Here is a 57,671-nt window from a genome sequence, read left to right on the forward strand (position 1 = left end):
AGCGTTCAATCTGAGCCATGATCAAACTCTTCAGTTTAAAATCAGTAGTAGCTTAAAGGCTACCAATCTTGGCTCATCAATTTTCTGACAAATATTTCTCAAATAAACTTCGAGTAATTTCTACCATCAATCAATGAAAATAATTTCGATCGATCAACCAGTAAAAATCCACACAAGTTGTTCTTCATAATCTCTTAATGATCTTCTTGCTGGTTCGTCACCAGCAAGTAACGTTCAACACTTAACGTTTCGTTTCGTGTATCTCGTCGGGATGCAGCGTATTCTATAGAGTTTTCAAACCAACACAACCCCTATTATAGAATTTTCTATAATTTTGCATTCGAGTGTTTGTTTTTTAACCCAGAAAGGTATTTTTAGCATATTTAAAGGTTATTTTGAGTGTTTTTTACACATTGCAACATTCATTTTTTAGATCATCTCGACCATTTTAATTTTTAATCTTCCCTATCAAAATAATAAAACCAGCTTTATGCTGGTTTTATTTAAATTTATTAATTGGAATGCTCTGCTAACCATGACATAAACTTCTGACGTTCTGCCTTATTTGCTTTTTGCCATAATTGAATCAGTTGCTGATCGCCAGTGACAGCTAAAGCTCCTGACTCACTAGAGGCAACTGCCGCTTGTATATATACAGGTGCAGGCTGATTCTGCAAAGCTGTTTTCTTTTGCGTTAAATCTGTAGTTTTTGAAAATATACCCTGTCCCAGCCAAGGTTTTTGCTCTGTGTTTGCACCCGCTTGTTGAACCAGTATCTGATTATTTTTATCAAATAGTGCAACAATGGGTTGTTCAGCATATTTTTTGGCAGCTTCAAAATTTGCTGGTGCATTGACCAAGTTTAGTCGATATTCTGCACCATCTTTTAAATCTGGTGTTTTAATAGTCACAACACCAGATTTCACAATATCGTGTTCACCATTCAAATGTTCAAAATACTGGGTGTAACGCACACTGATACTGCTAGTCCCTGCATCGACTTTATATTGATTGTTCTTGGCACGAAATAATCCGGAATTAACTTCCTGATCATTTACCGCTAGAATTTTAATTTCTTCTGGTGCTGAAATAGTGACTGCTGAAAATGCAGTACCACTTAGCATCAATGCAGCTGCAGCAACAGTTAATTTTAGGCTCATCCCACTATCTCTTCTTTGAATGTTAAAAATATATTGCACTATGCAATTAACAAATGACAATTTTATGACAAAGCTATTTTTAATACAGCTGTATTTTCAAGACTTTATTGAGATAAGCTTTGCAACTTAACTGATTTATCTGCAATTCGCTTTATCAATAAAAAGAGTGCTGTTTTAGCACTCTCTTAACTTCACTTAAATGAAACATTCATCAGTCAAATCTTTTGAAACGAATACTATCGTCAAGAAATGTTTTTTCTCCCGCTGGTGCCTCAATTGAGCCAAATACCAGTTCAGCACGTAGCTTCCAGTGTTTAGGAATACCGAAGGTTACTGCCACTTCATCATCAATCACAGGATTGTAATGCTGTAAAGAAGCACCAATATGCTGTTCTGCCAATGATGACCATACTGCAAATTGTGCAATTCCGGTGGAATGCTCTGACCATGCCGGAAAATGTTCAGCATATAAGGGAAATTGTTCTTGAAGCGACTTTACCGCGTCTTGATCTTCAAAAAACAATACCGTGCCATATCCTGCCGCAAAACTGTTAATTTTTGCATTGGTATTTTCAAATGCACCTTCTGGTACGAGTTTACGCAATGTTTCGCGTACAATATTCCAGAATTTTGCATGTGAGGCACCATATAGAGTCACCACACGCGAAGTTTGTGAATTAAAAGCCGAAGGACTATGGCGCACAGCATTTTTAATGACATCTTCTATTTGATCTGCTGTGATCGAAACGTTTTGACCAATTGCATAAATAGTACGGCGTTGTTTCATATGGGCTAAAAATGACATGGATTCACCTTCTTTGAATTTTAATAAGCGGATTAGAATGGATTGATCTTATGTTAATTTTAGAAGCACTACATCATTAAAAAAGTGACATTGTGTTTTATTTATAGAACAATTTCACAGCTGATATTCATCTGATATCAAAATAAAAAAGCACCCTCACGGGTGCTTGATTCATATAGCGATGAGATTAACTCAAAATTCTAAATCGCTCAGCGTTCTGAGGTTCCTGTTTGATCTCTGCTTGTTGCTCTATAGAACCAAATACCAGTTGTGCCCGTAACAACCAGGATTCCTCAATATGAAAATGTTCCGAAACTGCCGTATCAATACTCGGATTATAATGTTGCAAACAAGCACCGATACCTGAATCAGCCAAGGCTGTCCATACTGCATATTGCGCCATACCCGACGTCTGTTCTGACCAGATTGGAAAATCATCAGCATTAAAAGGCATTTTCTTTTGCAATTTTTGTATGGTGTTCTGATCTTCATAGAACAGTACGGTTCCATATCCTGCCATACATTGCTCTATTTTCATTTCCGTACCGGCAAATACATGTACAGCAACTAATTTGCGTTGTACTTCTTTAACAATTTGCCAAAATTGCTGATGGGAATCGCCAAATAAAACTACAATTCTTGAACTTTGAGAATTTAATGCAGACGGACAACTTTTTACTGCTTCCTGAATAAGCTGGGTCAAGTAAGTCTGGCTAAGATGAACCTTTTTTCCCAACACATAAATACTGCGACGCTTTTTCAAATGATCAACAAAAGTTAATTCATGAAACTCATCTGTGGTTCTTTTTTTCAATTTCAATTCTTTGGTGATATCTGCCGTTAGAACCTGACCAATTTTCTCTAATAACGCCACAGCAGTACTCCCCAATACGAATGCTAAAGCTTGCAATATTTTAATATTCTAGCGGTTTTATGAGAGGGTTCTTGGATCAGAGATTTTTGAATGTTGCTTTTTAAAGCAAACAATTATTATAAAAACAACAAACTCCGCATTTAGCGGAGTTTGTGTGAAATATCACGCATTTTACTTTTCAGTTTCAAATAACGCAGCAACAAACGATTTTGCCGAAAACGGGCGTAAATCATCAATTTTCTCGCCTACACCAATAAAGCGAATAGGCACATGGGTACGGCTTGCAATGTTAAATAACACCCCACCTTTAGCGGTACCATCCAACTTGGTAATGGTCAGTCCTGTCAGACCTACAGCTTCATCAAACATTTCAACTTGATTAATTGCATTTTGACCTGTGCCGGCATCGACCACCAACATAATTTCATGCGGTGCGGTCGCATCAATTTTTTGCATCACTCGTTTTACTTTGGTGAGTTCCTGCATCAAATTGCTCTTGTTATGCAAACGTCCTGCTGTATCAGCTATTAGCACATCCACACCTTTAGCACGTGCACTTTCAAAAGCATCAAAGATGACTGACGCACTGTCTGCACCATGGCCCTGTGCGACCACTGAAATATTATTGCGCTCGCCCCAAATCTGGAGCTGTTCAGTCGCTGCTGCACGGAAAGTATCCCCCGCGGCCAACATGACTTTTTTACCTTCACCCTGTAAACGTTTTGCCAGTTTACCAATGGTTGTGGTTTTACCCACGCCATTCACACCTACCACCAAAATCACAAATGGATTTTTGTTCGGATCAATATGTAAAGGTTTAACACGCGGTGCCAACAAAGCCACCAATTCTTCTTGCAGTGCTTTGTAGAGCGAGTGCGAATAGATCAAATAGCCACGTTCAGTACGCTCAGTCAAGTTAGCAATAATGGTTTTAGTTGCCTCTACACCAATATCTGCAACCAGTAATTGCTCTTCAACTTCTTCCAGCAATTCATCATCGATTTCTTTCCCACCAATGAGAATGTTGACCATACCATCGGCAAGGTTTTTACGGGTTTTAGTCAACCCTACTTTCATACGGCCGAAAAAGCCGCCTTTAGATGTATCATCTTGCGCTGTTTCCGTGGCTACAGGCGCAGAAACAGCTATTTGTTCATTTTGAGTTTCAACAATAGGGATATTTACCGCAGGTAAATTCGGTAAAGTGACATCGTCATCCCCGATATCAGCATCAATCAAAAATTTATTTTGCCCATTAGATTGCTGTTGCATGCCGAATCCTTGAAAAGCATTGCGTTAAAAAACAAGAATTCTAGCATAGTTTTGTCGCGCATTTCCCAGTAGACATTGAACACACCAAAAACCAACAACTTAAGCTTGCTTTCAAATTGGAGTTTCTGAAAAGATATTTATAAATTTAATTCATCACTTTGGTAAGTCTTGTGCTCAAAAGTTACCTCTCACTTTTTCCAAAGCTGACTTTTTTTAAAAAGTATATTTTAGCCATGAGCCTTACTTTAGTCGCCATGCAAAGTGGCTTGCTGCATGCTGAAACGCATAGTGCATTAGCACGCACTAGCTTCGAAACCACACTCAAGAATGGCTTAAAAGTGATTATCCGCGAAGACCATCGTTCTCCCATGGTGATGACGCAAATTTGGTATCGCGTGGGCAGTAGTGATGAATCTGGGAATTTACTAGGAATCTCGCATGTACTGGAACATATGATGTTTAAAGGTACGCAAAAAGTTCCCAATGACGAGTTTACCCGATTAAGTCGTATGTATGGTGGACGCACCAATGCTTCAACTTTTACCAATTACACCAATTATTATCAGCTTTATCCCAAAACCTATTTACCGATGGCTTTGGAACTTGAAGCAGACCGCATGAGCAACTTGTTGTTACGCCAACAAGATTTTGACCCGGAAATTAAAGTGGTCATGGAAGAACGGCGCTTGCGTACCGACGACAACCCCACAGCACTGGCTTTTGAACGTTTTAAATGGATTACTTATCCAACCAGCCATTATCGCCAGCCGGTGATTGGGCACATGAAAAACCTGCAAAACATTCGGCTGGAAGATGTCAAAAAATGGTATCGCGACTGGTATAGCCCGAATAATGCCATCTTGATTATTGTCGGCGATGTAAACGCTGAAAATGCTTTACTGCAAGTGCAAAAGTATTTTGCCGATATTCCTGCCCGAAAAACCCCGCCACGTAATGACGTATTAGAATTTGATCATATCGGTTATCGGCATATGGAACTGAATCTGCCGGTTAAAGTGCCGAACCTTTTTATGGCCTGGAACGTGCGTTCACTACCTACAGCAAAAAATCCGCAAGATGCGTATGCCTTAACCATTATTAAAAACATTTTGGACAGTGGAATTTCTTCACGACTGCAAGATCGGCTGGTGCGCGATAAAAAAATATTGACTGCAGTCAGTGTGTCCTATGACCCCTATAGTCGCGGAGACAGCTTGGTGAGTATTTCGGCCTTGCCCGCTGAAGGCGTGAGTTTGCAAGAGGCTGAAAAAGCTATTCAGGCTGAAATTGAGCTGTTAAAAACAGAGTTGATTAAACCCGAAGAAGTCAACCGCGTGACAGCGAAATATGTCTCCAATTTAGTCTATAGCCAAGATGACATTGCCGGGCAAACCCGAATGATGGGTAATCTGGAAATCAATGGCTTAAGCTTTCGCTTGATGGATGAATTACCAAAACATTTTGAAACCGTTAGCCCACAGGATATTCAGCGCGTGGCGAATGTTTATTTTAGCCGGGACAATCTGAGCACATTATATCTTTCGCCTGAAAATAAAGCCCAATAATGGAATTTACCATGATCAAGCTGCATCCTTTTCTTATTTTCAGTTGCATGATCTGGGCTCAAGCCCTAATGGCGGATGTGGATTTAGATAGCATTCCAGATGACAACCCGACTCAGCTCTCATCTATTCCCCTGTTACAAAGCTTAAAAATTAACCATCAACAAAGTCAATTTTATGCGCCCTATGTACATGAGCTGAAAAACAAATATAAAGTTCGCACGCTATTTGTAGAATCAGCAGAATTGCCCATAGTTGATATTCAGCTGACATTTAATGCTGGCTCGGCCCGAGATGAAGAAATCGCACCCGGCTTATATGGCCTTGCCAATATGGCGGCAAAACTGATTGATGAAGGCACAGAAAACTATACAGCCTATGAAATTGCCAGTGCATTTGAAAACGTGGGAGCGCGATTTAGTGCGCAAGCCTATAGGGATATGTTCATTGTAAAATTACGGGTATTGTCTGATCCTCAAAAACTTGAACCCGCCTTAGCCATGATGATGGAGCTTTTAAACCATGCCCGCTTTGAAAAATCCAGTATCAGTCTGGTCTTAAGCAACACCCAAGTCGGACAAAAGCAAATTCAGGAAAACCCAAGCCGAATGATGAATATTCTGTTTTATCGGGCTTTATATGGAAAACATGCCTATGCCGAACCCATTACCGGAACTCAGCGCAGCATCAGCAAAATCACACCAGCCCAATTAAAACAATTTAGTGATCAATTTTTGGTGGCACAAAACCTGAACATTGCCATTACAGGTCAACTCAGTCCCAAACTGGCACAGCAACTTTCTGAACGTATTGCCGGCAACCTGAAACAAGGTGAAAAAGCCAAATCCCTGGCTCAACCCGTCGATAAATCAAGTTTTGATATCCGCCACATTAAATTCAATTCCACTCAGGCACATGTAATGATGGGTCAATTAGGCCCTTCACGTTTTGATCCAGATCGGCTAGCCCTGGAAGTTGCCAATCAGATGTTTGGTGGAAGTGGCTTCAACTCTATCTTGATGAAAGAACTGCGGATTAAGCGCGGTTTGAGTTATGGGGCTTATAGTTCATTTTCATTTAGCCAGGCTCCAGGAAGCTTTAGCTTCAGCTATTCTACCCGTCAAGATCAACTGCTCGATAGCCTGCAAGTCGCTCATCAGGCATTGGTCAATTTTGTCAAACAACCCATTGACCAGAAACAGCTGGAAGAAACCAAGGCAGGCATGTTACGCGCCTTTCCAAATAATTATAGTAGCAATGCCAATATTAATGCCCAGTTAGGTTCTATAGGATTTTACAACCAGCCAGCGGACTACTTGAGTAACTATCCAAAATTATTAGAAAAAATTACCGCACAAGATGTGCAAAACGCCATTCAAAAACATCTGCATCCTGAACGTCTCACCATCATCGTAGTGAATGAGAAATTAGATAAAGACGCATTGGAAGCTTTACTAAAACAAGATCTAGATCCACAAATTCCAAAAAACACACCAGCAATTAAGCAGATCCCGGAAACTATTATTGCTCCAGTTGCAGAGGCGGTAACTGATGCGCCTGTGTCATCTCCAACTGATACGCCTGCATCAATTTAAAATATTGAGCATAAGGAATCTGAGGTTGCTGCATCAGCAGCAAAGCCATTTCTTGTGTATCTGGATAATTGGCTTGAGCTGAAAGTTTCACGACATTTTCAAATTGTTGAACCGAAATGGGGCGATGCAGAGCAATGAAAGCAAGACTCAGGATAATGACGATGATTGTAGCGATAAATCCGTTATAAATATCTTCCAGCTTTATTTGAGATTTTAATTGAACAATTTTTTGTAAAGCAATATGCATAAACTACCTCGAACTCAAGGTAGTGTAGGATGCGGCATGCAGAAGTACAAGCAGATTTGCTCAATTTCGCCGCATTCGTAACAGAAATTGAGCAAATCAAAATGATCTAGTAACCGACTACATTCCTGATGAACGCATAATAAAGCACCAGAGCAATAATCCCCATGACCAGGGCAATTGCAAATACACCTACCCCTCTTTCTGCATGTACAGGATGCAGTTCATCATCATCCGCTATGCGCAGCAACTCACCATTATAGAGGCTATAAAAATCCTCACGTTGTTGCACATCAAGCTGGCGAGTAAAATCGTAAACCCTTTTACGCTGTGCCAGGCAAAAATTTCCTAGATGAATTTCCTGATGGAAAATGGCTTCATCCAGATTTCTACGGTGCTGATGCGCAAGTTCAATGACTTGTTCTGGAGTGGGAGGCAAATCAAAGGTGAAACCGTCTAATGTTTTTGTCATGTTATTCTCCTTATGTTTTCAAATTCCTCTATTAACATACTAAGCAAAACTTATTTTGTATATTGTTTAATCATGTAACCTTGATTTTAATGCTATAGCCCACATATATTGTTTGACAATCCGAGTTCAATGTAATATTACTTTAACAATACTTAGTTAAATTAGTATCAAGACAAATTTAATAGTCTTACTAGCAATCATAATTACAATAAGGAGTTTAATATGATTCAACAACTCTCTCATCAAGACCTAGAACATGCATATGCAGATGCAGTGAATACCATTCAATCTCAAATGATTTTTGCAGATGCAGTTCAAAAATTGGAAGAAGTCGCTCGTGCTGGGCATGGTAAAGCAGCCTTATTTTTAGCAGAACTTTACTATCAAGGCTTCCGAGTAGAACGTGACTCACTCAAAGCACAATATTGGCAGAATCTGGCCACGATGCAAGCCTAATCAAACGTCACCAAGGTGGCGTTTTTTAATCCCTTTTATTTTTAAATACATATTTATTTACATTGTTTCTCAAAGCTTACACAGAACTTTCATCTAAATTTCTTACAATAACTGCTGAATTCACTACATGTCTCTGGTATGAATCGAATTAACTCATTACAACTGGTTCCTAAAGACTTATTTTTTAAAATTACGATTTTAAAATCAATGATGTATTGCGGTGTTCTTTGGGGACTCTATCATCAGCAAGGCTGGGCCATGATGGCCGACCATGAAGATTACATTTTTCCATTTTGGCTGAACGGCATTCAGGCACAAAAATATGCACAGTTGCACTGGCCAAATTATACACCGCGTAAAATTACGCCAAAGGATTTTCAGGAATCCTTGCTGCCGACCTTAACCCGCTTAAATGTAACACCTGCACTCTGTCATTCGTCGAGTCGGAAATTTAAATTGACCACTCAACAAATGCGGCATTTCTTTTTTTCTGATTCGCTGCAACCGGCTTAATGTTTTCTGCCAACAGTCGTAATGAAAGATAGGTAAATGTAAATTTTTATTTATGACCCGAAAAGTATTTGCATTTTTCTTATTTCGCGCTAAGTTTAATGTCAAATGAATAACAAAAAGGATGATAATAAATGACCAATGTAGCACAAGTTATTCAGGACAAAATTGAGAAAACGATTTTTACTATTAGTCCTGAATCGACGGTACTTGAAGCAATTTCACTTATGGCAGCTAAAGGCATTGGTGCACTGGTCGTGACTGACCAAGAAAAAGTGGTTGGTATTCTATCTGAACGCGATTACACCCGCAAAGTCATGCTGATGGAACGTACTTCTAAAGAAACTACAGTTAACGAAATTATGACTGCAAAAGTACTGACTGTGACCAAATCCACCAGTGTGGAAGATTGCTTAGGCTTAATGACCGATCGCCATTTACGCCACCTGCCGGTGGTTGAAAATGAAAAACTTGTGGGCTTGATTTCTATTGGTGATTTGGTAAAAGCTGTAATGGATGATCAGCGTAAACTTATTGATCAGTTACAACAATATATTGCGAGTTAAGATTCAATGCCTAAGAAAAAACCTCTCATATCGAGAGGTTTTTTTATCCTTCTAAATCCCCCTTTAATAAAGGGAGACTTTTAACCATGCTCTTTTAAAAGATGAGCCATATATGGCACTAAAGAGATTTTTATAATTAATTCAAACCTAACTTTGCAGCTACATAATCAGAGTCTTTATCACCACGACCCGATAGATTCACTACAATTTTCACATCTTTAGCCATTTTCGGTGCTTCACGCAAAGCCCATGCCACGGCATGTGAACTCTCTAATGCGGGTACAATTCCTTCTACCCGTGACAATGTCATAAAGGCATCTAAACATTCCTGGTCTGTCGCTGTGGTATATTCCACCCGCCCTAAGTCCTTCAACAAACTATGCTGCGGACCCACACCCGGATAATCCAGACCTGAAGCAATTGAGTGTACCGGTAAAGGCTCACCTTGCTCATCTTCAAGTACATAACACGCCATACCATGCAGTTGACTCGGTTTACCCAAAGTTAAAGTCGCCGAATGCATATTGGTATCTAAACCATGGCCGGCAGGTTCTACACCTACCAGTTTCACATCAGCATCATTTAAAAATGCGGTAAAGGCACCCATCGCATTGGAACCACCGCCTACACAAGCCACAATATAATCAGGATTTGATCCGAAACGGTCATTGGTCTGAACCTTGATTTCATCACCGATAATGGCTTGAAAGTCACGAACCATTTTCGGGAATGGATGTGGACCGACCACTGAACCAATCGCATAGATGAAGTTTTTCGGGTCTTTTAAGTATTCTTCAAAGGCACTATCTACCGCATCTTTTAGGGTAGCGGTACCACGTGTAACTGAAATCAGGGTCGCACCCAAAATCTTCATCTTCACGACATTTGGATGTTCTTTTTCAATATCTACCTGCCCCATATGGATTTCACATGGAATGCCCACCAAAGCACATGCTGTTGCCAATGCAACACCATGCTGACCTGCACCTGTTTCAGCAATTACTTTCTTCTTGCCCATGTATTTGGCAAGCAAAGCCTCACCTAAACAGTGGTTGATTTTGTGCGCGCCAGTGTGGTTCAAATCTTCACGTTTCAGATAAATTTGAGCACCGCCCAATTGATCTGATAGGCGTTTAGCATGAAACAGTGGACTTGGACGGCCTACATAATTAGCAAATAAATCTGCCAGTTCATTTTGGAATTCAGCAGTATGGCGAATTTGCTCATAGGCTACGTTAATTTCATCCATGGCTTCTTTTAAATGAGGTGGAATAAACTGACCACCATAAGCGCCAAAGAAACCTTCTTCATTGGGTAATGGGATACCATTAATTTGATGAGTCATATTTCATTCCTTCATTTAAAATGAACGCATTTCGTCCAATACGCTTAACGAGCTAAATATTTTGTCATATCTTCCACGCCTTTTAAGGTCATGGGATACATATGATCTTCAAAAATTTGCTTAATTTGACCGATAGTATGGGTGTAATGCCAATAACTGTCTTCTTCAGGATTCAGCCAGGCGGTTTTTTCAAAATGTTGACGTAAACGCTGCAACCAGACATTGCCCGCTTCATCATTCATATATTCAACAGAACCACCCACCGAGTTGAGCTCATAAGGTGCCATGCTGGCATCACCTACCACAATTACCCGATAGTCTCGACCATAGGTATTGAATAGATCCCAAGTGTTCATACGGGTATTGGAACGACGGATATTGTCCTTCCAGACATAGTCATACAAACAGTTATGGAAATAAAAATACTCTAAAGTTTTAAATTCGGTTTTGGCCGCGCTGAACAGTTTTTCACATTGCGCGATGTGCGAATCCATCGATCCGCCCACATCAAATAACATCAGCACTTTAATACGGTTACGGCGTTCCGGCACCAGTTGCACATCCAGAATGCCCTGCTTGGCCGTTTCCCGAATCGTCCCGTTAATATCCAGTTCTTCAGCAGCGCCTTGACGGGCGAATTTACGCAGACGGCGTAATGCCATTTGCATTTGCCGTGTACCGAGTATTTGCTCATCATCCAGGTTTTGGTATTTACGCTGCTCCCAGACCTTAACGGCAGAGCGTTTACGTCCAGGCCCACCAATACGTACACCTTCAGGATGATCACCATAGGCACCAAATGGCGATGTGCCACCCGTACCGATCATCTTGTTGCCGCCCTGATGCTTCTTGTGCTGCTCACGAAGACGCTCTTCCAGCATCTTCATCAGTTCTTCCAGCGAACCGGCTTTTTTGAGTTCTTCACGCTGTTCTGGGGTGAGATGCTTTTCTAAAAGCTCAAGATCAAACCAGTCTTTCGGCAGTTTATGCACCTGATTGAGCAAATCATCCAGATCGAAAGTAGAGATGCCATCAAAGTAATCTTTCATGGCACGGTCAAACTTGTCAAAGAAACGCTCATCTTTGACCATGACCGTTTTAGCCAGTTGATAAAACTCATCCTGATTGGCAAAAACCAGACCAGAAGCAACAGCTTCATTCAGATCAATCAGTTCACGCGTTGAAACCGGTACGCCGTATTTTCTTAAGGTATAAAACAATCGCACAAACATGGCGATGTCTCCTTAACGACGCGACATAAAGGCTAAACGTTCAAGCAACTGCACATCTTGCTCGTTTTTGATCAGGGCACCATACAATGGTGGAATGGCTTTGGATTTGTCATGATTACGCAAAACATCTTCAGGCATATCATCGGCCATCAACAAGCTTAACCAGTCAATCAGTTCTGAAGTAGATGGTGGTTTCTTCAAACCTGGAATCTGGCGCAGTTTAAAGAAAACCTGTAAGGCTTCATTCACTAAAGTTGCAGAAACTTGCGGAAAATGCACGTCGATAATTTCGCGCATGGTCGCTTCATCAGGGAATTCAATATAATGGAAGAAACAGCGGCGCAAGAATGCATCCGGCAATTCCTTTTCATTATTTGAAGTAATAATCACGATAGGACGTTGTGTCGCGGTGATGGTTTCCCCGGTTTCATAGACAAAAAACGACATTTTGTCCAGTTCGTGCAACAAGTCGTTTGGAAATTCGATGTCTGCTTTGTCAATTTCATCAATTAACAGTACACAGCGTTGTTCGCGCGTGAACGCTTCCCACAATTTTCCAGGTTTAATGTAGTTTTTAATATCATAAACACGATCATCGCCCAGCTGGCTATCACGCAAACGTGATACTGCATCGTATTCATATAAACCTTGCTGTGCCTTGGTGGTTGACTTGATGTGCCAGGTAATCAGTTCAAGCCCCAGGCTTTCAGCCACTTGTTCAGCAAGTAACGTTTTACCTGTTCCCGGCTCACCTTTAACCAAAAGCGGTTTTTGTAAACGACGTGCAGCCTTTACAGCAAGTTTTAAACTATCAGTCGCAATGTACTGATCTGTACCGGAAAATTGTTGAGTATCCACAGACATGATGTAACCTTATTGTTTTACTTAAAGCGGTGAACTATTTTTGTTTGCGACAAATTTTGCCTTGTTGGCCATGTATTTTGACCATAAAGCTCCGACGACCAAGCCCAGCCCGATCACAAAAAGAATGAGCGAGGAGTTGGACCAAATCAGCGTCTTTTCTTTGGTTAATATGCCAAATATCAAGCCAAAAATTGCTGGAGCGATAGAAGCATTATTTCCTTCCGAAACTGTAGGCGTCAGTAAAATGGCAAAGCCGATGAGCCAGGTCATCCCACCTAAAGGTTTAGGCAAATGTTTTGCAATGGCATACCATGCCCACAGAATAATCAGACTGCCTACAAGATAAACCGTGACAGCAATACTGTCTTCAGGAATTGAATCTAGTAGTGAAAGAAAACCATTCATCTTACAACTCCTGATTAACCATTAAGCGCCACGCAGCCCTTCAGGTGCAACGGCATTTGGATTGATTAACCCTTCTGGAGGTACTTGAATAAAGAAGCCTTTAGTTTCAATAGAGTCGATCACATGCAACACATTTACACGTGCCAATTTACGACCTTCAGATAACTCTAAATCCATAACAAAAGTTGCACGACCAAATGCAACGCGCATCGCTTCCGGTAAAACTTCTAGCGGATTAACTGCCTCAGCTTCATTTTCAGTGGCTTCTGGACGGGCGATGTAAAGATACATTTCATCTTTTTTGCTAGATTTAAAAATTGAACATTGCATAGTTGGAACAGTACTCATAAAACTCAGGACAAAGCATACAGCAAAAAAAAGACCGATACATTAGTGATTATTAACGCATCAGTCGTGATTTTGTATAAATGTTAATTCTTTAAACAGAATGGATAAAAATTAATCAAGTACTTTCATTTGGATAGACAGATAGTTTTCATCTGCATGCAGAACTTCAATCAAGGGCTTGGTCAGTACATCATAACGCCAGCCCAGCAGATAAGCTGGTAAATCCTCTTCGTCATTATGAAATACCACATGCTGGTACAGTGCATTGAGCCATTTTTTACGCATTAATACTTCTTTAGGGACTTGGGTTTCCTGCACCACAGCCTGAATGACATTATCGACTTTTTCACCAATTTCTTTAGAAGAATGACGAATTGGACGCGCCATACGCAGTGGCCATTCTGCCTGCTCAGGTAGGAATTTCAGTAAATCCAGAATGGTTTTACCATACTCACGCACAATATTCTGTCGAATATCTTTTATGCTCGACAGCTGAAAAGGATTGCGTGGATTTTTTTCTACCAGATCAATCAGGGTAGAATTTTTCAGGATAAAGCTACGCGGATAATTCAGGGCCTTGACCATCTGCTCACGCCACACAGCCAGCTGCTGTAACTGCATCAATTGACGGCGTGAATGACGATAATTGCCAATATCGTGATAAAGCAACTCTACAGGCGTTTCCTGACCAATTTCATGGGTCAGATGCTGACAATCTTCCAGTGCAAAATCCAGTAAATATTTATCGCTTAATTGCTGCTGAATTTTATTCGACAGGCTCATCAGATACAGTACGTCATTGGCAGCATAATTCAGTTGCTCGGTACTGAGCGGACGCGCCAACCAGTCAGATCGGGTCTGGTCTTTATCAATTTCAACATCCAGCATGTGCTTTAATGCATTTTGATAGCTCATCTGTAGCCCATGCCCTAAAAAAGACATACCAACCTGAGTATCAAAAACATTGCTTAGGCTTTTTTGCTGTGAATAATGATAGATTAAATCGATATCTTCACTGCAGGCATGGAAGATATTCTGCTGAGCAGCAAACAGTTTTGTCCAGAATCCCGACAAATCCAGACTTGTACCATCGAGTAAAAACACCTGATCGGCAACATTGATTTGAAATACACCCAATTTTGGCCACAGGGTATCGACCTTGATGAATTCGGTATCCAATCCATAAACGGATGTCTGCTCCATCAAGTGCAAAATATTGTCTAAATCTTTTTGTTGCTGAATAAACTGAAACATATTACCGAGTCTAAAAACCAGATTCTCTTAAATGCATTTTAACCTATATATAAAATTTAGATATAACTAAATTTACATTTGGCCCATACATTCTCTATTTATAAGCATTTTTTTGAAAAGGCAACCATTTTTTATATATTTTTTGTATAAGTTTAAATTAAACTCAAATAAATGTTACTTAAGTCTTGTTTAATATCTTAAATGATAAAATAAGCACCTAAGTACTTATTTCATACGCATACGATTATGCACCGCCTGACTTAAGGTATGACTATCGACATATTCAAGCTCTCCTCCTTGAGGAACACCTTGAGCAATCCGGGTCATCTGAACAGGCAAATGCTTGGTTGCTTCAACCAGGTAATGTGCTGTCGCCTGTCCTTCTACAGTCGCATTGGTTGCCAGAATGACTTCAGAAACACCACCTTGACTGAGACGCTGAATCAAATACGGAATACCAATTTCTTCAGGGCCAATACCATCCAGCGGCGATAAATGCCCACCCAATACATGGTATTTACCACGAAAACTGCCACTTTGCTCAATCGCCATCACATCTGCAGGTGATTCCACCACACAAAGTAACTGATCATCACGTTCATGCGAAAGACAGATATCACACACTTCGTTTTCTGTCAGTGAATGACAAACACTGCATTCATGAATATAGGTAGTGGCTTCATTCAGAGCATGTGCCAAGCCTACTGCACCTTCACGGTTTTTCATGATCAGGTGCAATGCCATGCGCTGAGCCGATTTCGGCCCAACACTTGGCAAAATACGTAAAGCTTGAACCAGTTGATCAAATCGATCACTAAACACTGGGCGTATTCCTTAGAATAAACCAGCAAGGCCTGGTGGCAAGCCCATACCAGAGTTAGCCGCTTTCATTTTTTCTTCAGAAATGGCTTCAGCCTGACGCGCTGCATCATTCATTGCAGCCGCGATTAAATCTTCAATCATGTCGGCATCATCTTGAAGCAATTCAGGGCTGATCTCGATACGTTTCACCACATTGCGACAAGTCATGGTTACTTTAACCAAGCCACCGCCTGCTTCAGCCTGAACTTCAGTTTGTGCAAGCTGTTCTTTGGCTTTTTTCATGTTGTTTTCAACATCTTTCTGCATGCGCTGTGCTTGCTGCATCAACATATTAATGTTCATAAAATTCTCCGAACAATCAATTTCTAAATCAATATCTAAAATTAGATTAAATCTAAACCACGACGAATGTCGCGAATAATATCATCAATATCTTCTAGACCAACAGATACACGAATTAAACCTTCACGAATACCGGCAGCTTCTTTCGCTTCTGCTGAGAGTTTACCGTGAGTTGTTGTCGCTGGGTGAGTAATTGTCGATTTCGCATCACCTAAATTACCGGTAATAGAAATAAATTGGGTGTTGTCGATAACTTTCCAAGCCCCTTCACGACCACCTTTTACTTCAAACGAAACAATACCGCCAAAACCAGTTTGCTGTTTCGCTGCAAGTTCATGACCGACATGTGAAGGCAAACCAGCGTAATAGACTTTTTCAACGTTTGGATGAGCATTCAGGAATTCAGCCAGTTTCTGTGCACTTGCTGAATGTTCACGCATACGTAAACGTAAAGTTTCCAGGCCTTTCAAGAATACCCACGCATTAAACGGGCTCATTGACGGACCTGTGGTACGCACATAACCAAAGACTTCTTCAAGCAATTTGTGGTTACCGACCACGGCGCCGCCTAAAGCACGACCTTGACCGTCGAGATATTTAGTCGCCGAATAAATCACCAAGTCAGCACCAAATTGAATTGGTCGCTGTAAAACCGGAGTACAGAAGCTGTTGTCAATTGCCAGCAATGCGCCATTGGCGTGGGCAATATCGGCCAAGGCCTGAATATCAGCAACTTCAGCTAATGGATTGGATGGAGATTCAACAAACAGTAATTTGGTTTCAGCTTTGATGGCATTTTTCCATGCTTGTACATCTGTCAAATCAACAAAATCAACGCTTACACCAAATTTAGCCACATATTTTTCAAACAGGGAAACCGTAGAACCAAACACAGCACGGGAACAGATCACATGATCGCCCAATTTCAAGTATGACATTGCCACAGCCATGATTGCTGCCATACCCGAACTGGTTGCTACAGCACGCTCAGCACCTTCCAAGGCAGCTAAACGCTTTTCGAACATCGCTACAGTCGGATTGGTAAAACGCGAATAAATATTTCCCGGCTCTTGACCCGAAAATTTAGCGGCTGCTTCTGCTGCATTTTCATAGACAAATGATGAAGTCAGGAAGATCGGCTCGCCGTGTTCACCTTCAAAACTGCGTGTATGACCTGTACGAATGGCTAAAGTGTCTAATTGGTATTCAATGTCGTCTTGTTGGCTCATCTTCTCTACCTAGTCCTGGACTGCCGTTGCTAATAATTGCCAACATTTTGAGCGCCTATGGCATTTAAGGTCAAGGTATAATGCATAAATATCGCCTACACTTCGATCAATCCACTCAGATGTCAGTATGCCCAGCAATGATTCAAGTTAAAAATAAAATTGCGCAACATAAAAGCAAACTCAAAAACTTATCTACCCGCTTGTTTGATTCAGGCTCACTGGTTTTGTCACAAACCACCGCATATGAAGTGATTGGCGAATACAAGAAAACCCGGGTGCGTTATTACGCCTCTCCGGACAAGCAATACCAGGAACCTTTAGTCTTTGTTGCCCCGCTGGCCATTAACATGGCTATTTATGACCTTTATCCTTACCGCTCATTGGTGAAACACTTTCAACATAGTGGCTTTGATGTCTATTTAATCGAATGGGGTCGATATAACTATAAAGATCGCTTTCTCAATTTCATGTCATTTATTGACGATGCGATTCCGCATTGCATTGACCAGATACGTACACATTCCAATAGCGATCAAATTTCACTGCATGGCTGGAGTATGTCCGGTGTATTTGTCATGCTCTATTGTGCCCTGCATCATCCAAACCATGTTAAAAACCTAATTGTATTGGGTAGTCCGGTTGACAGTTATGCCTCGGGTCGTACAGGCAAACTGTTCCAGAAGGTCAACCAGCTGATTGCCAAAAATAAAGTCCTGCAAAACAAAATTTACTCAGGAACCGTACCCAAGCATCTGATTCATAGCCCTGGCATACTCAATTCACTGGGCTTTAAAATGATTGACCCTATAGGATGGATTCAGAGCCAAAAGCAGCTTTTGGCAAACCTGGATAATCCGCAGGCCTTGTATGAACATGCCACCATGGGCAATTTTCTGAACCGGATGATTGACTACCCAGGTGGCATCAATCAGGACATGATTTTTAATGTCTGGCTACAAAACCCGCTAAAAAACGGCGTTATTACCTTACAAGATAAGAATATCGAATTAAAAAATATAGAGTGCTCTTTATTGATAGGCGCGGGTCGTAGCGACCAGATCGTATCTAAAGAGGCAGTTAAGCCCTTAATTGAATTGACAAATAGCCAGGATGTCACGTTTACTCTTATCCCGGGTGGTCATTTGGGCTTAATGTCCAGCCAGTCCAGTGCCAACGAGTTCTGGCCATTTATGACTACCTGGCTAAAACAGAGATCGAGCAAAATATAAAGGATACATCATGATTCAGTCAGTTGCATTTATCGGCTTAGGCGCAATGGGTTACCGTATGGCAGCACATTTACCTCAACATTTCGATACGGTATATGTATGGAACCGCAATTTCGAAAAAGCCAAGCAACATGCAACTGAATATGGCACCCAAGCTGTAGAACTTGAGCAGGCTGTACAGGCAGAGGTGATTTTTTCATGTTTACCAACCAGCAACGAAGTCGAAAACCTGATTGCAAATATCAACATCAAACCTGGTGCTATATGGGTCGATTGCACCAGTGGTGTACCCGCATCAGCAAAAAAATTGAGCCAGCATTTAAAAGCACTTAATGTAGACTTTCTGGATGCGCCGGTGAGCGGCCAAACCATTGGTGCGGAAAAAGGCACGTTAACGGTAATGATTGGCGGTGAAGCCCGTGCTTTTGAAAAAGCCCTACCTGCAATTCAAGCCTTTGGCCAATTGATTAAACATGTCGGTGAATCAGGTGCAGGTTTCGCGGTTAAAGCAGTAAATAATATGTTATTGGCGGTAAATCTTTGTTCTGTTGCGGAAGGCTTTACCACCTTAAAAGCGCATGGCGTCAACCTGAATGAAGCTTTAGACTGCATTAATGCATCGAGTGGTAAAAGTGGCGTGACTGAAACTGTGTTGCCACAACGCGTTTTAAACCGCGAATTTCCACTGACCTTTGCCCTGCCGTTATTGGCTAAAGATACAGGGATTGCCCTGGATCTGGTTCGTGAGGCTAAACTGTCAGCTCCAGTAATTGCCTTAACCCAAAGTCTGATTCAGGCAGCCAGCAATTTAGCAGAAAAAGACAGTGACTTTTCTAGCGCTGTGAAAATGTATGAATCTTGGAGTAAAATTACACTTGAGTAATAACTCGCCATTGAATAATAATAAAGAAACCTAATATTGTGTAGAAGTGTTCTACACAATATTCCATTAGAGGAAACCCTCATGACTAAGTTTACTGTTGCAATGTTTGCTAGTTTTGCAACTTTTTTTGGGGCAACGGCATTTGCCGCGACGGCCGAGCAAGAATGTCAAAAATTGAAAAATGACCATGATGTCATTTATGCATCTAAAGGTTTTTGCTTTAAAGACCCTGAAGCCAAGGCAAAGTTTGGCAATGACAATTGCTATACAACTAAACCAAAATTTTCAGATAAAGAGCAACAACGACTTGACGCCATCAAAGATCGTCAGAAAGAATTGAACTGTAAATAATTACAGCACTCAATCACTTTCAAGGATTAAATATGCTTTACGATGATCAAAATATTTTTGCACGAATTATCCGCAATGAAATTCCTGCAATTAAAGTGTATGAAGACGATCAAGTTCTCGCTTTTATGGACATCATGCCACAAGCGGAAGGTCACACGCTGGTCATCCCTAAAACACCTGCGATAACGTTGCTGGATCTACCACCTGATGCTGCTGCTTACACAATTCAAATTGTGCAAAAAGTTGCTCAAGCGATGAAAATAGCACTTGATGTTCAAGGCATTGTACTGATGCAACTATCAGGTGCATCTGCGGGTCAAACGGTTCCGCATGTACATTTTCACCTCATTCCAAGTTCAGTGCATGAACTTGGAAGACATGCCTTGCATATGGGGGATCAAGAAAAAATTAAAGCGCTGGCTGAAAAAATTAAAGCTGAACTTTAAAATTCACTAGAATTTTAACTTGTCAAAAATGGAGCTTATGCTCCATTTTTTTTATATCTGGGATTGTCTCACTTTATCTCATGGATTTTAAAAAAAATAAGTAACTGAAAAATAATAAAAAATATTAATTCAAGCACTTTTCCTCGTCATAAAACTGTCATATAGCTTTCACTTCCCTGTCATAAAGTTTGCAGATACTGCTTAGCAAGTTGGTGAGCTTCTGTAACTTTTTGTACTTAGGCAAACTAAAAAGAAGTGTTAATTAAGGCGAATGCCATTTAGAACCGTGTTTTGGAGAAATCTCAATGAAAAAACTGCTTCTCGCTGCTGTTGTAGCGGCTATGGGGACGAGTGCAGCACAAGCGGCACCAACATTGTACGGCAAGCTCAATGTAACTTTAGATCAAATTGATAAGAATGGCTTCAAAGATGAAAGCGTCACTAAATTAAACTCTAACTCTTCACGTTTCGGTATTAAGGGTGAAGAAAAACTAACTGATAAATTATCTGCCGTTTATTTAGCAGAATGGGCAATTGCAACGGATGGTTCAGGTTCAGATGTAGACCTGAATGCACGTAACCGTTATATCGGGATCAAATCAGATGGTATCGCTACTTTAAAAGTAGGTAAATTCGATTCTTACTTTAAAACTGCTGCGGGCAATAACCAGGATATTTTTAACGACCACACTGAACTGGACATGACTTCAGTTTTAGCAGGTGAAGATCGTTTAAATAACGTGATTGGTTTTGAAATCGACAAAAAATTATTAGGTGGTTTAGGTTTCAACATCATGTTCCAGCAAGGTGAAGAATCTTCTACTGCAGACAGTGCGACAACAGGTTATCAAGGCAGCCGTGATGGTTTTGGTGATGGTGTTTCAACATCGCTGACTTATGACAACAAAAATCTAGGCTTAGCTGCCGCTGTAGCAGGTAACTTTGGGGTTGCTTCTAAATATAGCGCTTATAGCTTATCTAACATTTATACAGATGCCATCCGTGTGACTGGCTCGGTAGATTTAACTAAAGCCGGTGTTGATGGTCTGGTTTTTGGTGCGCTTTGGCAGACAGCTCAACCTACTGACGATTCGGTAACAACAACGACTGGCACACCTGCTGTGGTAACGTCGTATAAAGGCCTTCAAGAAGATGCTTATGGCCTCACCGCTGCTTATGTCATTCCATCTACACCGATTAAGTTAAAAGCCGAATATATTTCTGCGACCACTCAATCTGATGGTCGTAATGACCGTAAACAAGACCTTTATGGCTTAGGAGCTGATTATCAAATTAATAAACAAGCCCGTGTCTATGGTGTTGTGGGTCAACAGAAGCGTGACTGGTTAGCCCAAGATGATAAGAAAACTGTGATTGGCCTAGGTATGGAATATAACTTCTAATTTAGGCATCCATAAAAAAAGACCGCTCTAAATGCGGTCTTTTTTCTTTTCTAACTGAAAAATATATTGTCGACTTTGGCTGTCATCATTATTTTAAAATAGTTTATTCAGGATATTTAATTTGTAGCCACGAAATAAGAATGAACCTTATTTACCTTAATAAAAAAGACCATATAAAATAAATACAACTGTTTTAGTTGGTTTAAAAAATAAATACCAGCATTTTAGTCAGATTTAATAATTTAAATATAAGTATTTTAGTCAGGATTTAAATTTATTAATACAAAGCATTTTAGTCAACTTTAAAATGACTAAATTTTAGCTTATTTTTTAACACAACACCAAATTAAATTATTGTTTTAATTAACATAAATAATATATTTTTATTTTAACTGTTCAATCTATTTATTTTTAGTAATTTTTTGTTTAATAATATACATTATGTTTTAAAAATAGGCTTATTTGCATGAGCTTAATACCCAAAGATTTCAATCAAAGATTAGTTCGTGAGATCGCAATCATTTTAATAATTAAGGTTGCTCTCTTGCTGACGATTAAACACATCTGGTTCGACGCCCCTACCATTCCTCAAAATTTTGACAATCAAGTTGCCGAGCATATTGCTGGCAATCCTTCCCCAATCAAGGAGACACGTTGATGATTTCTGAAAGCGTGGTCGATCTCTCGCGGTTCCAATTTGCAATGACCGCGTTGTATCACTTTATATTTGTACCTCTTACTCTTGGTCTGGCTTTTATTCTTGCCATTATGGAAACCACTTATGTGATTTCCGGTAAAGAAATTTATAAAGACATGACCAAATTCTGGGGAAAACTTTTTGGTATTAACTTTGCCTTGGGTGTAACTACAGGCTTAACCATGGAGTTCCAGTTTGGTACAAACTGGGCGTATTACTCACACTACGTGGGTGATATTTTCGGTGCACCACTGGCTATTGAAGGATTAATGGCGTTTTTCTTGGAATCGACTTTTATTGGTCTATTCTTCTTCGGCTGGGATCGACTTTCCAAAGTTCAGCATTTAGGCGTGACCTGGCTGGTTGCACTCGGTTCCAACATGTCGGCACTCTGGATTTTAGTTGCCAATGGCTGGATGCAAAACCCCGTCGGTGCAGAGTTCAACTTTGAAACCATGCGTATGGAATTGGTTGACTTCGGTGCACTAATTTTTAACCCGGTAGCTCAGGTTAAATTTGTCCACACTGTATCTTCAGGTTATGTGACTGGTGCAGTTTTCGTTTTAGCCATTTCCAGCTACTACTTGCTCAAAAAACGTGATCTTCCTTTCGCACGCCGTTCTTTCGCGATCGCTGCAATTTTTGGCCTAGCTTCTACACTTTCAGTGATTCTGCTTGGCGATGAGTCAGGTTATGAACTGGGTGATGTACAAAAAACCAAATTAGCTGCAATTGAAGCGGAATGGGAAACTCACCCGGCACCTGCGCCATTTACATTGTTTGGTATTCCAAATCAACAGGAACAGCGTACTGACTATGCCATCAAAATTCCATATGTGATGGGTATTATTGCAACACGTTCTCTTGATAAAGAAGTAACTGGTCTGAAAGACCTGATGATTCAACATGAGCTTCGTATCCGTAATGGTATGACTGCATATGGCGAACTTGAAAAACTTCGTGCAGGTGACCGTTCTCCAGCGCTTATGGCTTCTTTCAAAGAAAACCAAAAAGACTTGGGTTATGGCTTACTTCTTAAAAAATACACACCAAATGTCGTGGATGCTTCTGAAGCGCACATCAAAGCTGCAACTAAAGATACTATTCCTAACGTAACCGCATTGTTCTTCTCGTTCCGTGCCATGGTCGCTTCCGGTTTCTTGATGCTGCTTCTGTTTATCCTTGCAACTTATGCAGTGGCTAAACGCAATGCAGAAAACAAACCTTGGTTGCTTAAATTTGCACTTTACGGCCTGCCATTACCGTGGATTGCTACACAAACTGGCTGGTATGTGGCTGAAGGTGGTCGTCAGCCTTGGACAATTGGTGAAGTTTTACCAACACATCTCTCTGCTTCAAGCTTAAGCACTGGTGATATTTGGGGTTCAATCCTAGCACTTGCAGCGTTCTATACAGTACTTCTGATTATCGAAATGTACTTGATGATCAAATTTGCTCGCTTAGGTCCAAGTTCTTTACATACTGGCAAATACCATTTTGAAAAAGCTGATGATCAAAACCACGCTGCTGCGGAGGCTCAATCATGATCGAATATGAATTACTCAAAATCATTTGGTGGGTTCTGGTTGGTGTATTACTGATTGGCTTTGCCCTCACCGATGGCTTCGATATGGGCTCTATGGCAATCATGCCATTCGTGGGCAAAAACGATGAAGAACGTCGTGCCGCAATCAATACCATTGCCCCACATTGGGACGGTAACCAGGTCTGGTTCATTACCGCAGGTGGTGCACTGTTTGCAGCATGGCCAATGGTCTATGCAACTGCATTCTCTGGCATGTACTGGGCACTGCTCTTAGTTCTCTTTGCATTATTCTTGCGTCCAGTTGGTTTTGACTACCGCTCTAAACTTGAAAACAAAAAATGGCGTACATCCTGGGACTGGGGTTTAGCTGTGGGTGGTGCAGTTCCTGCTTTAGTGTTCGGTGTTGCCTTCGGTAATATGTTCTTGGGCGTACCCTTCACTTTAGATGAAACCGTACGTTCAACTTATACTGGCAGCTTCTTTGCACTACTTAATCCGTTCGCCATTGTTTGTGGTTTGGTCAGCTTATCTATGCTGTGCGCGCATGGTGGTGCCTGGTTGATGCTTCGTACAGATGGTGACTTACGTGCACGTTCTGCTAAAGCAACTCAATTGATGGGTGTTGTGTTCCTAGTTTGCTTCCTGGGTGCTGGCGCATGGTTATACTTCGGTGGAATTGAAGGTTATAGCCTAGCTCAACCATTTAATACCAATGGTGTTGCTAACCCGCTTGCCAAAGAAGTCATTACCAATGCCAACCACGGCTGGATGAATAACTATTCAACTTATCCAATCACTAAAATTGCACCTATCGCTGGTATTTTAGGTGGATTGATTGTGGTGCTTGCTGCCGGTAAAGCTAAAGCAGGTTTAAGCTTCCTTGGTTCATCACTTGCTGTAATTGGTACTATTTTGACTGCCGGTTTTGCACTGTTCCCATTCCTTATGCCTTCAAGCATCAACCCTGTTGCAAGCTTGACCATGTGGGATGCAGTATCAAGTAAAAATACACTGACTGTAATGACTGTTGCAGCCTGTATTTTCGTGCCAATCATTCTGTGCTACACCACTTGGTGTTACTACAAAATGTGGGGCGTTATTACCAACAAACACGTTCAGGAAAATTCACACAGCCTCTACTAAGGCTGTGTTAGAAAAACTAGGAGTTATTCAATATGTGGTATTTTGCTTGGATTCTCGGGATTTTAATGGCGTGCTTTGCAGGCGTATTAAGTGCCCTTTATATCGAACATCATCAAGATTTAGATGAGGAATAAACCATGACAGAAATCGCAATGACAGCAGAAGAAAGCAAGCCAAATAAGTTTGTAATGGCCATTTCATTTTTGATGGCATTGCCACTTGCTACCGTGCTATTAATTCACCCTGCACTCATGCTGGATGCCAATGGTCACTATAACCATAGTGCCTTGATGATGATCATGATCGGCATTTCGGGTGGATTTATTTACGGCGTAGGATTTCTGCCCAAGTTTTGGCTGTGGAAATGGCTGTTTAGCCCATTTATCGCATGGCCATTGATGATCTGGGGTTATTACACCTGGTTCCTCACCTAATATAATCTAAAAGTGAAAAGCCCGCATTTGTGGGCTTTTTTATGTCTATTTATAACGCGCTAAAATCTTTTGTCGTTCTTCTTCTGATATATCTTCAGGTAACATAAAACATTCACGATACTTTTGAATAAAAACCTGAATAAGCTTTTGACGATCAGGCAAAGTATGCTTTAAATAAATTTGTGCAACCATCATCGTTAAATTATTAGATTGCTTAATGACCATTTTTTTGTGTTCATTACTCAAGCCAAATGTATGACGCAAAAATGTTTGCTTCCCGCTATGTACAATTGAATTGAGATAATCTAAAGAGAACAACTTGAACTCTTCGAGTTGCGCAACAATATGCTTTATTTCCTGAATCTCCTTCAAAGCTTCAATCATTGGTGTTGCAGTAAAACGGCTAATACTTTTATGTTCTTTTAAAGTGAACTGCTCTATTGAATTCATCATATCCAACTCATTCACTTGCTCATCCGTTGCTGCAAATAATATCCAATAAGCACGTACCAAAGATTCAAATTGTGTACGAAACAATGCAAGAGCTGATGTAAAAAGTTCAGCTTCTAACAATGTTTTAACTGCTAATCCATGTTCAATCGATATATCGCAACATTGATATACCAAATCTAAACGCATCCCGCCATCTACAAATTCAGACTGGGATAACTCTTGATTTAATTCATTAACCATTCTCAGAGATTGTTCAAATAAATCCATTTATTTTCCCCAAAAAATAAAAAAGCCAGATCAAATCTAGCTTTTTAATATCATCCTTAACGATGGGTATGAATCGACATCACAATGCCCATACTCGCCAGCATAGAAATAACTGCCGAACCGCCATAACTCATCAATGGCAATGGATCTCCAGTCACAGGTAAAATTCCGCTGGCCATGCCTGAATTTAAAAAGACAAAGAAAAAGAAAGTCAGACCAATCGAACCTGCAAACAAACGGCCAAAGTTATGAAAACTGTTCAGCCCGATCATAAGACAACGAATAATAATGGCTGCAAAAAGGCTGAACAATAAGAACACGCCCACAAAGCCATATTCTTCAGCATAGGTCGACATAATAAAGTCGGTATGATGTTCAGGTAAATAACCCAAATGCGACTGTGTTCCAGTTAAATACCCTTTGCCGGTTAAGCCGCCAGAACCAATGGCAATTTTAGACTGAATGATATTCCAGCCTGCCCCCAGTGCATCGGACTCCGGATCAAACAAAGTCAATACACGTTTCTTTTGATAGGTTTGTAATACAAACATCCACAGCACCGGTGCAGCAACTGCCAAAGCGGTAAGTGCAGCTAAAATCAAACGCCATGACATACCACACAAGAATAAAGCAAAAACACCAGGAATAATCAGACCAATATTCAAGTCAGGCTGTAGTGCCACCAATACAAAAGGAATCATCATCAAGATGAGTCCGGTCACAATCTGCAGAAATGTAGGTGGAAATGCACGACGCGAGAAAAACCAGGCCATCATCAGTGGCATGGCAAATTTCATGATTTCACTTGGCTGCATACTTCCGATACCCGGAATGGTCAACCACCGCTTTGCCCCTAAACGCGTATCACCAATCACCAACACCAGCAGCAAAAGAACAATACCCAGTAAATAAAAATATGGACTGACAGCCTGATAAACTTTGGGCGGAACTTGTGCGCAAAGAAACATAATGACAAAACCTACACCAAAGCTGGTGGCTTGGCGAATCACCATACTATTATCTTGCATGGTGGCACTATAAACCACCATCAGCCCCAAAGCTGCATTCAATATTAAAAAAGAAAGCAACCATGGATCTAAATGCAATCTAGCCCATCGGGATGAGTCATGTTTGATGCTTCTACCATCACGTAATGAGTGACGTAAAAAACGATACTGAGGTGATGGTATCATTTGAAATATTTGAACGTGTGGATGAGGTAAGAAATTATAAAATTAAAGTTATTCAGATAATACATCTGTAGCCATTTTATTTTACTTTTGCGCCATTAAAATCAGTTTTGCCAGTTCCAGATCATCGGCATAAGTAATTTTAATATTATCTGATCGGCCCTGTACCACTTTTACCTGCTGACCCACATATTCCAAAGCACTCGCTTCATCAGTAATGGGTATGCCATCCTGCAATGCTTTTTCAATTGCATGCTTCAACATGCCTAATCGGGAGATTTGAGGAGTTTGAGCTTGCCATAAATGATCGCGATTAACCGTCTTATGAATCGCATTTTCATGTGCAACATATTTTAAAGTATCACGCACAGGAATCGCCAAAATTGCACTGCAATTTTCCTGAATAGCGGTATTCACCAAACGGTTCAGACAATCTTGAGTCACACAGGGACGTGCGGCATCATGTACAAATACCCAATCCTCTTCTGCTGCAAATGCGTCAAGATAGCTTAAGGCATTGAGAACCGAATTGACCCGCTCTGCACCGCCCGAACAAAAATGAGCCTTTTCAGGATTTGAAAATGTTAAGGTTTTAGCAACATCATCCTGTGCCCCAATAGCAAGAACATAACCTGCCAAAGGCAACTGATTCAGACGCGCAACGGTATGTTCAAGTACGGTTCGATCTTGAATGACTTGGTATTGTTTAAGTTCTGTTTTAGAAAAACGACTTCCGGAACCAGCAGCAGGAATGACTGCCCATATTTTATGGTGCATCTTCGACTGGTGCTCCAGTGTCATTTTCATTGGTTCTTAAATCAACTTTGGCATTTGGATCAATATAAATCGGTTTATAGTGAGTACCAATGGTGCTCATTTGCACAAAAGTTTCATGTGGCTTGATCAAGCCCAAATCTAAACGTGCATGCTCTTCAATGGCTTCAATACCATTTTTCAAGTCATAGACTTCTGCAGCCAGAACTCGATTACGTTCTTTGAGTTCGGTATTTAATTCTGTTTGTTGTTGAATTTTTTGTGCCAGCTTCTGATGGTCATGGTAACCACCTTCACCAAACCAAAACAAGTACTGAAACCCTGCGATCAAAATGATCGCAAGGCCCAATAATACTTTACTCATTAAAGAGTCGAATACATTTAACATAAATGGCATTCAGTCGCTTAGTTCAAACCTTTGAACTCAGCTTTACCGCGATAAGCAGCATTAGTCAATTCTTCAATACGAAGTAATTGGTTATATTTCGCTACACGGTCAGAACGGCAAAGTGAACCAGTCTTGATTTGACCAGCGCCTGTACCTACTGCAAGATCCGCAATAGTTGAATCTTCAGTTTCACCAGAACGGTGTGAAATCACTGTAGAGTAACCATTTGCTTTAGCAAGGTAGATTGCATCTAAAGTTTCAGTCAAAGTACCGATTTGGTTGTATTTAATAAGAATAGAGTTAGCCACTTTCTCATTAATACCGCGTTGTAAAATCTTAGGATTTGTAACGAACAAGTCATCACCAACCAACTGGATTTTGTCGCCAAGGATTGAAGTCAGGTAAGACCAACCTTCCCAATCCGACTCATCCAAACCATCTTCAATTGAGATAATTGGGTATTGTTTTACTAAACCAGCTAAATAGTCAGAGAATTCGTTGCTTGTGAAAGCCTTGTTGCCTTCGCCTGCAAGAATGTATTGACCATTTTTGTAGAATTCTGAAGATGCACAGTCAAGCGCAAGCATGATGTCAGAACCTGCTTTGTAGCCAGTTTGACCAATTGCTTCAAGAATTACAGTGATCGCTTCTTCGTTAGAACGAAGGTTTGGCGCGAAACCACCTTCATCACCCACAGCAGTGTTTAAACCTTTTTTGTTTAATACTGACTTCAAAGAATGGAAGATTTCAGCACCGGCACGTAACGCTTCAGCAAATGAAGTGAAACCTACAGGCTCAATCATAAACTCTTGAATATCAACGTTGTTGTCTGCATGTGAACCACCATTGATGATGTTCATCATTGGGACAGGCATAGTCAAAATTGAGTTGTTGCGAAGGTCTGCGATGTATTGGAAAAGAGGAATTTTCTTTTCATCAGCAGCAGCGCGTGCAGCAGCCAAAGACACCGCTAAAGTTGCGTTTGCACCTAGTTTTTCTTTGTTTTCAGTACCGTCTAAAGCAATCATCGTGTTATCGATGTCTTTTTGTTCGAATACAGATTTACCAAGCAAAGCATCACGGATTACAGTGTTTACGTTGTTAACCGCAGTTTTAACACCTTTACCTAAATAACGTGCTTTATCGCCATCACGAAGTTCTAAAGCTTCACGAGAACCAGTTGAAGCACCAGATGGTGCACATGCACGGCCTACTACGCCAGAGGCTAAGATTACGTCAGCTTCGATGGTAGGGTTACCACGAGAGTCCAAAATTTCACGTGCACGAATGTCAACGATTTGGCTCATGAACAATTCCTCAGTTGATTAATAAAGATGATGCGTCAAAAAGACGCATCAATGTAAATTGGGTTTAGTGTGTGTCGAGCTTTTGAAAGCCTTTCACCAAAGTATCTAATTCTTTCAATTGCGCCAAGAATGGCTCAAGTTGTGACATACGTAATGCACATGGACCATCACATTTGGCTTTGTCCGGATCTGGATGTCCTTCTAAGAACAAACCAGCCAAACCAGTTGCCATACCTGCACGCGCCAATGTGGTAATCTGCGCACGACGACCGCCAGCAGAGTCTTCACGCCCACCTGGGGTTTGTAGCGCATGGGTGACATCAAAGAACACTGGGACATTCATTTGTTTCATGGTGTCAAAACCAAGCATATCGACAACAAGATTGTTGTAACCAAATGCTGAGCCGCGCTCACATAAAATCAATTTATCATTACCCGCTTCCAAGCACTTGTTCATAATATGACGCATTTCATGCGGTGCAAGGAATTGTGCTTTTTTGATGTTGATAATGGCATCTGTTTTTGCCATTGCTTCAACCAGGTCAGTCTGTCGACTTAAAAATGCAGGCAACTGAATAATGTCAGCAACTTCTGCCACAGGAGCAGCCTGATATGGCTCATGCACATCGGTAATGATGGGTACATTAAAATGCTTTTTAATGTCCGCTAACCACTCAATCCCTTTTTCCAGGCCTGGGCCACGGAAAGAGTTCAAGCTTGAACGGTTGGCCTTATCAAAACTTGCTTTAAACACGTAAGGAATGTCCAAACGTTTGCAGATATCTACATAAGTTTCTGCAATTTCAAAAGCGAGGTCTTTTGACTCAAGTACATTCATTCCGCCGAATAATACAAATGGCAAGTGATTTGCCATTTGTATATCGCCTAAACGTACAATTTCTTGTGGTTTTAATTGCGACATTTAAACTTTCCTAGTTTAGTCCTACCCAGCCATTATTTGGTTTTTTGGTACTGTTTTTTCGCAGCATCAATAAAGCTAGCAAACAATGGATGACCATCTCGTGGTGAACTTGTAAATTCCGGATGGAATTGTACAGCAATAAACCAAGGATGTTGAGGAATTTCAACTGTTTCTACCAAATGTTGTACTGGTGAATAACCTGAAATCTTCATGCCTTTTTCTTCAAGCACTGGAATATAGCGGTTGTTCATTTCGTAACGGTGACGGTGACGTTCAATGATGTCTGCATTACCATATACTTCACGAGTTTTAGTGCCTTCAACCAGCTCAGATTTTTGAGCACCCAAACGCATGGTTCCACCAAGATCAGACTCAACACTACGTTGTTGAACTTCACCACGTTCATCTAGCCATTCAGTAATCAAACCAATTAAAGGTGATTTAGTAGAACGGTTAAATTCAGTCGAAGTCGCATCAGGAATACCTGCAACATTACGTGCGTATTCGATTACAGCCAACTGCATACCTAAACAGATACCCAGGAATGGCACACCGTTTTCACGTGCGAATTTAATCGCTTGCATTTTGCCTTCAGTACCACGTTCACCAAAACCACCTGGAACCAGAATTGCGTCAGCATCTTTCAATACTTCGCTTACATCTTGGCTTTCAAGTTCTTCAGCATTGACATAGTCGATTTGAACTTTCACACGGTTTTTAATACCAGCGTGTAAAAGTGCTTCGTTTACAGATTTATATGCATCTGGAAGCTCAACATATTTACCGACCATTGCAACACGCACGGTGTATTCAGGGTTCAATAATGCGTCTACAACATGATCCCAATCAGAAAGGTCTGCTTCTGGAAGGTCGTTATAACCGAAACGTTCACAGATTAAATCATCAACGTTTTGTTCATAGAAGGTACGCGGGATTTGATAAATAGAACGCGCATCTTTACATACCACAACTGCACGCGCTTCAACGTTGGTAAATAACGCGATTTTGCGAGTGGTATCGGCATCAACATCATGTTCGGTACGGCAGATCAGGATGTCTGGTTGAATACCAATAGACAACAGCTCTTTTACGGAGTGTTGGGTAGGTTTGGTTTTGAGTTCTGCTGCTGACTTGATGTATGGAAGTAAGGTCAAATGCATAAGCATCGTGCGTTTATGACCAAGTTCTACCATTAACTGACGTACAGATTCCATGAATGGGAGAGATTCAATGTCACCTACTGTGCCGCCAATTTCAACAATTGCAACGTCATAACCTTCGCCAGCGCGAAGCACACGTTCTTTAATATTATCGGTAATATGTGGAATAACCTGAACAGTACCACCCAGATAGTCACCACGGCGTTCTTTATTTAAAACGTCTTGATAGACACGACCTGAGGTGAAGTTATTCAATTTGGTCATTTTCGCACGACGTAAGAAACGTTCGTAATAACCCAAGTCCAAGTCAGTTTCAGCACCATCCTCTGTGACAAAAACTTCACCGTGTTGGAACGGACTCATCGTCCCTGGATCGACATTAATGTATGGATCCATTTTGACCATGGTCACTTTTAAACCACGGGCTTCTAAAAGCGCAGCCACAGATGCAGCTGAAATACCTTTACCTAGTGATGATACAACACCACCAGTAACGAAAATAAAATGGGTCATTAAGTTTCTCGTACAATGGAGCCTAAATTGGCCTACAATGTTGTGCGATTTTACTTTACTCTGTACCAATAAAGCAAAGTCATTCCGCATCAATTCATAGAACAATAAACAATTGGTTATTCTATCAGCATTTCCGATAAAAAATTAGAGTAACTTCATAGGATTTTCATATTCGTAATTGCTGTTATAATGGCAACATCCAATTAATGCTTTATTTTGTGCGATTATGAATAACAAACTTTTACTTTGTGGTGCTATTGCAGCAGGTTTACTTTTAACAGCATGTGTAAAAAAAGAAACACCTAAGGAAGATGAGCAAGAACAGGTTGAAACAACCCAACAAACTGAACAAGTGAATCAACCTGCTCAAGCAGAACCTTTAGAAGCTGTTGAAAATAACGAAACCCAAGTTCCAACACATGTAGAAGTTGAACGTCAGGAAACAGCAAATACCACGACTGAAATTCGTCGTGAAGTACGTGATGCACCACAACAAAAGCCGGCTACTGAAGCAGCCCCTAAAGCTGAAACTGCAAAGGTTGAAGAAAAGCCAACCCAAGCAGCGGTTCCAAGCAAACCAACTTCAGCAGCACAGACTGAAGATGATGCTGTTGCTGCTGCCATTGCGGCTGCAACTCCTGCACTGGATAAATAAATTTTATTTCCATATATGCAAAAACCCAGTGAAAGCACTGGGTTTTTTATTCGCTAATCGAGATATACCACAATGACTTGCCATCTATAAAACCAAGCTTCAATTTTTCAGCAAGCTTGTCATTTATCCGTACAATCCACAAATCCGATTACAATAACTTCTATTCATTAAACAGGCTTAATATAATAAAAATATACGACCAAAAAGACTAAAACCAGGGTCGATATAAATAAATAAGTATTCACTGTATTAAAACTTTTAATGAATTTAAAAATTTCCACCACATCAATTCCATCAAAATCACATCATATAAATTATAACATTTAGTAAAATATATTTACATATAGACTGGCTTATACCACAGCAGATTCATTATTCGCCTTATAACTCAAAGTAAATAGCAATCATTCAAAATAAAGAAAATCAACCATATAACTATAAATATCAAACTCTAATTTTAGATCATTTAACAAGGCTATTTTTAAGCTAAACTATTCGGAATTTATAAAGAAATTGACCTATGGTAAAAAAATGTTGTGATCTACTCGAAATCCATCATTTAAAGATCGCTTTTATTGAAAGTGCCAGCTCTGGTTATCTTTCCAGTCAATTTTCTATTTGCAAGAACAGTGGCGCCGAAATCCTGCTTGGCGGACTGGTCAGTTATGATCCCTCTATCAAGATTAATATCCTGAATATAGATGCCAAGCTTATAGAAAAATATACGGCTGAATCTGCCGAAGTCACAGAAGCAATGGCCTTACAGGGCAAGAAATTATTTATGCAAGCCGATTTTGTAGTGGCTTGTACCGGTTTACTCAAACCTGGTGGTAGTGCAACAGAAAGCAAACCTGAAGGCACATTTTTTATCTCAATTTTATATTTAAATAAAATTCATAACTTTCATTATTTTATTGATGGAACACCATTAAAACGGCTGGCTGTTTTAACCCAACATATTGCAGATGAAATAACCAAACTCATTCAGGGAATTTAATAATGTTTAACATTAAATCTTTTGCATTTAGCTTCATACTGCTGCCCTGCACCTGTTTTGCAACCGTAGGCGGCCCTCAAAATATTGAAGTTCTGGGGTATGAAGGCAAAGAGCAAAAAGTTTATCTGCTTAAACATTATCTGGATGGTCGTGGTCGCCTGCCACAACTCTATTATTATCATTTAAAAAACAATAAACAGCCTGAAAAACTGATTCAGGTGAATTCACTGTATATCAATCCTAAAACCAAGAAAATTGATTATGACCAAGATAGACGGCAGTTCGATAAGGAAATAACGAAAATTAAAAAGCGACTTAAACCCCTCGCATATATACCTAAATCGAGCATCAAGATTCAGGTGTTAAGTAAAACCACCTCAAAACAACAATCATGGTATGACCCTAAACAATATATTGCTAAATATACCTATAAATATCAGCTCAGCAGTAAAAACTTTAAAAGCCAAATCCATCAGGCGATTGATTACCGCCATGGACTCAGTATCTCTCAAGCCTACCAAATTCCTCAGCAACAGAAAGTTTTAGCTGTGGTTAAATATCTGGGCCTGCCTTATGAAACTGGCTATAGCATTGAAGATCCGGTTTTACTGACTGCAAAAAAATAAAGCCTCTAATGAGGCTTTATTCAGACTTTTTTATTTTAGGCTGCAGTACGTTCCGCAATAGGCACTACCTTACGCAGTTCAGGACCAGTATAATCCGCACTTGGACGAATAATACGGTTATCTGCGCGCTGTTCCATCACATGCGCAGCCCAGCCTGTTACACGCGACATCACGAAGATTGGCGTGAACAATTTGGTTGCAATACCCATAAAGTGATAAGCAGAAGCATGGAAGAAGTCAGCATTACAGAATAATTTCTTCTCACGCCACATTACTTCTTCACAACGTACCGATACCGGATAAAGGACGGTATCACCGACATCTTTGGCTAAACGCTCAGACCAGATTTTGATGATGCCATTACGCGGATCATTGTCTTTATAAATGGCATGACCAAAGCCCATGATCTTTTCTTTACGTTCCAGCTTGCCCAGCATTTCACGTTCAGCTTCTTCCGGAGAGGTCCAGTTTTCAATCATCTCCATAGCCGCTTCATTGGCACCACCATGTAACGGGCCGCGCAGTGAACCAATTGCGCCGGTAATACATGAATGCATATCAGACAAGGTTGAAGCACATACACGCGCAGTAAAAGTTGATGCATTGAATTCATGCTCTGCATAAAGAATCAGCGATACATTCATCACCTGTTCATGCAATTCGTTCGGTTTTTCACCACGTAATAAATGCAGGAATTGAGCACCGATTGAATCATCATCAGTATTTTCTTCAATACGCACGCCATCGTGGCTAAAACGATACCAGTAGCAGATGATTGCAGGTAAAGTCGCCAAAATACGGTCGGCAACATCCTGCTGCTCATCAAAAGACTTTTCTGTTTCCAGGTTGCCTAGCATGGAAACGCCAGTACGCATCACATCCATTGGGTGTGAATCTGCTGGAATACGTTCCAATACTTCTTTCAATGCCTGTGGAATCGCACGTAAAGATTTTAATTTGGCTTTATAAGCAGCAAGCTGTTCAGTCGTTGGCAATTCACCAAAGAAAATCAGGTAAGCAACTTCTTCAAATTGGCAGTTCTCCGCCAAATCTTGCACATCATAACCACGATAGGTTAAACCTGCGCCGCTCTTACCTACTGTCGAAAGTGCGGTTTTACCTGCAACCTGTCCGCGCAATCCTGCACCTGTCAGTACTTTTCCTTCAGCCATTTTAATTCTCCTTTTTGAATTATTTATTTAAACAGTTTATCCAGAGTATTTTCAAACGTATGATAATCAAGGAATTGGTAAAGTTCTTTACGCTGTTGCATCTTATCCAATACGTTGACTTGAGTCCCTTCTGTACGAATGCTGCGCATCACTTCCAAAGCTGCTTTCTGCATTGCACGTGTAGCAGAGAGTGGATAAAGCACCATGCGAATGCCTTGTTCACCCAACTCATCTACAGTGTAATAAGGGGTATCACCAAATTCGGTAATATTCGCCAATACAGGGACACCCACTGCATCACAGACTGTTCTGTACATGGTGATATCTGTCATCGCTTCAGCAAAAATTGCATCTGCACCCGCCTCAACACATGCACATGCACGGTCAATTACGGCTTGCAGACCTTCTTTTTGCAAGGCATCGGTACGTGCCATCACCACAAAGTTGGAATCGGTTTTGGCATCCACAGCCGCTTTAATACGGTCGACCATTTCCTGTTGCGACACAATTTCCTTATTCGGACGGTGTCCACAGCGCTTTTGCGCTACCTGGTCTTCAATATGCACAGCTGCAGCACCTGCTGCAATCATCTGCTTAACGGAACGGGCAATATTAAATGCACCGCCCCATCCTGTATCAATATCTACCAGTAATGGCGTATCTACACGTTCGGTAATACGACGCACATCTTCCAATACGTTATCTAAACTGGTCATACCCAAGTCAGGCAAGCCATAAGAATAATTGGCTACGCCTGCACCTGATACATAAATGGCCTTATAACCAACTTCTTTCGCCATCATGGCTGCATAGGCATTCACTGTGCCGATAATTTGTAAGGGCTTTTCCACTTCCAGTGCTTGTCTAAATCTTAAGCCTGCAGACATTTGTTGTGTCATATTCCTTTCCACAGTTCACTTTACTTATCGAAATTCGAGTATATCCATAAACTTTTGCTTAGCCATGACCATTTAGAATCTTTACTCTATAACTTTAGTCAAATATTCAGCAAACTTATAGTAATATTTCGATTCTTCATAATCGTTTCCAAATAAGACAGAGCCGTTATTTCAAGAAATGTGTACATATTTTTGCTATCATTGCAAATGACTTCATTTTTTGATTGTTGACCCTTACACGCCATATGCAAGAACTCGCTCAATTAGAACCGCTCGCTCGTGATACACCACAAACAAAACGTGGTCATGAACGATGTCTGGCGCTTTTACTCAGCGCCAATGAGCTATTTCTGAAACATGGTTATGATGCCGTGTCTTTAGATGATATTGTCAATCATGCCGGTGGTTCCAAAGCGTCAATATACAAATTTTTTGGCAATAAAGAAGGCCTATTTACCGCGATCTGTGATTATCGCCGTGAACTGTTTTTTAAAGATATCTGCATACCTTTTGAACACGGTAAAGATGATCTTCGTGCCTATTTAATTCAGACCCTGATGAATGTTAAGCAACATTTAATGCTTCCAGAAAATGCAGCCTTCCTGCGCTTAATCATTGAACAGACACAGCGCAGTCCGCAACTCGCTCTATATATTCATGAACAGGGTCCAAAGCATATTCAAATAGCCATAGCCGATGCGCTAACCAAAGCCGATGAAATCGGCATGATTAAATGCAAACAACCGATTTATTCTGCTCAACTGTATTTTGGAATTATCCGCAATATTGAATGGTGCGTTCTAATGGGTGTTCCGATCCGTGAGAATGATCAAGAAACCATCAATTACATCACTTATTGCGTAGATCGTTTCCTGGAAGGCCATCAACAGGTCTAGTTTTTTTGCAATTCTCCCTGCATATAGTATATTAATCGATTCCCTTTCCATTTAACCAACCAACAACTAATTGTTGTTTTTTTCTATTCAGCAATTATTGTGGAGTAACCATGGCTCTACGTCATTTTCTGACTTTACGCGATTTATCGACTTTAGAACTGAATCAAATTTTGCAACGCGCGATTGAACTCAAACGCAAGCAACATAACAACGAAGTTTTCCAACCTTTTGTTGGCAAAGTCATGGGCATGATTTTTGAAAAATCGAGCACCCGTACGCGTGTTTCGTTTGAAGCAGGTATGAGCCAGTTTGGTGGTAGTGCAATTTTCCTATCATCACGTGACTCACAATTGGGTCGTGGTGAACCTGTAGAAGATTCGGCACGTGTGATTTCAAGCATGCTCGATATCGTGATGATCCGTACTTTTGGCCATGACATCGTGGAACGTTTTGCTTCTTATTCAAAAGTTCCAGTTATTAATGCCTTAACTGATGATCATCATCCTTGCCAACTACTAGCGGACATGCAAACTTTCCTTGAGCAACGTGGCTCTATCGAAGGCAAAACAGTGGCGTGGATTGGTGACGGCAATAACATGTGCAACTCTTATATTGAAGCTGCACACATGTGGGGCTTTAAACTCAAAATTGCTGCCCCTAAAGGCTATGAACCACAAGAAAAATTCTTGACTGAATTTGCCCATTGCGTAGAACTTGTGGATTCTGCTGAAGATGCAGCCGTGAATGCTGACTTAATCGTGACTGACGTTTGGGCAAGCATGGGGCAAGAAGAAGAGCAAAAAATCCGTGAAAAAGCCTTTGCTGATTATCAGGTGAATGAGCGTTTAATGGATTTAGCACATCCTGATTGCCTGTTTATGCACTGCTTGCCTGCTCACCGCGGCGAAGAGATTTCAGAAAACATGCTAGACCACAAAAATGCTGTGGTTTGGGATGAAGCGGAAAACCGTTTGCATGCACAAAAAGCACTGGTTGAATTCTTAATCAATGAAAATTTAAAGAAAGACTAAATTTTCAGACTAAAGTTTTCTAAAAAAGCACCTGCAGGTGCTTTTTTTATGCGTATAAAAAGTTTAATTTAAGCCATAAACTTTTTAAGTGATTATAACGATGCCTTTAAAAAAAATATTTATATGTTTAAGTACTTTTCTCATGCTCCATACAGCTCAAGCTAAAGCCACAGAACTTGATCAATATTTATTTCAGAAACAGATTCTAGATAACTCATTTAAAATTCAAAACAGTAAAGCACTCGATGAAATTTTAAATGTGATTAGTGATGAAGACTCACGCACCCTGCCTTTCCAGATTGATCAAAACATGCTGATGGAAAAATACCAAATGAGTGCGAATAAAGTAGAAATTGAAGGTATTATCACCACACCTGATTTTTCCCAGTTTGCCCTAGATGTAGGTGATAAGGAAGTCAAACAGCTGCTGAGAAAAAATATCCTGCAAAACTGCAGCTTATTGTTTGAAAATGAATTTCAGCGGGTTAATCCATATAAGGTCGAGCTAAAGCTTTCAGCTGAAAGTCAAAGTTATGACTTTAAAATCAAAAATAGTGAATGTAAATTTTAATAAAGAAAAAGCCCTAAAATTTAGGGCTTTTAATTTAATTTGATATTTTATCGATAATACTATGTTTCTCTAACTGCTTGATGTGTATTAATAAAAGTTTAGCCTGTACAATAGCTTCCCAATCGGTCTGCGCTGTTAAAAACAAGCCTGCACAGCTTCCCCGGTCATCATCCCCTACCACTTCTGCAATATAACCATAATCAAGGTCATTTAAGCCTTTTTGCTTAAGTTTGGAAACCACAATCGTCCTTTGCTGAAATGCATTATTATTTACAGATTTTACAGCTTTAACGAATTTAGAAATTTCTTCGTTTTTTCTAACTAAGTTAAAAATCTTCTCAACATAGTCATTGCCATGATGATCATTTCCATTATGCTTAGGCGCTGTATGATGTGATTTAGCATTAAAATTTGGATTTGCCAATAAATAGCGCGCTATCCATTTTTTCAAATCCTTGGTCATGAATGTATTTTGTGTTTGTTTTTCCTGCACAAGCTCATCTTGTACTGCGGTCAACTTTTGCATCAATTCCTTATTTTCAGCTTCCGTTAACTTTAAGCTTTCCGCAACTTCATCCATTAAGGCCAATGACGTCTGTAACTCATCCATCAGCTCACCATTTCTTAACTCTAAATCATGACTAGCATCAGTCAGTATTTTTACACTTCGTTCGTAATTTTCAATTTTATGATGACTATCTTCTTTAATTAATTTAATTTCATTTTCATAGCGTTGGTTAATCTCGAGTGTTTTCTCTTTTAGAATATAATCCACATCATTCGCATACTTAGCTTCCGCAGCCTGCATTGCTTTTAACTTTTCTTCTTTAATTTCATTAATTTGTTGATTCAAATGATCTTTTTCATGGGTAATTTTCGAATTAATCTCAGCAAGCTCTTGATCGAGTTTTTGCTTTTCCTGAGTAAAAATCGACTGCTGTTCTTCTAATTTAACCACAATGTCTTCAGCATGATCCAACTGTTTACTTAAGGTTTCATTCTGCGCTTTCAATTTAATCTTTTCTTCATGCAAAAATTCAATTTGATTATTCTTTTCAACAATAATCAATTCTGAATTTTCCCACTTTCTTAACAAGGTTTTGAAATAACCTTTGCCTAAAAAGAGTAAAAAAACAATCAGAAAGAAGTAACACATTGCTGGACTAGACCGTGGTATTGCAATGAATTGCCAAAAATTTTTTAGATTATTCCAATATCTTTCATCTTTTCCGTTACGTGCAGCATAGTTCCACTCCATCACCGAGAAAGTTAGACTACGCAGCATGCTTTTCAATAATGGAGGTGTGACTAATTTTTCATAAGTTACTTCGTAGAGGTGATCTCTATACGGAATAGATTGACTATATGAAACGGCTTTACGATTATCTTTATAACCTTCTAGGTTTTGTGCATGAAAAGGCTTGGAATCTACTGTTAAAGTTACTTGCCCCTTGATGCTTGAATGATTGATAAATGTTTTAATGAGATGGTTACATGCGTTACTACTCAAATCACACTCTTGAATTAATGCTTGCAATTGCATTACTTCATATTTCATTTCACGAATTGTGGATTTTTCTTCGTTCTTATAAAAGAAAAAATTATTAATTGCCACCAAAAAACAGACAATAAATAGAATAATAAATATATACACAGCCCTAATTAAGTATATGTTTTTCATAATTATTAACTCAATATAATTTCAATAATTACATTTCATTACAAACTAAAAAACAAATACTTATTAGAGATATTGATACTTTAAAATTGATTAGACTTTTTAAACAATATAATCACCACCACTCGCGAAATGTCTTTTATTTGCATGATATTTATTCATTAAATCTTATTAATCCTCATTAATATACGTAATCTACTGAGATAAAAAACCTATTAACGTATCAAACCTTGTGGCTGTAAAATAATCAGCATCGCACCGAGTATCACTACCAATCCCCCAAACACATCCCAACGTGTCAAAGTTACATGATCAACAAAACGTAGCCACATTAAAGCGGTAAAAATATAAATGCCGCCATAAGCGGCATAAATTCGCCCAGATGCTGCAGGATGTAAAGTAAGTAACCAGACAAATGCAGCCAGTGCCAAAGCAGTAGGCAACCATAACCACTGAGATTTTCCCTGATTTAAAATCAGGTAGGGAAAATAACACCCCAGAATTTCCATAATCGCAGTAATAAAAAATAAAAAGACCGTAGTTAAAACTTTAGTCAGCTGAATATCCATAAAACGGGTTCATCTCTGTTTTTTTCTTGAATGATCTTATCGACATTCTATACATAAAACACCAGCAACAAGTTGATAGTAGTTTAGATAAATAAAAACCCGTGCGAACACGGGTTTTTATTTATGAAGTTTTACTATTAGGCAGGTTCTGCAGTTTGATCTTCAAAAACTTCAAGTTTAAGCCCTACTGCTTTACCATTTTCTTTCTTCACAGATACTGCGACATTACCACCATGTTCTGCAAGCTCACCAAACAGAATCATCTCAGCAAGTGGTTTCTTCAAGTGTTCCTGAATCAGGCGTTGCATTGGACGAGCACCCATCAAACGGTCATAGCCATTTTCAGCCATCCATTCACGTGCACTCTTATCCACTTCCAGAATAACTTTCTTCTCATCAAGCTGTGCTTGAAGTTCAGTCAGGAATTTATCAACCACATTTTCAATGACTGTCGTTGGCAATGCCTTGAATTGAATCACACCATCCAGACGGTTACGGAATTCTGGAGAGAATGCTTTTTTCATCGCTTCCTGGTTATCATTGCTGTTGTCCTGCTCCCTAAAACCAATGCTGGCGCGTGAAATACTTTCAGCACCAATATTGGTGGTAAGAACCAGAACCACATTGCGGAAATCTGACTTGCGACCATTATTATCTGTCAATGCGCCATGATCCATAATTTGCAATAACAAATTAAACACATCTGGATGCGCTTTTTCAATTTCATCCAAAAGCAATACACAGTGTGGGTTCTTATGAATCGCATCTGTGAGTAGCCCGCCTTGATCAAAACCGACATATCCGGGAGGCGCACCAATTAAACGGGAAACTGCATGACGTTCCATATATTCCGACATATCGAAACGAACCAGTTCTACGCCCAAGAGTTTTGCCAACTGCTTGGTCACTTCAGTTTTACCCACACCAGTAGGACCTGCAAAAACAAAACTACCGACTGGTTTATCCGGTGATTTTAGGCCTGCACGTGACAATTTAATGGCAGAGCCCAAGGCTTCAATTGCCTCATCCTGACCGAAGACCACACGTTTAAGATCACGTTCCAGATTTGAAAGCACTGTTTTGTCATCTTTCGATACGGTTTTCGGGGGAATACGCGCAATTTTAGAGATGATATCTTCAATGTTTTCAACCGTGATTAAAGTATCATCCTGCTCCGCTTTCAAACGGCGTTGAGCACCTGCCTCATCAATTACATCTATTGCTTTATCTGGCAAGAAACGATCATTAATAAACTTGGCTGATAACTCTACCGCAGAAACCAAAGCTTTATCGTCATATTGCACGTGATGAAAATCTTCAAACTTGGATTTTAAGCCCCGTAAAATATCAATGGTTTCAGAAATTGAAGGTTCATTGACATCGATTTTCTGGAAACGACGTGACAATGCATGATCTTTTTCAAAAACCTGGCGATACTCCTGAAATGTCGTTGAACCAATGCAGCGCAAGGTACCATTCGACAACGCCGGTTTAATCAGGTTAGAAGCGTCCATAGTGCTGCCCATGCTTGAGCCGGCACCAATAATCATGTGAATTTCATCAATAAATAACACGGCTTCTGGTTTCTTTTTCAACGCATTCAACAATTGTTTCAAGCGTTTTTCAAAGTCACCGCGATATTTGGTTCCCGCAACTAGAGCACCAATGTCCAGACTATACACTTCAGCATTGGCCAATGGTTTAGGAGCCTTCCCGTTGACAATCAGCCAAGCCAGCCCTTCTGCAATCGAAGTTTTACCTACGCCCGGATCACCGACCAGCAAAGGATTATTTTTACGGCGACGGCATAAAATTTGTGCGGTACGTTCAATTTCTTTTTCACGCCCGATCAACGGATCGGTTTTACCTTTTTGCGCTTCTGCATTCAAATTGGTGGTGTATAAATCCAGTGGACCTGCATTTGACGAACTTGATGTTTCTCCATCCAGCTCTTCCACTTCTTCTTCTGCCTGTACGTCTTCTTTACGGGTACCATGCGATAAATATTGAGTTAATGTTAAACGATTAATCTGGTGACGTTTAAGTAAATAAACCGCAAAAGAATCCCGTTCAGAATACATTGCAACCAGAATGTCTGCACCTTCTACCGTACGATCACCACCGCTTGATTGCACATGGAAAATTGCACGTTGCAGAATGCGATCAAAGCTTTCAGTCGGATGGGGTGCCTGATCACTATGTTCGGCCAGTTTAGGGGTGTGCTGTTCAACGTATTCTTCTAGCTCTTTACGGAGCACGATGATATCTGCTCCACACGCCTTTAGCGCATTTACAGCAGAGTCATTATCAAGTAAAGCCAACAATAAATGTTCAACCGTGAGAAACTCATGTCTCTTTTGACGAGCCATGCTTACAGCCAAACGTAAAGATACTTCTAATTGACGACTGAGCATGTAATCCCCTTAATCTTTTGGCTCAATCTGACAAAGTAATGGATGACCTTGAGACCGAGCATAATTATTGACTTGGTTCGCTTTCGTTTCCGCAATGTCTCGTGGATAAACGCCTGCAACACCTTTCCCTTCATAATGTACAGTTAGCATTACTTGTGTGGCTTGGTCAAGATTCAAAGCAAAGTATTGTTGTAAAATTTCAATTACAAAATCCATAGGGGTGTAATCGTCGTTCATTAAAACAACAGCATACAAAGGTGGGCGCTTTAACTCAGGAGGTGCTGTCTGGACAGCAATATCCCCTTCAGATTCATCTTGCGAGTCATTTCCTAAGCGTGGACTAATATGCCAATCGACATATCCTGATTGATGAAAAGAATTTTTGATGGTATTTAAACAATTTTGACGCTTATTCATTCGCATAGGATTTTTAATTCACATTTATTGCGCATTTGCTTCTGCTTGAGGGATTTCAGAAATAAATGCCGATTGACTCTCTACAGGTTTACCACGACCCCAACTAAAACGCTTAATTACTGGTGTGCTTGTAGCGCCAGTTAAACGAACTTCAATAAATTGTGGTGTAAAGCCTTTAGGCATGGTCCAACGTCCAGTTAAACGTTCATAATCTTCAAAATTAAAGTTCTTGTCTTCCATAGGAACAACTAAAACTTCAGTACCCTGAATTAAACGCAACTCTACAGTTCCAGAAATACCACGTCTATTTGGACTAATTTGAACCAGATCAAGTTGATATTCATAAGCATTTTCAGGTAAGGGTTTAATACCGATATTCTGTATGGTCAGGCTTAAACCGCCACGCTGACGCAATACTTCACGGTAAATTGCACTCAAACCTTCGGACTGGGCTTTATCTTCACGAGCCTGATTTAATGCAGTAAATAAATCATTTGAATTACTGACCGCAACATCACGCTCTTGCACAGCCAGATTCAAGTTTTTATTCAGTGTTTGCAAACTGCTCTTTTGCTTTTGCACCACTTCTACCAGCTGTTCTGCATCCGCTTCATAGCCGACTACAGTCAAACCTTGCCGATGCCCAACTGAATAGCCCAGCAAACCACTTCCCAGAATAAGAATGGCAGCACTAATTCCCAGCGGTAAATTGCCTTTTAAAAAAGGCTTTTTACTGAGCAAAGACAGTTGTGATGGAGTATTTGAGTCAGAGTTCGGCATCGTCATCTCTTATTTTGATTCGTTCAAAGCACACATTTAAATCCAAATCCAAATGTGTGTGAAGTCGAAAAACGTTTTTTATGGTAATAAACCAATTCCTGCAAGACCTGCATTTTCAGCAAAGCCAAACATCAGGTTCATATTTTGTACTGCCTGTCCTGCTGCACCTTTGACCAAATTGTCTTGTACAGATAAAACGATCAGTTTTTTCGGCTGCGGCTTATACAAGGCAATACGCAATTGGTTCGCACCACGCACAGAACGTGTCTCTGGCGAGCTGTTTGCCGGCATAACATCCACAAACTGTTCATTGGCATAGAACTGTTCATACAGGCTTTGCAAGTCTGCAGCATCACCAGCATCGGTCAAATCGACATAAATGGTGCTGAGCATGCCACGAATCATCGGCACTAAATGCGGTACAAATACGATGTGATTAAATACATCTTTTTGACCGGAAATATTTTCCAGTGCTTCTACAATTTCAGGATGATGACGATGACCTGCAACGCCATAAGCCTTAAAGTTGTCGGCATTTTCAGAATAAATCATACCCAGGCTGGCTTTACGACCTGCACCGGAAACACCCGATTTAGCATCAATGATAATACTTTCCGGTTTAACCAATGCTTCAACCTGTTTGAATAATGGAGCAAGACCGAGTTGCACAGTAGTTGGATAACAACCCGGGTTACCAATTACATTGGCTTGTTTAATTTTGTCACGGTTCAGTTCTGACAGACCGTAAACTGAATCTTTTAAAATATCTGGACAGGCATGTTCAAGGCCATACCATTTTTCAAACTGTTCTAAATTCTGTAAACGGAAATCTGCCGCCAAATCGATGACTTTGGTATTGGCTGCAACAAGTTCTGCCGCATGTTTCATTGCCACACCATGAGGCGTTGCAAAGAACACCACATCACATTTTTTCAGTTCATCGATGTTTAAATCTGAATATTGAAGATCGGTATGTCCACGTAAGCTTGGGAACATATCATCTACACGGCGACCATTTTCGGTACGTGATGTTAGTACATTAACTTGCACATTTGGGTGTCGTAGTAAAAGACGCAACAATTCAACGCCTGTATAACCTGTACCACCGACAATACCAACAGTAATCACGATCACTACCTCAAATCAAAAGTTTTCATTTCGTAACTGCGTAGTATGACAGGAAGTTTTGGTTTTCTAAACTGTTTTGATATAGATTAAATTTTTATTTAAATTGTGACTGTACTTGATAAATATTCAAATTTATCGCTTGTTATTTTAATCTTAAACCATCCATACCTCAAAATACTTCGGAACTTGCAATACCATTAAATTCATTTAAAATCATCAATATATATCTAAAAAAAACACCACTATGCTTTATATCATTGCGGTTATCATAATTCTTTATATTATTCTTCATTACAAACTCTATCTTGCTGAAGCATTCTCAGTTGAATATTTTTTCTTTTTGATACTCATTTTTATAATATTTTGCTTAATCAGAAGTTATCGTGTTTTGCATTAAATTTTGCATCAAAGAAAAAAAACACCTCAGATAAGACCCCACCACCAAGGCATTGGCGTTGTTTTCAGCATTTTCCGATGCTGCTGGAAATTGACATCGTGTTTATGTACTTCCGCCCAAAACCTTGGACTATGATCAAAATGCCTGGTATGGGCCAATTCATGTACACACACATAACGTGTAATCTCTTTCGGAAACAGCACCAAACCACTATTCAACATAATGTCATGTTTTGCCGAGCAACTGCCCCAGCGAGTCTTGGGCTGGCGAATCGCACATTTTCCAAAATTCAGATTACATTCTTGGCTAGCCTGATCTAAATAAACAGGTAAATGCTGCTTGGCATAAGCAATCACAAAAGCTTTTAGATACTGTTCAGACTGACGATCACTAATCAAAAGCTGTAAGTTTTCATCATCAAAAATAAATGACTGCTTTTGAGTTTGATAAATAATCTGTAAAGGTTGATCCAAATTAAAAAGCTTTAATTCGGTGGGTAAGCTTTTATCAATCTGCCCTGTTTTTTCCTGCTGCTTCTGCCATGTTTCAATCATCCATTGTTCTGATTGTTTTAAGAAGTCTTGAACTTGGCGCTGTGTGCAAAACTTCGGCACAGTTAATTTAATTTGTGTAGGCTCTACACGCAGTCTTAAGCGTGTGGCACGTAATTTTCGGGTGATTTGAATTTCTGGAAGGTTTGGGGTCATTTTTCTATAATTATATTATGAAATTTGTAGTTCCCTCTCCTTTTAGGAGAGGGTTAGGGAGAGGTTGATTAATCCCCTCATCCTAACCTTCTCCCTGAGCCATATATGGCGCAAGAGAAGGAACTTTCAATGTAAATTCAATTAAAATTTTGATAGAACTATATTGAATCAACAAATTAAACCGCAGTACGCTCTTCAATACCATGATCAGTTGCAACTACAGCGATATCGGCTTTATTAATCGCGAAGATCCCGTTACACACCACACCTGGAATGTCATTAATCGTTTTTTCAAGTTCCAGCGCATTCAAGATATTCAGATTATGCACATCTAAAATCACATTACCGTTATCAGTAACTACGCCTTCACGGTAAACAGGATCACCACCTAGAGAAACAATTTTACGTGCTACCGCAGAACGTGCCATTGGAATCACTTCTACAGGTAACGGGAAATCATGACCCAATTGTTCTACCCACTTAGAATCATCGACGATACACACGAATTTTTTCGCAATCGACGCTACAATTTTTTCACGAGTCAGTGCAGCACCACCGCCTTTGATCATGTGCATATGACGATCAATTTCGTCCGCGCCATCTACATAAGCATCCAAACCGCCAACAGAGTTCATGTCGACTACTTCAATACCTAATTTTTTCAGACGCTGTGCAGTGGCTTCAGAACTTGCAACAGCAGCTTCCAATTGCAATTCTGGTAATAATTCAATGAGGAAGTTCACAGTACTTCCTGTACCTACACCCAAAATCCCGCCTTTTGGCAAGTGTTTTAAAGCAGCTTTTGCGGCAGCTTGTTTCTTTTCATCTTGGGTCGCATACAGACTCATAACTTGGCTCAACTATTTTTTGACATTTGTTGCCGATTAAACAGCCCAAATGTACAGGGGTTTGTTACAATAAAGGCCTATTTTAAACTGTTAGATGGAAAATTAACATGCTGTCTCGTTTGGTTCGACAAATATTACAAGCAACGGTGTATGACGTTGCAATCGAAACTCCACTCGAAGCAGCGCCACGAATTAGTGAAAAGCTAAATAATAACATTCGCTTTAAACGCGAAGATTTACAACCTGTCTTTTCCTTTAAACTACGCGGTGCTTATAACCGTATTAGTCAATTACCGAAATCTCAGTTGGAACGTGGCGTTATTACGGCTTCAGCAGGTAACCATGCACAAGGCGTGGCGTTATCTGGTAAAAAACTGGGAATTCGCGCGATTATTGTGATGCCGAAAACCACCCCTGACATTAAGGTTCAGGCGGTAAAACGTTTGGGTGGTGAAGTGGTATTGCACGGCGACTCTTTTGATGTCGCCAACAAATACGCCATTCAACGCGCTCAAGACGAAGGCATGACCTTTATTCCGCCGTATGATGATGAATTGGTCATGGCCGGTCAAGGGACCATTGCCAATGAAATTTTGCGTCAATGGCGTGATGTGGAGTATGTATTCGTTGCCGTTGGTGGTGGCGGTTTAATTGCCGGTGTTGCTGCTTACCTCGGTGATGTTGCACCACACGTAAAAGTTATTCCAGTGGAATATGATGAATCTGCCTGCTTAAAAGCTGCTTTTGAAGCCAATGAACGGGTGATTTTACCTTCAGTAGGTTTATTTGCCGATGGTACTGCGGTCGCTCAAATTGGAGAAAAACCATTTGATGTGATTCGCCTGCAAAAATCCGATAACTCAGGCCCAATTGTTGAGCGTGATGTGGTCTTGGTCAATACAGACGAAATCTGTGCAGCGATTAAAGATACCTATGACGAATGCCGCAGCATTGTTGAGCCTTCCGGTGCCATGGCACTTGCCGGTATCAAAAAATATGTCGCTGAACATGGCTTAGAAAATAAAAACATGGTGTCGATTGTTTGCGGTGCCAACATGAACTTCGACCGTCTACGTTATATTGCTGAACGTACTGAACTGGGTGAACGTAAAGAAGCCATTTTTGCAGTGACCATTCCAGAAGAAAAAGGCTCATTCCTGAACTTCTGCCGTGCCCTACAAGGTCGTAATATTACCGAATTCAACTACCGTGCCAGCGATGCCAGTGCTGCCCAGGTGTTTGTCGGCATTAGCCTGAAAGGTGGCGAAAAAGAACGTCATGACATTTATGAAACCTTGAAAGTTCAGTATGACGTAGATGACTTATCTGATGATGAAGTTGCTAAACTGCATATTCGTTATTTGGTCGGTGGTCATGCAGACATTGAAAATGAACGTTTATTCCGTGTGGAATTCCCGGAACGTCCAGGTGCATTACTCACCTTCCTGGAACGTCTAGGACCAACACACAACATTACCCTGTTCCACTACCGTAACCACGGCGCTGCGGAAGGTCGTGTTCTGGTTGGCTTAGAAGCGACCGATGCCAAACAGAATCCGGATGGTTTAATTGAAACATTGGAAAATATTACTTATCCATATGCGGAAATTACCAACAACCTGGGTTATCAGCGCTTCTTAAAGTAAGCGATTTAAAAGACATTAAAAAAGAGCCAGCCATTGGCTCTTTTTTATTTTAGGTCGATCTTAAACAGTCCAGTTTTATATAGTGTTCTATGCAAATCCCTTCATCCTTAAATTGCTTGGAGAAAGACTTGCAGAACTTATGAATTTTTACATCTTCATCTGGCACTGCCATCCAATAAGCTGTATCTGCATAAATGATTAATAACTCATAATTCTGTGACTTTAAAAAATTATAAATTTCTTCAAAAACAATATCAAAAACATGGGCATTGACATTGTAATATTTTCCAATCACCGCTTTATGTGTTTCATAATGTTTATATAAAGGTGTGGTTCTTTTACGGATTTCTTGCTGCGTTAAACCCATATCAATATTTATATGCTGCAACATTGCACATTGTTCCAATCCATTCTCATAAGGATTTTCAGAATCAACTGACATTAAATAGGCATGCTCATGTTGAGCTACCTTTTCAGATACAATCCATGCTAGAAATTGCTGGAAATTAGCTCGACATTTCTTCTTCGGAATTTTTCGTTGTTTTAGCAGCGGAAACCATCCCTGCAATATTTTAAAAATCTTTTTATCATCCATTTTCATTCACTATAAAAATAGAATTATAGGAATAAAGGATATACACAGTTTTTGAACGTTTGATGACATCATTTAATCTTTACAACCGTAGCTGATACTCATCACACTGAACAAAACAATTCAATAATTTTTAAAATCAGATGTATCGATGTACCGAAATGTGAGTAAACAGTTTTAGAAATAAACCTTTGTTATTAATAATTTTGTAAGCCTGATAGCTGAATGAATCATAACATTATAAAATCAGCCTATATTGACATCACTTCATGAATCAAAACCACATAAAAATGGATAAGGAATACTTTGCATGGCATTATTTGCAGTCATTGGTTTGGGCAGTTTTGGTTCCACCATTGCAACCCAGCTGGTCAGCTTAAATCATGATGTCATTGGGATCGACAATGACAAAAGAAATGTCGAAAGCATTTCAGATCAAATCACCCATGCTGTGATTGCCGATGCCACCGATGAACATGTCCTGAAAGAACTCAACATTCAAAACTGTGAAGCCGTGGTAGTGGCGATTGGTGAGGACATTGAAGCCAGTATTCTATGTGTGTTGCATTTAAAAAACATGGGCATGAACAAGATTTGGGCCAAGGCTAAATCCAAGGCCCACCATATGATTTTGACCCATCTTGGCGTAAACAAAATCATTCACCCAGAAGAAGACATGGGTACCCGGGTAGCCCAGTCTTTAAGCTACCCCATGGTTAGCCGTTATATGGGACTGGAAGACAATCATTTCATTGTCAAAATCGAGATTAAAGCCAGTTTGAAAGGTGAACGCTTCAATCACCTTCTGGGCAATATTCCGGCGATTAAAACCATTCTGCATAAACGCGGCAAGGAAGTTTCTTATAGTATTGATCCAAATTTAATACTGCAAGAAGGTGATATTTTGGTGGTTGAAGGTGAACTTGAACCTTTACGAAAACTGTCTGCACGGTTTAAATAAACGATGAATCAAGCACAAAATAACAAACCCCATACTGTCAATTTAAGTCCTCCCAGTTTGCTTGCCCTGGGATTCTTGAGTTTTATCGTTGCCGGCACCTTATTACTCAAACTCCCTATTTCCCATCATGGAGAATTAAGCTGGATCAATGCCTTGTTTACAGCAACCTCTGCGGTGACCATTACCGGACTTTCCGTGGTGAATGTCGGAGAAGCCTACACCACCTTCGGTCAAGTGGTGATTATGCTGTTACTGCAAAGTGGCGGCTTGGGGTTTATGACTTTTGCCATACTGGCCGCACTAAGCCTGTCTTCCAATATCAAGCTCAAACAACAAATGATGGCTCAGGAAACCATTGGTCAAACCAGTCTGGCCAAAGTTTCTTTTACCATTAAAGGCGTGCTGTTATATTCGCTGTTCTTTGAAGCCGTCGGCACCTTTATTCTGACCATTGCCTGGATGCAGGAATATGATTTTTCCCGTGCCTTTTTTTATGCGGCTTTTTATAGTGTTTCTGCCTTTAATAACGGCGGCTTTTCCCTTTTTCCCAATAGCCTGATGAGTTTTGCAGACCATTACTTGATTACATTTACCATCAGTATGCTCTACATTATTGGTGGCATTGGCTTTGTGGTACTGATGGATATCAAACGTGCGCAGCGCTGGAAAGCATTAAGTACCAATAGCAAATTAATCCTCTCTACCATTGCAGGTCTCAACCTGTTTGCCTTTATCGTGATTTGGGCTTTGGAAGCCAATAATCCGCTGACCCTGTCCAGCATGAGCTTAGGTGATCAGGCCCTGAATGCCTGGTTCCATGCCACTGTGCCACGTTCATCCGGTTTTAACAGTTTAGATGTAGCCAGCATGACCGATGCCTCTACTCTAGTGACCATGATCCTGATGTTTATTGGCGGTGGTTCTTTAAGTACGGCTGGCGGTATTAAAGTGGGAACTTTTATTATTATGGTATTAAGTGTGATTACCTTTTTACGGCGCTCGGAAGAATTAAGGGTATTTAATCACTCGGTTTCAAAAACCACATCATTTAAAGCTTTTGCAGTACTTTCCATCACGGCGATCTTGATATTTTTAGGATTGTTTACGCTTCTTATTTTGGAACCGACCAAGGGCTTTCTGGATTTACTCTTTGAAGCTGTTTCTGCTGCCTGTACTGTGGGCCTGTCACGCGGGGTAACCGGTGAACTGCAACCGGCCAGTTTGATGGCTCTGATCTTACTGATGTTTGCAGGTCGTTTAGGCCCGCTGACCTTGGCCTATCTCATTGCAACACCGAAAAAGAGCCGCTTAAAGCATCCTCCGGCAGATATTCAAATTGGTTAAGTCCTTTAGGCTAGGGCAATAAAAAACCACCTCATGGGGTGGTTTTTTAAATTGAGCATATTTTAGAACCAGTTCATCAGCGATACACCTAGACCGACGTAGGTCGCACGGTGGTTATAATCAATCAGGCTTTCCCCATAACCGTCAAACAACTGGAAATGTCCACGCAATTTACCGCTAATCGGGAATGCCCAATCAAACTGGGCTGCACCATGTGCATCATTACCACCTTTAAGCGAATGACGCAGCATCAGGGAAAATTCATGATCATTCTTGCGGTAGAAAGCAGTTAAATCACCACGACCGATGTAATTTTTAATATCCGGGTTGTTGTCATCTTTGGCATTTTCTTCAATGCGATACCAAGGACGTAACATCAGCGCAAAGTTGTCGCGTTCTAGACCGACATTAAAGATAATACGGTTCCAGCTACGCGATAATGGATCTGCACGACCATTGGACTGATGGTTAAAGGTCACCCCAAGCAAACGTGCGTTTAAGCCCAAAATTTCATAATTGGTCCGAAAAACCAGACTGGCCTCAGGTTCATAGTTGGTTTCACGGAAAGGTCGTGAGGTATCAGCATTATAAACCTGCCAACGTGATGACTGGGTATAACCCAACCAGATATCACCATTATCACCAAACAGGTTTTCAACAGCTTTGGTTTTTAACGACAACTGGAATTTTGCTTCCATTGATTTCAGGTTTTGGTCGTCACCCACCTGTACCGTGTTATTTTCATTCGGACTGGAAGGTCGTTCGTTTTTATCTGAGGTCCAGAATCCCGGAAGTAAATAAACCGGCTGATGGGCACGAATGTTCCAGGTTCCGAGCTTGCTTTCAGGCGCTAGTTCCCAACGCTTGTCTAGCAAAGAGGTATTGGGATCAATTTTGGGTCCCTCAACCGCAAATACATTACTCACACCATGACTGATTTTTTCTTTAATCGTTTCCGGTTCAGTCGGTGCAGGTGCAATTTGATTGGCTGCCTGACGTTCAGACACCAGCTGAGGCTTCTCTGTTTCAGGCACCTTGAACAACGTGTCATAACAAGCCAGACGATCCGCATTCGATTCCAATGCGACACAGGCTTCGGGACTTGCAGGTGCAATTAAAGAGTCAGGATTTTTCGCATTTATATTCGTCACATACAATGCACCGAGCATCATCATGCTCAGTTGCAAAGTTGTGCATTGCAGCGTTTTGAACGCCATAGGTTTTTACCTCAAATGAAGGGCTGTTGACACTTTGTCTATGTTTACGACTATAGCTATTTTTTTACTGATATAAGGCACCAAGCAGAATATTTAGTCATGCTAAACAGCTGCATTGTAACGAAATAAAAGTAAAAAGATGCTCGTCCCTTGCGCTAAAAACAAAGCCATGTCCTGTTTTTAGCGCAAGTCATTTGATGAAATATCAACAGCCCCTATCTTTTAGTTCACTTGTTGAATATTGAAGCCAAGTTCAATCAAGGCATCGCGCTTCGCTACTGGTGCAACCACAGCTTTTACCGGTGTTTGCTGAACCAGATATTGTTCTGCTACTCGTTTCAAATCATCCAGTGTCACCGCAAGTAAACGCGTACGTAATTGCTTACGAACAGCCGGTGTACGCGCATGCAGTAATGCATAGCAAGCACTAATCGCCTCTCCTGCTGGAGAGCCCGGTTTATCCATGCTTGCAACCAATCCCAAGATGGCTTCTTCAAGTTGATGCGGTTTGTGTTCGCTGTTCAACAACCACTGGATACTGGCTTCAAAATCTTTAAAGGTTTCTGCCAGACGCGGATCGCGATAGCTATAGAAACGGAATGAACATGCATTGCCGTCATAACTAGCCCCACCACCGTAAGCGCCACCTTTTTCACGAATCGCACTGTGCAGGAAGCCATTGCGTAAATAAGCCGCCAAGACCATGAGCGGAGCAGCATCGGGATGAGTCACTTCTACCGCAGGATATGCAGCTGCACAGAATTGAACATTGGCTTGAATTAACCAGGCTTCGTCATGATTGCTATTTTCTGTGACAACTGGCGCTAATTCTACAGGGGTTTGATCAACCGCAAGCTTGTCCCAAACCTCTTGCACTTCTTCAATTAAACGATCTGAATGATGTTCTTCACAGACCAGCAAGAACTGTTTCGGTGCCTGTAAAAGCAGACGATGAATGGATTTTAGCTCTGCAATCAAAGCATCATAAGCAGCTTGATCTTTTTCAATTTTATTGACCAAGTCACCTAACCAGTTCAGTGCCCCCAAACCGGTATTGTGATAATCACGTTGCGCCAAGGCACTATGATTACGCCCTGCAATTTGCATGGCATAGCTATGACCTGAACCCGAAATACGTGAATTCCAACGTGTCTTACGTTGTTGCAGCAACTCAATTATGCGGTCTTTTTCATCAAAACGCAGTTGTTCAAATGCCAGTTTCAACAAACGGATGGCTTCAAAATTATTCACCAGCGACTTGGTGGTCAAAGTAAGCCAGGCGCTAATTTTATGTTTATCATCAATTTTTGAACGCAGTGATGCTCCCATCCCCACGCCACCGCTCACTGCCGTTTGCAGCTGTTGCAGTTCAAGATAACCGTACTCACCTGCACCCACTTCACCTAACAGGATAGACAGCAGGTTAAAATATGGCGATTGCACCACCTGGTCTGGAATCTTGATGGTCACTTGCTGATAGTAAAGACCATTGGTTCCGGCATGATACAAGTTCAGCGGTGTATCCAGATTATTGCTGATAATTTCACGCAGTTGACCTTGGACGATATGCAAATCTGCCGGTACATCTTCCAATCCCACTTTAGGTAACAGGTTCAAATCATCCGGCGTATCCTGACGGACTTTGAGCGCTTCAGTTTGCTGAACAATTGCAGCTTTCTGTTCATCGGTCAGCTGGGCACCAATCGCTGCCAAACGTGCTTTTTCCGCTTCGGCTTCCTTGGCAGATTTGGTTGCATCCGGTACTAAAGTCATTTGTACACGGTGCGGATTGTCCAGCAGATATTGTTTAATCAGGTTCGACAACCACATTGGGTCTTTGAGCTCTTCTTTGACTTGCTCAATGGCACGATCGACATCCCAGACATGCACCGGATCACTATGATGAATTGCACTGCTCAAACCATTCAGAATCAGGCTTAAGCCATAGGGCATGCCATCGCCATTGATTTCACGCTGATGCAATTCAATCTGATGCAAAATAGCATCAACCATTTCAGCATCTACGGGTTTAGAGGCCACATCTTCAAGAATCTTGAATACACCTTCTTTAAATTCTTGGGCATATTCAGGATTTGAACCCTGTACACCACAATAGAAAGTCATTTCAAAGTTGGAGTCGTCCACACCCATAATTGGGCCGGTCGATTGAGCATAATCACAGGTTTCCAGATAATGACGTAAAGGCGAAGCTGAATCTTCCAATAAAACGCCTTCTACCAGACGCATACCCAGACGCAATTTGATATCACTGGCCTGTGGCAACAACCATGAAATTACGTGATAGGTTTTATCCTTCAGGTCTTCCGCATCTACCGCATAAGTTTCAGTGACTTCAATTGGTGCAGTCAAACGTGTTTCAGGCGTTGAATGCAGGGTTTGGCCTTTTTCAAACTTAGCCAAGGCTAAAGTTTCAAATTGTTCCTGCAAATGATAGGCAGATTCATTACCAAAGGTCATAAATACCGCATTACTTGGATGGTAATGTGATTTATAGAAATTAACTAACTCTGAGTAAGTTAGGTCCGGAATATCCTTAGGATCGCCACCTGAATTGTAATGATAAGTGGTGTGCGGGAATAAATGATGTGCCAATTGGTGATACAGCTGATCTGAAGGTGAACTCATGGCGCCTTTCATTTCATTAAACACCACGCCTTTATAGACCGGCTGACCATCTTCCAGCTCAATGCGAATCCCTTCCTGGGCAAAATCCAGTTCATTTAAATTCGCGGCAAAAGCAGCATCTAAATACACTTCCAGTAAATTTTGAAAGTCTTTTTTATTTTGAGTCGCAAAAGGATAAGCTGTCCAGTCCGCCGAGGTAAACGCATTCATAAACGTGTTCAATGAACGACGAATCATCAGGAAAAACGGATCACGAACAGGAAATTTTTCCGAACCGCAGAGCGCAGTATGTTCTAAAATGTGAGCCTCGCCCTTCGAATCCATCGGCTGGGTACGAAACGCAACCAGAAAGACATTTTCATCCAGATCACTGGCCAGATGATAATGTATGGCGCCAGTGACTTTATGCTGATATTCAAACACCCGAATATCTAAGGCTTCAACATGGTGTTGACGTATCAGCTGAAACGCAGGATGAACAGTTTGAGAAATGGTTTCAGTGACATCTACAGTCATGTGATCTCCGACATTTACATATTTATAAGATGGTTTTGATTATACCTGAATATTGCGCTATTTGGATTCACAGCTTTACGAAATTCCAAGCATTTTAGTCAAGTTTATGCTGGCGCTTTTTTGAAAAAAGGCTCTATTTACACAACAAAAAATAGCCACGAATGGCTATTTTTTATATCTCACCGGAGCTGGCTATATCTTATGGCTATATTTTTAAGTCCATTTTGGCAGCAGATTGATGGCTAAAGCGAATACACAACAATATTGCAATCAATATCACCCCCGAAGCGGCAAAGCGGCTTAAATCCAGACCACCCGAGGCAATCGGTTTATCCAGAAAATCACCCACTACTGCACCCAAGGGACGAGTGAGTACAAAGGCACTCCAGAATAAGAATGTTCGTGAAATTGAGCTAAATAAGTACAGCAATAGAATCACTAAGATGAGTGTGACAAAAACTGCAATACCGCCACTATAACCCAAGCCCATGCTATCTGCCG

General features: G+C 40.5%; 60 protein-coding genes (1 of these 60 running past the window's edge). 24 read left to right on the forward strand and 36 right to left on the reverse strand.

Going from position 1 to position 57,671, the window contains the following annotated elements:
- Nucleotides 1–512 precede the first annotated feature (512 nt).
- From B9T26_RS00010 to ftsY, 4 genes are all read right to left on the reverse strand, one after another.
- Complete coding sequence (locus tag B9T26_RS00010; RefSeq protein WP_086197759.1) at nt 513–1,160, reverse strand: DUF2057 family protein; 648 nt, start codon at nt 1,158–1,160, stop codon at nt 513–515.
- Nucleotides 1,161–1,371: 211 nt separating this feature from the next.
- Nucleotides 1,372–1,965 (reverse strand): nitroreductase family protein, encoded by a 594-nt coding sequence (locus tag B9T26_RS00015; RefSeq protein WP_086197761.1) that lies wholly within the window; start codon nt 1,963–1,965, stop codon nt 1,372–1,374.
- A 187-nt stretch (nt 1,966–2,152) separates the two neighbouring features.
- Complete coding sequence (locus B9T26_RS00020; protein ID WP_086197763.1) at nt 2,153–2,839, reverse strand: nitroreductase family protein; 687 nt, start codon at nt 2,837–2,839, stop codon at nt 2,153–2,155.
- A gap of 171 nt (nt 2,840–3,010) precedes the next feature.
- On the reverse strand, nt 3,011–4,111 hold the full coding sequence (ftsY, locus tag B9T26_RS00025) for a signal recognition particle-docking protein FtsY (protein WP_086197765.1): 1,101 nt from the start codon (nt 4,109–4,111) through the stop codon (nt 3,011–3,013).
- A 233-nt stretch (nt 4,112–4,344) separates the two neighbouring features.
- Here ftsY and B9T26_RS00030 point away from each other — a divergent pair, with 233 nt between their 5' ends.
- Together B9T26_RS00030 and B9T26_RS00035 are read left to right on the forward strand one after the other, a co-directional pair.
- The gene (locus B9T26_RS00030) at nt 4,345–5,676 is read left to right on the forward strand and encodes a M16 family metallopeptidase (protein ID WP_086198027.1); all 1,332 of its coding nucleotides are present in this window, start codon (nt 4,345–4,347) and stop codon (nt 5,674–5,676) included.
- Nucleotides 5,677–5,687: 11 nt separating this feature from the next.
- Nucleotides 5,688–7,268 carry a M16 family metallopeptidase gene (locus B9T26_RS00035; RefSeq protein ID WP_171262892.1) on the forward strand — a complete coding sequence of 527 codons (1,581 nt, stop codon included), beginning with the start codon at nt 5,688–5,690 and terminating at the stop codon, nt 7,266–7,268.
- On the opposite strand, the gene B9T26_RS00040 is transcribed toward B9T26_RS00035, so the two are convergent.
- Together B9T26_RS00040 and B9T26_RS00045 are read right to left on the reverse strand one after the other, a co-directional pair.
- Entirely contained in the window at nt 7,195–7,515 is a 321-nt protein-coding gene (locus B9T26_RS00040; RefSeq protein WP_086197769.1) for a hypothetical protein, read from the reverse strand. The genes B9T26_RS00035 and B9T26_RS00040 overlap by 74 nt on opposite strands.
- Nucleotides 7,516–7,621: 106 nt before the next feature.
- Nucleotides 7,622–7,984, reverse strand: a complete 363-nt coding sequence (locus tag B9T26_RS00045; RefSeq protein ID WP_086197771.1) for a hypothetical protein — start codon at nt 7,982–7,984, stop codon at nt 7,622–7,624.
- Between the two features lie 222 nt (nt 7,985–8,206).
- On the opposite strand from B9T26_RS00045, the gene B9T26_RS00050 reads away from it, so the two are divergent.
- The 3 genes from B9T26_RS00050 (at nt 8,207) to B9T26_RS00060 (ending at nt 9,516) form a co-directional block, all read left to right on the forward strand.
- A complete protein-coding gene (locus B9T26_RS00050; protein WP_086197773.1) occupies nt 8,207–8,440 on the forward strand; it encodes a hypothetical protein in 234 nt (77 codons plus the stop codon).
- A gap of 138 nt (nt 8,441–8,578) precedes the next feature.
- Complete coding sequence (locus B9T26_RS00055; RefSeq protein ID WP_086197775.1) at nt 8,579–8,953, forward strand: DUF2750 domain-containing protein; 375 nt, start codon at nt 8,579–8,581, stop codon at nt 8,951–8,953.
- Between the two features lie 131 nt (nt 8,954–9,084).
- Nucleotides 9,085–9,516 (forward strand): CBS domain-containing protein, encoded by a 432-nt coding sequence (locus B9T26_RS00060; protein WP_086197777.1) that lies wholly within the window; start codon nt 9,085–9,087, stop codon nt 9,514–9,516.
- Between the two features lie 136 nt (nt 9,517–9,652).
- Here the strand turns inward: B9T26_RS00060 and trpB are convergent, their stop codons facing one another.
- From trpB to B9T26_RS00105, 9 genes are all read right to left on the reverse strand, one after another.
- Nucleotides 9,653–10,861: a tryptophan synthase subunit beta gene (trpB, locus tag B9T26_RS00065; RefSeq protein WP_086197779.1), complete on the reverse strand. Its 1,209-nt coding sequence runs from the start codon at nt 10,859–10,861 to the stop codon at nt 9,653–9,655.
- Between the two features lie 44 nt (nt 10,862–10,905).
- The gene (locus tag B9T26_RS00070; protein WP_086197780.1) at nt 10,906–12,093 is read right to left on the reverse strand and encodes a vWA domain-containing protein; all 1,188 of its coding nucleotides are present in this window, start codon (nt 12,091–12,093) and stop codon (nt 10,906–10,908) included.
- A gap of 12 nt (nt 12,094–12,105) precedes the next feature.
- Entirely contained in the window at nt 12,106–12,957 is an 852-nt protein-coding gene (locus tag B9T26_RS00075; RefSeq protein ID WP_086197782.1) for an AAA family ATPase, read from the reverse strand.
- Between the two features lie 21 nt (nt 12,958–12,978).
- Nucleotides 12,979–13,362: a hypothetical protein gene (locus B9T26_RS00080; protein WP_086197784.1), complete on the reverse strand. Its 384-nt coding sequence runs from the start codon at nt 13,360–13,362 to the stop codon at nt 12,979–12,981.
- Nucleotides 13,363–13,383: 21 nt separating this feature from the next.
- Entirely contained in the window at nt 13,384–13,692 is a 309-nt protein-coding gene (locus tag B9T26_RS00085; protein ID WP_086197786.1) for a YcgL domain-containing protein, read from the reverse strand.
- A gap of 129 nt (nt 13,693–13,821) precedes the next feature.
- Nucleotides 13,822–14,964 (reverse strand): ribonuclease D, encoded by a 1,143-nt coding sequence (locus tag B9T26_RS00090; protein WP_086197788.1) that lies wholly within the window; start codon nt 14,962–14,964, stop codon nt 13,822–13,824.
- A gap of 225 nt (nt 14,965–15,189) precedes the next feature.
- Nucleotides 15,190–15,786: a recombination mediator RecR gene (gene recR / locus B9T26_RS00095; RefSeq protein ID WP_086197790.1), complete on the reverse strand. Its 597-nt coding sequence runs from the start codon at nt 15,784–15,786 to the stop codon at nt 15,190–15,192.
- A gap of 12 nt (nt 15,787–15,798) precedes the next feature.
- Nucleotides 15,799–16,128, reverse strand: a complete 330-nt coding sequence (locus tag B9T26_RS00100) for a YbaB/EbfC family nucleoid-associated protein (RefSeq protein ID WP_086197792.1) — start codon at nt 16,126–16,128, stop codon at nt 15,799–15,801.
- 41 nt (nt 16,129–16,169) lie between these two features.
- Nucleotides 16,170–17,357, reverse strand: a complete 1,188-nt coding sequence (locus B9T26_RS00105; RefSeq protein WP_086197794.1) for an O-succinylhomoserine sulfhydrylase — start codon at nt 17,355–17,357, stop codon at nt 16,170–16,172.
- A gap of 137 nt (nt 17,358–17,494) precedes the next feature.
- Here B9T26_RS00105 and B9T26_RS00110 point away from each other — a divergent pair, with 137 nt between their 5' ends.
- From B9T26_RS00110 to B9T26_RS00155, 10 genes are all read left to right on the forward strand, one after another.
- A complete protein-coding gene (locus B9T26_RS00110; RefSeq protein ID WP_086198028.1) occupies nt 17,495–18,586 on the forward strand; it encodes an alpha/beta fold hydrolase in 1,092 nt (363 codons plus the stop codon).
- Nucleotides 18,587–18,596: 10 nt separating this feature from the next.
- On the forward strand, nt 18,597–19,469 hold the full coding sequence (locus tag B9T26_RS00115) for an NAD(P)-dependent oxidoreductase (RefSeq protein ID WP_086197796.1): 873 nt from the start codon (nt 18,597–18,599) through the stop codon (nt 19,467–19,469).
- Between the two features lie 81 nt (nt 19,470–19,550).
- Nucleotides 19,551–19,820 carry a YARHG domain-containing protein gene (locus tag B9T26_RS00120; protein ID WP_143222980.1) on the forward strand — a complete coding sequence of 90 codons (270 nt, stop codon included), beginning with the start codon at nt 19,551–19,553 and terminating at the stop codon, nt 19,818–19,820.
- A gap of 32 nt (nt 19,821–19,852) precedes the next feature.
- Nucleotides 19,853–20,266: an HIT family protein gene (locus B9T26_RS00125; RefSeq protein ID WP_086197798.1), complete on the forward strand. Its 414-nt coding sequence runs from the start codon at nt 19,853–19,855 to the stop codon at nt 20,264–20,266.
- A 305-nt stretch (nt 20,267–20,571) separates the two neighbouring features.
- Nucleotides 20,572–21,669, forward strand: a complete 1,098-nt coding sequence (locus B9T26_RS00130; protein WP_086197799.1) for a porin — start codon at nt 20,572–20,574, stop codon at nt 21,667–21,669.
- Nucleotides 21,670–22,135: 466 nt separating this feature from the next.
- Nucleotides 22,136–22,327: a cytochrome oxidase putative small subunit CydP gene (gene cydP / locus B9T26_RS00135; RefSeq protein ID WP_086174219.1), complete on the forward strand. Its 192-nt coding sequence runs from the start codon at nt 22,136–22,138 to the stop codon at nt 22,325–22,327.
- A complete protein-coding gene (locus B9T26_RS00140) occupies nt 22,327–23,913 on the forward strand; it encodes a cytochrome ubiquinol oxidase subunit I (protein ID WP_086197801.1) in 1,587 nt (528 codons plus the stop codon). The genes cydP and B9T26_RS00140 overlap by 1 nt, the downstream gene beginning before the upstream one ends.
- Nucleotides 23,910–25,055 carry a cytochrome d ubiquinol oxidase subunit II gene (gene cydB, locus B9T26_RS00145; RefSeq protein WP_086197803.1) on the forward strand — a complete coding sequence of 382 codons (1,146 nt, stop codon included), beginning with the start codon at nt 23,910–23,912 and terminating at the stop codon, nt 25,053–25,055. Before B9T26_RS00140 ends, cydB begins: the two co-directional genes overlap by 4 nt.
- A gap of 32 nt (nt 25,056–25,087) precedes the next feature.
- Nucleotides 25,088–25,189 (forward strand): cytochrome bd-I oxidase subunit CydX, encoded by a 102-nt coding sequence (gene cydX / locus B9T26_RS00150; RefSeq protein ID WP_002120988.1) that lies wholly within the window; start codon nt 25,088–25,090, stop codon nt 25,187–25,189.
- 3 nt (nt 25,190–25,192) lie between these two features.
- Nucleotides 25,193–25,489, forward strand: coding sequence for a cyd operon YbgE family protein (locus tag B9T26_RS00155; RefSeq protein ID WP_086174222.1), 297 nt, complete (start codon nt 25,193–25,195; stop codon nt 25,487–25,489).
- Nucleotides 25,490–25,534: 45 nt separating this feature from the next.
- On the opposite strand, the gene B9T26_RS00160 is transcribed toward B9T26_RS00155, so the two are convergent.
- From B9T26_RS00160 to B9T26_RS00190, 7 genes are all read right to left on the reverse strand, one after another.
- Nucleotides 25,535–26,209, reverse strand: coding sequence for a DUF6988 family protein (locus B9T26_RS00160; protein ID WP_086197805.1), 675 nt, complete (start codon nt 26,207–26,209; stop codon nt 25,535–25,537).
- A gap of 56 nt (nt 26,210–26,265) precedes the next feature.
- Nucleotides 26,266–27,402: a rod shape-determining protein RodA gene (gene rodA / locus B9T26_RS00165; protein ID WP_086197807.1), complete on the reverse strand. Its 1,137-nt coding sequence runs from the start codon at nt 27,400–27,402 to the stop codon at nt 26,266–26,268.
- Nucleotides 27,403–27,483: 81 nt separating this feature from the next.
- Nucleotides 27,484–28,200, reverse strand: a complete 717-nt coding sequence (gene ispD / locus B9T26_RS00170) for a 2-C-methyl-D-erythritol 4-phosphate cytidylyltransferase (protein ID WP_086197809.1) — start codon at nt 28,198–28,200, stop codon at nt 27,484–27,486.
- Nucleotides 28,166–28,561 (reverse strand): cell division protein FtsB, encoded by a 396-nt coding sequence (gene ftsB / locus B9T26_RS00175; protein WP_086197810.1) that lies wholly within the window; start codon nt 28,559–28,561, stop codon nt 28,166–28,168. Before ftsB ends, ispD begins: the two co-directional genes overlap by 35 nt.
- A gap of 17 nt (nt 28,562–28,578) precedes the next feature.
- Complete coding sequence (gene eno / locus B9T26_RS00180) at nt 28,579–29,868, reverse strand: phosphopyruvate hydratase (RefSeq protein ID WP_086197812.1); 1,290 nt, start codon at nt 29,866–29,868, stop codon at nt 28,579–28,581.
- A gap of 64 nt (nt 29,869–29,932) precedes the next feature.
- On the reverse strand, nt 29,933–30,790 hold the full coding sequence (gene kdsA / locus B9T26_RS00185; protein ID WP_086174228.1) for a 3-deoxy-8-phosphooctulonate synthase: 858 nt from the start codon (nt 30,788–30,790) through the stop codon (nt 29,933–29,935).
- Between the two features lie 32 nt (nt 30,791–30,822).
- Entirely contained in the window at nt 30,823–32,463 is a 1,641-nt protein-coding gene (locus B9T26_RS00190) for a CTP synthase (RefSeq protein ID WP_086197813.1), read from the reverse strand.
- Nucleotides 32,464–32,689: 226 nt separating this feature from the next.
- Here B9T26_RS00190 and B9T26_RS00195 point away from each other — a divergent pair, with 226 nt between their 5' ends.
- From B9T26_RS00195 to B9T26_RS00210, 3 genes are all read left to right on the forward strand, one after another.
- On the forward strand, nt 32,690–33,118 hold the full coding sequence (locus B9T26_RS00195) for an internalin (RefSeq protein WP_086197814.1): 429 nt from the start codon (nt 32,690–32,692) through the stop codon (nt 33,116–33,118).
- A gap of 520 nt (nt 33,119–33,638) precedes the next feature.
- The gene (locus B9T26_RS00205; RefSeq protein WP_086197815.1) at nt 33,639–34,115 is read left to right on the forward strand and encodes a CinA family protein; all 477 of its coding nucleotides are present in this window, start codon (nt 33,639–33,641) and stop codon (nt 34,113–34,115) included.
- Nucleotides 34,116–34,117: 2 nt separating this feature from the next.
- On the forward strand, nt 34,118–34,741 hold the full coding sequence (locus B9T26_RS00210) for an aminotransferase (RefSeq protein WP_086197816.1): 624 nt from the start codon (nt 34,118–34,120) through the stop codon (nt 34,739–34,741).
- 35 nt (nt 34,742–34,776) lie between these two features.
- On the opposite strand, the gene prpC is transcribed toward B9T26_RS00210, so the two are convergent.
- Together prpC and prpB are read right to left on the reverse strand one after the other, a co-directional pair.
- Nucleotides 34,777–35,913 carry a 2-methylcitrate synthase gene (prpC, locus tag B9T26_RS00215; RefSeq protein WP_086197817.1) on the reverse strand — a complete coding sequence of 379 codons (1,137 nt, stop codon included), beginning with the start codon at nt 35,911–35,913 and terminating at the stop codon, nt 34,777–34,779.
- Between the two features lie 23 nt (nt 35,914–35,936).
- Entirely contained in the window at nt 35,937–36,812 is an 876-nt protein-coding gene (prpB, locus tag B9T26_RS00220; RefSeq protein WP_086197818.1) for a methylisocitrate lyase, read from the reverse strand.
- Nucleotides 36,813–37,057: 245 nt separating this feature from the next.
- Between prpB and B9T26_RS00225 the strand changes: the two genes are divergently transcribed.
- From B9T26_RS00225 to B9T26_RS00235, 3 genes are all read left to right on the forward strand, one after another.
- Nucleotides 37,058–37,708, forward strand: a complete 651-nt coding sequence (locus B9T26_RS00225; protein WP_086197819.1) for a TetR/AcrR family transcriptional regulator — start codon at nt 37,058–37,060, stop codon at nt 37,706–37,708.
- A gap of 110 nt (nt 37,709–37,818) precedes the next feature.
- Complete coding sequence (gene argF / locus B9T26_RS00230; RefSeq protein ID WP_086197820.1) at nt 37,819–38,739, forward strand: ornithine carbamoyltransferase; 921 nt, start codon at nt 37,819–37,821, stop codon at nt 38,737–38,739.
- A 142-nt stretch (nt 38,740–38,881) separates the two neighbouring features.
- Nucleotides 38,882–39,310 carry a hypothetical protein gene (locus B9T26_RS00235; protein ID WP_227518749.1) on the forward strand — a complete coding sequence of 143 codons (429 nt, stop codon included), beginning with the start codon at nt 38,882–38,884 and terminating at the stop codon, nt 39,308–39,310.
- A 34-nt stretch (nt 39,311–39,344) separates the two neighbouring features.
- Here the strand turns inward: B9T26_RS00235 and B9T26_RS00240 are convergent, their stop codons facing one another.
- From B9T26_RS00240 to rpiA, 8 genes are all read right to left on the reverse strand, one after another.
- Nucleotides 39,345–40,991 (reverse strand): hypothetical protein, encoded by a 1,647-nt coding sequence (locus B9T26_RS00240; protein WP_086197822.1) that lies wholly within the window; start codon nt 40,989–40,991, stop codon nt 39,345–39,347.
- 212 nt (nt 40,992–41,203) lie between these two features.
- Nucleotides 41,204–41,557 carry a YnfA family protein gene (locus B9T26_RS00245; RefSeq protein ID WP_086197823.1) on the reverse strand — a complete coding sequence of 118 codons (354 nt, stop codon included), beginning with the start codon at nt 41,555–41,557 and terminating at the stop codon, nt 41,204–41,206.
- Between the two features lie 137 nt (nt 41,558–41,694).
- A complete protein-coding gene (gene clpA, locus B9T26_RS00250; RefSeq protein ID WP_086197824.1) occupies nt 41,695–43,971 on the reverse strand; it encodes an ATP-dependent Clp protease ATP-binding subunit ClpA in 2,277 nt (758 codons plus the stop codon).
- Nucleotides 43,972–43,980: 9 nt separating this feature from the next.
- Entirely contained in the window at nt 43,981–44,394 is a 414-nt protein-coding gene (gene clpS, locus B9T26_RS00255) for an ATP-dependent Clp protease adapter ClpS (protein WP_086174240.1), read from the reverse strand.
- Between the two features lie 18 nt (nt 44,395–44,412).
- On the reverse strand, nt 44,413–45,168 hold the full coding sequence (locus B9T26_RS00260; RefSeq protein ID WP_086197825.1) for a DUF6776 family protein: 756 nt from the start codon (nt 45,166–45,168) through the stop codon (nt 44,413–44,415).
- Between the two features lie 78 nt (nt 45,169–45,246).
- The gene (argC, locus tag B9T26_RS00265; RefSeq protein WP_171262894.1) at nt 45,247–46,302 is read right to left on the reverse strand and encodes an N-acetyl-gamma-glutamyl-phosphate reductase; all 1,056 of its coding nucleotides are present in this window, start codon (nt 46,300–46,302) and stop codon (nt 45,247–45,249) included.
- A 417-nt stretch (nt 46,303–46,719) separates the two neighbouring features.
- Nucleotides 46,720–47,400, reverse strand: coding sequence for a SprT family zinc-dependent metalloprotease (locus tag B9T26_RS00270; RefSeq protein ID WP_086197827.1), 681 nt, complete (start codon nt 47,398–47,400; stop codon nt 46,720–46,722).
- A gap of 176 nt (nt 47,401–47,576) precedes the next feature.
- Nucleotides 47,577–48,248, reverse strand: coding sequence for a ribose-5-phosphate isomerase RpiA (gene rpiA / locus B9T26_RS00275; protein WP_086197828.1), 672 nt, complete (start codon nt 48,246–48,248; stop codon nt 47,577–47,579).
- Between the two features lie 107 nt (nt 48,249–48,355).
- On the opposite strand from rpiA, the gene ilvA reads away from it, so the two are divergent.
- Entirely contained in the window at nt 48,356–49,894 is a 1,539-nt protein-coding gene (gene ilvA, locus B9T26_RS00280; RefSeq protein WP_086197829.1) for a threonine ammonia-lyase, biosynthetic, read from the forward strand.
- Between the two features lie 49 nt (nt 49,895–49,943).
- Here the strand turns inward: ilvA and B9T26_RS00285 are convergent, their stop codons facing one another.
- Entirely contained in the window at nt 49,944–50,489 is a 546-nt protein-coding gene (locus tag B9T26_RS00285; RefSeq protein WP_086197830.1) for a hypothetical protein, read from the reverse strand.
- A 307-nt stretch (nt 50,490–50,796) separates the two neighbouring features.
- Here B9T26_RS00285 and B9T26_RS00290 point away from each other — a divergent pair, with 307 nt between their 5' ends.
- Together B9T26_RS00290 and B9T26_RS00295 are read left to right on the forward strand one after the other, a co-directional pair.
- A complete protein-coding gene (locus tag B9T26_RS00290) occupies nt 50,797–51,447 on the forward strand; it encodes a potassium channel family protein (RefSeq protein ID WP_086197831.1) in 651 nt (216 codons plus the stop codon).
- A gap of 3 nt (nt 51,448–51,450) precedes the next feature.
- The gene (locus tag B9T26_RS00295; RefSeq protein ID WP_086197832.1) at nt 51,451–52,791 is read left to right on the forward strand and encodes a TrkH family potassium uptake protein; all 1,341 of its coding nucleotides are present in this window, start codon (nt 51,451–51,453) and stop codon (nt 52,789–52,791) included.
- Between the two features lie 62 nt (nt 52,792–52,853).
- Here the strand turns inward: B9T26_RS00295 and B9T26_RS00300 are convergent, their stop codons facing one another.
- The 3 genes from B9T26_RS00300 to B9T26_RS00310 form a co-directional block, all read right to left on the reverse strand.
- Nucleotides 52,854–54,008, reverse strand: a complete 1,155-nt coding sequence (locus B9T26_RS00300) for a phospholipase A (protein ID WP_086197833.1) — start codon at nt 54,006–54,008, stop codon at nt 52,854–52,856.
- A gap of 222 nt (nt 54,009–54,230) precedes the next feature.
- Nucleotides 54,231–57,170: an insulinase family protein gene (locus B9T26_RS00305; RefSeq protein WP_086197834.1), complete on the reverse strand. Its 2,940-nt coding sequence runs from the start codon at nt 57,168–57,170 to the stop codon at nt 54,231–54,233.
- Nucleotides 57,171–57,375: 205 nt separating this feature from the next.
- Nucleotides 57,376–57,671, reverse strand: the 3' portion of a protein-coding gene (locus tag B9T26_RS00310; RefSeq protein WP_086197835.1) for a hypothetical protein. 472 nt of this gene lie beyond the right edge of the window; 296 of the gene's 768 nt are visible here — the last part of the coding sequence; the start codon falls outside the window, past its right edge; it ends in the stop codon at nt 57,376–57,378.

It is taken from the genome of Acinetobacter sp. ANC 4169, from assembly GCF_002135355.1.
Taxonomy (GTDB): domain Bacteria; phylum Pseudomonadota; class Gammaproteobacteria; order Pseudomonadales; family Moraxellaceae; genus Acinetobacter.

Coding starts and splice junctions, on each gene's coding strand:
- B9T26_RS00010 (WP_086197759.1), bottom strand. CDS start 1,160: ATGAGCCTAAAATTAACTGTTGCTGCAGCTGCATTGATGCTAAGTGGT.
- B9T26_RS00015 (WP_086197761.1), bottom strand. CDS start 1,965: ATGTCATTTTTAGCCCATATGAAACAACGCCGTACTATTTATGCAATT.
- ftsY (WP_086197765.1), bottom strand. CDS start 4,111: ATGCAACAGCAATCTAATGGGCAAAATAAATTTTTGATTGATGCTGAT.
- B9T26_RS00030 (WP_086198027.1), top strand. CDS start 4,345: ATGAGCCTTACTTTAGTCGCCATGCAAAGTGGCTTGCTGCATGCTGAA.
- B9T26_RS00035 (WP_171262892.1), top strand. CDS start 5,688: ATGATCAAGCTGCATCCTTTTCTTATTTTCAGTTGCATGATCTGGGCT.
- B9T26_RS00040 (WP_086197769.1), bottom strand. CDS start 7,515: ATGCATATTGCTTTACAAAAAATTGTTCAATTAAAATCTCAAATAAAG.
- B9T26_RS00045 (WP_086197771.1), bottom strand. CDS start 7,984: ATGACAAAAACATTAGACGGTTTCACCTTTGATTTGCCTCCCACTCCA.
- B9T26_RS00050 (WP_086197773.1), top strand. CDS start 8,207: ATGATTCAACAACTCTCTCATCAAGACCTAGAACATGCATATGCAGAT.
- B9T26_RS00055 (WP_086197775.1), top strand. CDS start 8,579: ATGAATCGAATTAACTCATTACAACTGGTTCCTAAAGACTTATTTTTT.
- B9T26_RS00060 (WP_086197777.1), top strand. CDS start 9,085: ATGACCAATGTAGCACAAGTTATTCAGGACAAAATTGAGAAAACGATT.
- trpB (WP_086197779.1), bottom strand. CDS start 10,861: ATGACTCATCAAATTAATGGTATCCCATTACCCAATGAAGAAGGTTTC.
- B9T26_RS00070 (WP_086197780.1), bottom strand. CDS start 12,093: ATGTTTGTGCGATTGTTTTATACCTTAAGAAAATACGGCGTACCGGTT.
- B9T26_RS00075 (WP_086197782.1), bottom strand. CDS start 12,957: ATGTCTGTGGATACTCAACAATTTTCCGGTACAGATCAGTACATTGCG.
- B9T26_RS00080 (WP_086197784.1), bottom strand. CDS start 13,362: ATGAATGGTTTTCTTTCACTACTAGATTCAATTCCTGAAGACAGTATT.
- B9T26_RS00085 (WP_086197786.1), bottom strand. CDS start 13,692: ATGCAATGTTCAATTTTTAAATCTAGCAAAAAAGATGAAATGTATCTT.
- B9T26_RS00090 (WP_086197788.1), bottom strand. CDS start 14,964: ATGTTTCAGTTTATTCAGCAACAAAAAGATTTAGACAATATTTTGCAC.
- B9T26_RS00100 (WP_086197792.1), bottom strand. CDS start 16,128: ATGAACATTAATATGTTGATGCAGCAAGCACAGCGCATGCAGAAAGAT.
- B9T26_RS00105 (WP_086197794.1), bottom strand. CDS start 17,357: ATGAGCCAACAAGACGACATTGAATACCAATTAGACACTTTAGCCATT.
- B9T26_RS00110 (WP_086198028.1), top strand. CDS start 17,495: ATGATTCAAGTTAAAAATAAAATTGCGCAACATAAAAGCAAACTCAAA.
- B9T26_RS00115 (WP_086197796.1), top strand. CDS start 18,597: ATGATTCAGTCAGTTGCATTTATCGGCTTAGGCGCAATGGGTTACCGT.
- B9T26_RS00120 (WP_143222980.1), top strand. CDS start 19,551: ATGACTAAGTTTACTGTTGCAATGTTTGCTAGTTTTGCAACTTTTTTT.
- B9T26_RS00125 (WP_086197798.1), top strand. CDS start 19,853: ATGCTTTACGATGATCAAAATATTTTTGCACGAATTATCCGCAATGAA.
- B9T26_RS00130 (WP_086197799.1), top strand. CDS start 20,572: ATGAAAAAACTGCTTCTCGCTGCTGTTGTAGCGGCTATGGGGACGAGT.
- cydP (WP_086174219.1), top strand. CDS start 22,136: ATGAGCTTAATACCCAAAGATTTCAATCAAAGATTAGTTCGTGAGATC.
- B9T26_RS00140 (WP_086197801.1), top strand. CDS start 22,327: ATGATTTCTGAAAGCGTGGTCGATCTCTCGCGGTTCCAATTTGCAATG.
- cydB (WP_086197803.1), top strand. CDS start 23,910: ATGATCGAATATGAATTACTCAAAATCATTTGGTGGGTTCTGGTTGGT.
- cydX (WP_002120988.1), top strand. CDS start 25,088: ATGTGGTATTTTGCTTGGATTCTCGGGATTTTAATGGCGTGCTTTGCA.
- B9T26_RS00155 (WP_086174222.1), top strand. CDS start 25,193: ATGACAGAAATCGCAATGACAGCAGAAGAAAGCAAGCCAAATAAGTTT.
- B9T26_RS00160 (WP_086197805.1), bottom strand. CDS start 26,209: ATGGATTTATTTGAACAATCTCTGAGAATGGTTAATGAATTAAATCAA.
- rodA (WP_086197807.1), bottom strand. CDS start 27,402: ATGATACCATCACCTCAGTATCGTTTTTTACGTCACTCATTACGTGAT.
- ispD (WP_086197809.1), bottom strand. CDS start 28,200: ATGACACTGGAGCACCAGTCGAAGATGCACCATAAAATATGGGCAGTC.
- ftsB (WP_086197810.1), bottom strand. CDS start 28,561: ATGTTAAATGTATTCGACTCTTTAATGAGTAAAGTATTATTGGGCCTT.
- eno (WP_086197812.1), bottom strand. CDS start 29,868: ATGAGCCAAATCGTTGACATTCGTGCACGTGAAATTTTGGACTCTCGT.
- kdsA (WP_086174228.1), bottom strand. CDS start 30,790: ATGTCGCAATTAAAACCACAAGAAATTGTACGTTTAGGCGATATACAA.
- B9T26_RS00190 (WP_086197813.1), bottom strand. CDS start 32,463: ATGACCCATTTTATTTTCGTTACTGGTGGTGTTGTATCATCACTAGGT.
- B9T26_RS00195 (WP_086197814.1), top strand. CDS start 32,690: ATGAATAACAAACTTTTACTTTGTGGTGCTATTGCAGCAGGTTTACTT.
- B9T26_RS00205 (WP_086197815.1), top strand. CDS start 33,639: ATGGTAAAAAAATGTTGTGATCTACTCGAAATCCATCATTTAAAGATC.
- B9T26_RS00210 (WP_086197816.1), top strand. CDS start 34,118: ATGTTTAACATTAAATCTTTTGCATTTAGCTTCATACTGCTGCCCTGC.
- prpC (WP_086197817.1), bottom strand. CDS start 35,913: ATGGCTGAAGGAAAAGTACTGACAGGTGCAGGATTGCGCGGACAGGTT.
- prpB (WP_086197818.1), bottom strand. CDS start 36,812: ATGACACAACAAATGTCTGCAGGCTTAAGATTTAGACAAGCACTGGAA.
- B9T26_RS00225 (WP_086197819.1), top strand. CDS start 37,058: ATGCAAGAACTCGCTCAATTAGAACCGCTCGCTCGTGATACACCACAA.
- argF (WP_086197820.1), top strand. CDS start 37,819: ATGGCTCTACGTCATTTTCTGACTTTACGCGATTTATCGACTTTAGAA.
- B9T26_RS00235 (WP_227518749.1), top strand. CDS start 38,882: ATGCTCCATACAGCTCAAGCTAAAGCCACAGAACTTGATCAATATTTA.
- B9T26_RS00240 (WP_086197822.1), bottom strand. CDS start 40,991: ATGAAAAACATATACTTAATTAGGGCTGTGTATATATTTATTATTCTA.
- B9T26_RS00245 (WP_086197823.1), bottom strand. CDS start 41,557: ATGGATATTCAGCTGACTAAAGTTTTAACTACGGTCTTTTTATTTTTT.
- clpA (WP_086197824.1), bottom strand. CDS start 43,971: ATGCTCAGTCGTCAATTAGAAGTATCTTTACGTTTGGCTGTAAGCATG.
- clpS (WP_086174240.1), bottom strand. CDS start 44,394: ATGCGAATGAATAAGCGTCAAAATTGTTTAAATACCATCAAAAATTCT.
- B9T26_RS00260 (WP_086197825.1), bottom strand. CDS start 45,168: ATGCCGAACTCTGACTCAAATACTCCATCACAACTGTCTTTGCTCAGT.
- B9T26_RS00270 (WP_086197827.1), bottom strand. CDS start 47,400: ATGACCCCAAACCTTCCAGAAATTCAAATCACCCGAAAATTACGTGCC.
- rpiA (WP_086197828.1), bottom strand. CDS start 48,248: ATGAGTCTGTATGCGACCCAAGATGAAAAGAAACAAGCTGCCGCAAAA.
- ilvA (WP_086197829.1), top strand. CDS start 48,356: ATGCTGTCTCGTTTGGTTCGACAAATATTACAAGCAACGGTGTATGAC.
- B9T26_RS00285 (WP_086197830.1), bottom strand. CDS start 50,489: ATGGATGATAAAAAGATTTTTAAAATATTGCAGGGATGGTTTCCGCTG.
- B9T26_RS00290 (WP_086197831.1), top strand. CDS start 50,797: ATGGCATTATTTGCAGTCATTGGTTTGGGCAGTTTTGGTTCCACCATT.
- B9T26_RS00295 (WP_086197832.1), top strand. CDS start 51,451: ATGAATCAAGCACAAAATAACAAACCCCATACTGTCAATTTAAGTCCT.
- B9T26_RS00300 (WP_086197833.1), bottom strand. CDS start 54,008: ATGGCGTTCAAAACGCTGCAATGCACAACTTTGCAACTGAGCATGATG.
- B9T26_RS00305 (WP_086197834.1), bottom strand. CDS start 57,170: ATGACTGTAGATGTCACTGAAACCATTTCTCAAACTGTTCATCCTGCG.